48 protein-coding genes, 3 tRNA genes and 1 pseudogene (1 of these 52 cut by a window edge) are annotated in these 57,061 nt (G+C 73.3%); 21 read left to right on the forward strand and 31 right to left on the reverse strand.

Annotation, left to right across the window (positions count from 1 at the left end; translation table 11 throughout):
- Positions 1 to 162: 162 nt before the first annotated feature.
- The 4 genes and pseudogenes from AB0D08_RS18355 to pdhA all read right to left on the reverse strand — a co-directional run.
- Positions 163 to 1,533: pseudogene (locus AB0D08_RS18355) on the reverse strand (globin domain-containing protein); the annotation flags it as partial.
- 397 nt (positions 1,534 to 1,930) lie between these two features.
- Positions 1,931 to 3,253: a dihydrolipoamide acetyltransferase family protein gene (locus AB0D08_RS18360; protein ID WP_359889911.1), complete on the reverse strand. Its 1,323-nt coding sequence runs from the start codon at positions 3,251 to 3,253 to the stop codon at positions 1,931 to 1,933.
- A 4-nt stretch (positions 3,254 to 3,257) separates the two neighbouring features.
- Positions 3,258 to 4,262, reverse strand: a complete 1,005-nt coding sequence (locus AB0D08_RS18365) for an alpha-ketoacid dehydrogenase subunit beta (protein WP_033818303.1) — start codon at positions 4,260 to 4,262, stop codon at positions 3,258 to 3,260.
- Complete coding sequence (gene pdhA, locus AB0D08_RS18370) at positions 4,262 to 5,410, reverse strand: pyruvate dehydrogenase (acetyl-transferring) E1 component subunit alpha (RefSeq protein ID WP_233288918.1); 1,149 nt, start codon at positions 5,408 to 5,410, stop codon at positions 4,262 to 4,264. The genes AB0D08_RS18365 and pdhA overlap by 1 nt, the downstream gene beginning before the upstream one ends.
- A 204-nt stretch (positions 5,411 to 5,614) precedes the next feature.
- Between pdhA and AB0D08_RS18375 the strand changes: the two genes are divergently transcribed.
- Entirely contained in the window at positions 5,615 to 6,085 is a 471-nt protein-coding gene (locus AB0D08_RS18375; protein ID WP_359889914.1) for an Lrp/AsnC family transcriptional regulator, read from the forward strand.
- 35 nt (positions 6,086 to 6,120) lie between these two features.
- On the opposite strand, the gene AB0D08_RS18380 is transcribed toward AB0D08_RS18375, so the two are convergent.
- On the reverse strand, positions 6,121 to 6,732 hold the full coding sequence (locus AB0D08_RS18380) for a TetR/AcrR family transcriptional regulator (RefSeq protein ID WP_149037923.1): 612 nt from the start codon (positions 6,730 to 6,732) through the stop codon (positions 6,121 to 6,123).
- 80 nt (positions 6,733 to 6,812) lie between these two features.
- Positions 6,813 to 7,778 (reverse strand): glycosyltransferase family 2 protein, encoded by a 966-nt coding sequence (locus tag AB0D08_RS18385; RefSeq protein WP_359889917.1) that lies wholly within the window; start codon positions 7,776 to 7,778, stop codon positions 6,813 to 6,815.
- Positions 7,779 to 7,915: 137 nt separating this feature from the next.
- Between AB0D08_RS18385 and AB0D08_RS18390 the strand changes: the two genes are divergently transcribed.
- Both AB0D08_RS18390 and paaN read left to right on the forward strand, forming a co-directional pair.
- Entirely contained in the window at positions 7,916 to 9,217 is a 1,302-nt protein-coding gene (locus tag AB0D08_RS18390; RefSeq protein ID WP_233288917.1) for a glycosyltransferase family 39 protein, read from the forward strand.
- Positions 9,218 to 9,340: 123 nt separating this feature from the next.
- A complete protein-coding gene (gene paaN / locus AB0D08_RS18395; protein ID WP_033818308.1) occupies positions 9,341 to 11,041 on the forward strand; it encodes a phenylacetic acid degradation protein PaaN in 1,701 nt (566 codons plus the stop codon).
- Between the two features lie 67 nt (positions 11,042 to 11,108).
- Here paaN and AB0D08_RS18400 read toward each other — a convergent pair whose 3' ends face one another.
- Positions 11,109 to 12,341, reverse strand: a complete 1,233-nt coding sequence (locus tag AB0D08_RS18400; protein ID WP_082526230.1) for a bifunctional glycosyltransferase family 2/GtrA family protein — start codon at positions 12,339 to 12,341, stop codon at positions 11,109 to 11,111.
- 145 nt (positions 12,342 to 12,486) lie between these two features.
- On the opposite strand from AB0D08_RS18400, the gene AB0D08_RS18405 reads away from it, so the two are divergent.
- Entirely contained in the window at positions 12,487 to 13,977 is a 1,491-nt protein-coding gene (locus AB0D08_RS18405) for an FAD-dependent monooxygenase (RefSeq protein ID WP_033818309.1), read from the forward strand.
- Between the two features lie 14 nt (positions 13,978 to 13,991).
- Here AB0D08_RS18405 and AB0D08_RS18410 read toward each other — a convergent pair whose 3' ends face one another.
- Entirely contained in the window at positions 13,992 to 14,537 is a 546-nt protein-coding gene (locus tag AB0D08_RS18410; RefSeq protein ID WP_033818310.1) for a CGNR zinc finger domain-containing protein, read from the reverse strand.
- Positions 14,538 to 14,737: 200 nt separating this feature from the next.
- Here AB0D08_RS18410 and AB0D08_RS18415 point away from each other — a divergent pair, with 200 nt between their 5' ends.
- From AB0D08_RS18415 to AB0D08_RS18435, 5 genes are all read left to right on the forward strand, one after another.
- Complete coding sequence (locus AB0D08_RS18415; RefSeq protein WP_359889923.1) at positions 14,738 to 16,888, forward strand: protease pro-enzyme activation domain-containing protein; 2,151 nt, start codon at positions 14,738 to 14,740, stop codon at positions 16,886 to 16,888.
- Positions 16,889 to 17,147: 259 nt separating this feature from the next.
- On the forward strand, positions 17,148 to 18,173 hold the full coding sequence (locus AB0D08_RS18420) for a hypothetical protein (protein WP_359889926.1): 1,026 nt from the start codon (positions 17,148 to 17,150) through the stop codon (positions 18,171 to 18,173).
- A 113-nt stretch (positions 18,174 to 18,286) separates the two neighbouring features.
- The gene (locus AB0D08_RS18425; protein WP_033818311.1) at positions 18,287 to 18,763 is read left to right on the forward strand and encodes a VOC family protein; all 477 of its coding nucleotides are present in this window, start codon (positions 18,287 to 18,289) and stop codon (positions 18,761 to 18,763) included.
- Positions 18,763 to 19,623: a pyridoxamine 5'-phosphate oxidase family protein gene (locus AB0D08_RS18430; RefSeq protein WP_359889929.1), complete on the forward strand. Its 861-nt coding sequence runs from the start codon at positions 18,763 to 18,765 to the stop codon at positions 19,621 to 19,623. The genes AB0D08_RS18425 and AB0D08_RS18430 overlap by 1 nt, the downstream gene beginning before the upstream one ends.
- Before the next feature lie 114 nt (positions 19,624 to 19,737).
- Positions 19,738 to 21,060, forward strand: coding sequence for a peptidoglycan-binding protein (locus AB0D08_RS18435; RefSeq protein ID WP_359889931.1), 1,323 nt, complete (start codon positions 19,738 to 19,740; stop codon positions 21,058 to 21,060).
- Here the strand turns inward: AB0D08_RS18435 and AB0D08_RS18440 are convergent.
- The 5 genes from AB0D08_RS18440 to AB0D08_RS18460 all read right to left on the reverse strand — a co-directional run bounded on the left by AB0D08_RS18440 (position 21,053) and on the right by AB0D08_RS18460 (position 26,924).
- On the reverse strand, positions 21,053 to 21,730 hold the full coding sequence (locus AB0D08_RS18440) for a TrmH family RNA methyltransferase (protein ID WP_033821096.1): 678 nt from the start codon (positions 21,728 to 21,730) through the stop codon (positions 21,053 to 21,055). The genes AB0D08_RS18435 and AB0D08_RS18440 overlap by 8 nt on opposite strands.
- Positions 21,727 to 23,862 (reverse strand): FUSC family protein, encoded by a 2,136-nt coding sequence (locus AB0D08_RS18445; protein WP_033821095.1) that lies wholly within the window; start codon positions 23,860 to 23,862, stop codon positions 21,727 to 21,729. Before AB0D08_RS18445 ends, AB0D08_RS18440 begins: the two co-directional genes overlap by 4 nt.
- A 9-nt stretch (positions 23,863 to 23,871) precedes the next feature.
- The gene (locus AB0D08_RS18450; protein ID WP_359889971.1) at positions 23,872 to 24,858 is read right to left on the reverse strand and encodes an HTTM domain-containing protein; all 987 of its coding nucleotides are present in this window, start codon (positions 24,856 to 24,858) and stop codon (positions 23,872 to 23,874) included.
- Between the two features lie 161 nt (positions 24,859 to 25,019).
- On the reverse strand, positions 25,020 to 25,649 hold the full coding sequence (locus tag AB0D08_RS18455; RefSeq protein WP_082526606.1) for a DUF5819 family protein: 630 nt from the start codon (positions 25,647 to 25,649) through the stop codon (positions 25,020 to 25,022).
- A 126-nt stretch (positions 25,650 to 25,775) separates the two neighbouring features.
- The gene (locus tag AB0D08_RS18460) at positions 25,776 to 26,924 is read right to left on the reverse strand and encodes a rhodanese-like domain-containing protein (RefSeq protein WP_063794385.1); all 1,149 of its coding nucleotides are present in this window, start codon (positions 26,922 to 26,924) and stop codon (positions 25,776 to 25,778) included.
- A 365-nt stretch (positions 26,925 to 27,289) separates the two neighbouring features.
- Here AB0D08_RS18460 and AB0D08_RS18465 point away from each other — a divergent pair, with 365 nt between their 5' ends.
- Positions 27,290 to 30,076 carry a SpoIIE family protein phosphatase gene (locus tag AB0D08_RS18465; protein WP_359889936.1) on the forward strand — a complete coding sequence of 929 codons (2,787 nt, stop codon included), beginning with the start codon at positions 27,290 to 27,292 and terminating at the stop codon, positions 30,074 to 30,076.
- 21 nt (positions 30,077 to 30,097) lie between these two features.
- On the opposite strand, the gene AB0D08_RS18470 is transcribed toward AB0D08_RS18465, so the two are convergent.
- Positions 30,098 to 30,850: a hypothetical protein gene (locus tag AB0D08_RS18470; RefSeq protein ID WP_051812300.1), complete on the reverse strand. Its 753-nt coding sequence runs from the start codon at positions 30,848 to 30,850 to the stop codon at positions 30,098 to 30,100.
- 300 nt (positions 30,851 to 31,150) lie between these two features.
- Positions 31,151 to 32,947 (reverse strand): phosphatidylglycerol lysyltransferase domain-containing protein, encoded by a 1,797-nt coding sequence (locus AB0D08_RS18475; RefSeq protein WP_051812293.1) that lies wholly within the window; start codon positions 32,945 to 32,947, stop codon positions 31,151 to 31,153.
- A gap of 291 nt (positions 32,948 to 33,238) precedes the next feature.
- On the opposite strand from AB0D08_RS18475, the gene AB0D08_RS18480 reads away from it, so the two are divergent.
- Together AB0D08_RS18480 and AB0D08_RS18485 are read left to right on the forward strand one after the other, a co-directional pair.
- Positions 33,239 to 33,907, forward strand: a complete 669-nt coding sequence (locus AB0D08_RS18480) for a response regulator transcription factor (RefSeq protein WP_033820248.1) — start codon at positions 33,239 to 33,241, stop codon at positions 33,905 to 33,907.
- Entirely contained in the window at positions 33,907 to 35,055 is a 1,149-nt protein-coding gene (locus AB0D08_RS18485; protein ID WP_051812295.1) for a histidine kinase, read from the forward strand. The genes AB0D08_RS18480 and AB0D08_RS18485 overlap by 1 nt, the downstream gene beginning before the upstream one ends.
- A 102-nt stretch (positions 35,056 to 35,157) precedes the next feature.
- On the opposite strand, the gene AB0D08_RS18490 is transcribed toward AB0D08_RS18485, so the two are convergent.
- Positions 35,158 to 35,244: transfer RNA gene (locus tag AB0D08_RS18490), tRNA-Leu, on the reverse strand.
- 402 nt (positions 35,245 to 35,646) lie between these two features.
- Here AB0D08_RS18490 and AB0D08_RS18495 point away from each other — a divergent pair.
- The 6 genes from AB0D08_RS18495 (at position 35,647) to pknB (ending at position 44,015) form a co-directional block, all read left to right on the forward strand.
- Positions 35,647 to 36,513, forward strand: coding sequence for a DUF3662 and FHA domain-containing protein (locus AB0D08_RS18495; RefSeq protein WP_359889939.1), 867 nt, complete (start codon positions 35,647 to 35,649; stop codon positions 36,511 to 36,513).
- A gap of 12 nt (positions 36,514 to 36,525) precedes the next feature.
- Complete coding sequence (locus AB0D08_RS18500; RefSeq protein WP_033820250.1) at positions 36,526 to 37,038, forward strand: FHA domain-containing protein; 513 nt, start codon at positions 36,526 to 36,528, stop codon at positions 37,036 to 37,038.
- A gap of 51 nt (positions 37,039 to 37,089) precedes the next feature.
- Positions 37,090 to 38,592 (forward strand): protein phosphatase 2C domain-containing protein, encoded by a 1,503-nt coding sequence (locus tag AB0D08_RS18505; protein WP_033820251.1) that lies wholly within the window; start codon positions 37,090 to 37,092, stop codon positions 38,590 to 38,592.
- Between the two features lie 42 nt (positions 38,593 to 38,634).
- Positions 38,635 to 40,080 carry an FtsW/RodA/SpoVE family cell cycle protein gene (locus AB0D08_RS18510; RefSeq protein ID WP_233289013.1) on the forward strand — a complete coding sequence of 482 codons (1,446 nt, stop codon included), beginning with the start codon at positions 38,635 to 38,637 and terminating at the stop codon, positions 40,078 to 40,080.
- 97 nt (positions 40,081 to 40,177) lie between these two features.
- On the forward strand, positions 40,178 to 41,638 hold the full coding sequence (locus tag AB0D08_RS18515; protein ID WP_359889942.1) for a penicillin-binding protein 2: 1,461 nt from the start codon (positions 40,178 to 40,180) through the stop codon (positions 41,636 to 41,638).
- 316 nt (positions 41,639 to 41,954) lie between these two features.
- Positions 41,955 to 44,015, forward strand: a complete 2,061-nt coding sequence (gene pknB / locus AB0D08_RS18520) for a Stk1 family PASTA domain-containing Ser/Thr kinase (RefSeq protein WP_033820253.1) — start codon at positions 41,955 to 41,957, stop codon at positions 44,013 to 44,015.
- Positions 44,016 to 44,104: 89 nt separating this feature from the next.
- Here the strand turns inward: pknB and AB0D08_RS18525 are convergent, their stop codons facing one another.
- A complete protein-coding gene (locus tag AB0D08_RS18525) occupies positions 44,105 to 45,022 on the reverse strand; it encodes a Bro-N domain-containing protein (protein ID WP_359889945.1) in 918 nt (305 codons plus the stop codon).
- Between the two features lie 150 nt (positions 45,023 to 45,172).
- A complete protein-coding gene (locus AB0D08_RS18530) occupies positions 45,173 to 46,123 on the reverse strand; it encodes an NADP-dependent oxidoreductase (RefSeq protein WP_359889948.1) in 951 nt (316 codons plus the stop codon).
- Positions 46,124 to 46,223: 100 nt separating this feature from the next.
- Between AB0D08_RS18530 and AB0D08_RS18535 the strand changes: the two genes are divergently transcribed.
- Positions 46,224 to 47,264 (forward strand): helix-turn-helix domain-containing protein, encoded by a 1,041-nt coding sequence (locus AB0D08_RS18535; RefSeq protein WP_082526481.1) that lies wholly within the window; start codon positions 46,224 to 46,226, stop codon positions 47,262 to 47,264.
- Here AB0D08_RS18535 and AB0D08_RS18540 read toward each other — a convergent pair.
- The 5 genes from AB0D08_RS18540 to AB0D08_RS18560 form a co-directional block, all read right to left on the reverse strand.
- Entirely contained in the window at positions 47,183 to 47,941 is a 759-nt protein-coding gene (locus AB0D08_RS18540) for a class E sortase (protein WP_359889951.1), read from the reverse strand. The genes AB0D08_RS18535 and AB0D08_RS18540 overlap by 82 nt on opposite strands.
- A 26-nt stretch (positions 47,942 to 47,967) precedes the next feature.
- The gene (locus AB0D08_RS18545; protein ID WP_359889954.1) at positions 47,968 to 49,095 is read right to left on the reverse strand and encodes a class E sortase; all 1,128 of its coding nucleotides are present in this window, start codon (positions 49,093 to 49,095) and stop codon (positions 47,968 to 47,970) included.
- Positions 49,096 to 49,108: 13 nt separating this feature from the next.
- Positions 49,109 to 49,768 (reverse strand): aminodeoxychorismate/anthranilate synthase component II, encoded by a 660-nt coding sequence (locus tag AB0D08_RS18550; RefSeq protein WP_033820432.1) that lies wholly within the window; start codon positions 49,766 to 49,768, stop codon positions 49,109 to 49,111.
- Between the two features lie 56 nt (positions 49,769 to 49,824).
- Positions 49,825 to 49,995, reverse strand: a complete 171-nt coding sequence (locus AB0D08_RS18555; RefSeq protein ID WP_033820433.1) for a hypothetical protein — start codon at positions 49,993 to 49,995, stop codon at positions 49,825 to 49,827.
- A 117-nt stretch (positions 49,996 to 50,112) separates the two neighbouring features.
- Positions 50,113 to 50,844 (reverse strand): DUF881 domain-containing protein, encoded by a 732-nt coding sequence (locus AB0D08_RS18560; RefSeq protein WP_233289024.1) that lies wholly within the window; start codon positions 50,842 to 50,844, stop codon positions 50,113 to 50,115.
- Between the two features lie 238 nt (positions 50,845 to 51,082).
- Between AB0D08_RS18560 and crgA the strand changes: the two genes are divergently transcribed.
- On the forward strand, positions 51,083 to 51,334 hold the full coding sequence (gene crgA / locus AB0D08_RS18565) for a cell division protein CrgA (RefSeq protein WP_033820434.1): 252 nt from the start codon (positions 51,083 to 51,085) through the stop codon (positions 51,332 to 51,334).
- A 272-nt stretch (positions 51,335 to 51,606) separates the two neighbouring features.
- On the opposite strand, the gene AB0D08_RS18570 is transcribed toward crgA, so the two are convergent.
- Together AB0D08_RS18570 and AB0D08_RS18575 are read right to left on the reverse strand one after the other, a co-directional pair.
- On the reverse strand, positions 51,607 to 52,509 hold the full coding sequence (locus tag AB0D08_RS18570; RefSeq protein WP_359889958.1) for a rhomboid family intramembrane serine protease: 903 nt from the start codon (positions 52,507 to 52,509) through the stop codon (positions 51,607 to 51,609).
- An 81-nt stretch (positions 52,510 to 52,590) separates the two neighbouring features.
- Entirely contained in the window at positions 52,591 to 53,115 is a 525-nt protein-coding gene (locus tag AB0D08_RS18575; protein WP_033822851.1) for a peptidylprolyl isomerase, read from the reverse strand.
- A 155-nt stretch (positions 53,116 to 53,270) separates the two neighbouring features.
- Between AB0D08_RS18575 and AB0D08_RS18580 the strand changes: the two genes are divergently transcribed.
- Entirely contained in the window at positions 53,271 to 54,164 is an 894-nt protein-coding gene (locus AB0D08_RS18580) for a DUF5324 family protein (protein WP_051813453.1), read from the forward strand.
- 87 nt (positions 54,165 to 54,251) lie between these two features.
- Here the strand turns inward: AB0D08_RS18580 and AB0D08_RS18585 are convergent.
- The 6 genes from AB0D08_RS18585 to AB0D08_RS18610 all read right to left on the reverse strand — a co-directional run.
- Positions 54,252 to 54,324: transfer RNA gene (locus tag AB0D08_RS18585), tRNA-Ala, on the reverse strand.
- A gap of 160 nt (positions 54,325 to 54,484) precedes the next feature.
- The gene (locus AB0D08_RS18590; RefSeq protein ID WP_014137031.1) at positions 54,485 to 54,613 is read right to left on the reverse strand and encodes a DLW-39 family protein; all 129 of its coding nucleotides are present in this window, start codon (positions 54,611 to 54,613) and stop codon (positions 54,485 to 54,487) included.
- Positions 54,614 to 54,766: 153 nt separating this feature from the next.
- Complete coding sequence (locus AB0D08_RS18595; protein WP_359889961.1) at positions 54,767 to 55,183, reverse strand: DUF6191 domain-containing protein; 417 nt, start codon at positions 55,181 to 55,183, stop codon at positions 54,767 to 54,769.
- Between the two features lie 80 nt (positions 55,184 to 55,263).
- A complete protein-coding gene (locus tag AB0D08_RS18600) occupies positions 55,264 to 56,004 on the reverse strand; it encodes a hypothetical protein (RefSeq protein ID WP_033822852.1) in 741 nt (246 codons plus the stop codon).
- 595 nt (positions 56,005 to 56,599) lie between these two features.
- Positions 56,600 to 56,673, reverse strand: a tRNA-Ile gene (locus AB0D08_RS18605).
- Positions 56,674 to 56,689: 16 nt separating this feature from the next.
- Positions 56,690 to 57,061, reverse strand: partial view of a cyclopropane-fatty-acyl-phospholipid synthase family protein gene (locus AB0D08_RS18610; protein ID WP_359889964.1) — the final stretch only. The gene runs 1,032 nt beyond the window's last position; the window shows 372 of its 1,404 coding nt (coding positions 1,033-1,404); the start codon falls outside the window, past its right edge; it ends in the stop codon at positions 56,690 to 56,692.

Genomic DNA, 57,061 nt, shown 5'->3' on the forward strand with positions numbered 1-57,061 from the left:
CTGCGGCCGGAGAAGCCCGAGCCCGAGCTGACCCCCGAGGACGAGGTCCGGGTCCGGGAGCTGCTGGCCCGGCACGGGCAGCGGGACTCGCTCGGCGTGCCGCACCCGCTCGGCGGGCACCCCGGCGCGGGCCAGCGCCGCGGCGCCGCGCCGGACCATCGCCGCCGGTCCGCTCAGGTACGCGCAGTACCCGTGCCAGGGCGCGTACCGGGCGACCACCTCCGGCAGCTCTCCGGCCAGCGCGACACCGGGGGCCTGCGCCGGCGGGGACAGCACCGGGTGCACCGACAGCCAGCGGTGCCTCTGCTCGATCCGGCGCAGCGCGTCCAGTTCGTACAGCTCGGCCCGGCTGCGGGCGCCGTAGAACAGCTCGACCGAGCGGCCGTCCGCGCCCCGCTGCGCCAGCTCCTCGACCAGTGCGTGGACCGGGGCGATCCCGGTGCCGCCGCCGAGCAGCAGCAGGTCGCTGCCGTCGGCCTCGTCGAGCACCATCCGCCCGGCCGCCGGGCCGAGCCGCAGGACGTCGCCGGGGGCCGCCCGGTGGACCAGCGCGCCGCTCACCCAGCCGGCCTGGACGGCCTTGACGTGGAAGGTCAGCAGGCCGTCCGGCCGGGGGGCGGTGGCGAACGAGAAGTGCCGCCAGACCCGGGGCCACCAGGGCGTCTCGACCGTCGCGTACTGGCCGGCCCGGAACGGGTAGGCCTGGTCGGGGCGCAGGGTGATCACGGCGATGTCCCGGGTGCGCTGCTGGTGCGAGACCACCTCCGCCTGCCACCAGGGTGGCGAGGTGCGGGCGGAGCTCTCGGCGGCCTCGATCATGATCCGGGAGACCAGGCCGTAGACCCGGCGCCAGGCCAGTTCGGTCTCGGTGTCCCAGCGGCTGCCGCAGAACTTGGCCAGCGCCGCCACCAGGCACTCGCCGACCGGGCCGTAGTGGCCGGTCAGGGTGCCGTACTTGCGGTGGCCCTCGCCGAGCCGGGTCAGGTAGCCGGTCAGGCCGGCCGGGTCGTCGGCGCTGCGGGCCGCCAGCAGCAGGGCCCGGAACAGCCGGTCCCGCTGGACGTCCATGGCCGCCGGGAACAGGGCCCTGACCTCGGGGTGGTGCAGGAAGATCAGCGCGTAGAAGTGGGCGGTGGCCCGGTCGGCGACCGGTTCGACGACGGCCAGGCTGGCCCGGATCAGCTGGATGTCGCGCGGGGTGGGCGGCGCGGTGGCCGCCGCGTCGGGGGCGGCCACGGCGGGGGCGGCGGACGGGTGCGACGGGGGTTCGGCGGCGGGCGGCCCGGCGGGCGGCCGCGGCGGTGCGTCGGGGGCCGCGGCCACTGTGTCCAGGGCCCAGGCCCGGCTCCAGTGGTCGCCGGGGCCGGACCAGTTGAGCCCGGGGGCGTCGGTGAACAGCGGCTCGTACCGGGTTACGGGCGCGGGCGGGGCGGCGGGCGCGGGGGCCCCGGCGGGCGCCTCGGGCCCGGGGGCGGGCGCGGCCGGTGCTGCGGGTGCTGCCGGTGCGGGGATGCGCGGCGGCTCGGTGGGCATCGGCGGGGCCGCGGTGACCGGCGGAGGCCCGGGGGTCCGGGGCGTCTCGGGGGCCGGGGGGTCCTGCGCGGCCCGGGGGCCCTGCGGGCCGGGCGACGGTTCGGGGGGAGTGTGCGGGAGGCCCGGCACGGCCGCGGCCGCCGTCGATCCGTGTCCGGCCCTGACTTTCAGCGGGCGTGCCTTCACCGCGAGTTGACGAGTGCCCAAGAGAATCGTTTCGCTTCCGGTCGTCCCAACCACACCTGGTCTGTCTCTGCTGACGCCTTCAGCAGAGTGGCACGCCCGAACAGCTCATCCGACAAGACGGACGAAGGCCGGACAACCGGCCCGCCCGCACGCTACGCTCGCCCGACCTATGGCCACCGTGCGCGCCGGGAAGGGCGCGCACGGTGACGGTTCACAGCTGTCGCAGCAGCATTCCGGGCTGCTCCACGCAGTCGGCGACGAAGCGCAGGAACCCGCCCGCCGTACCGCCGTCGCAGACCCGGTGGTCGAAGGTGAAGGACAGCTGGGTGACCTGGCGGACCGCCAGCTCCCCCTGGTGCACCCACGGCTTCGGGGTGATCCGGCCGACCCCCAGCATCGCCGCCTCCGGGTGGTTGAGGATCGGGGTCGAGCCGTCCACCCCGAACACGCCGTAGTTGTTCAGCGTGAAGGTCCCGCCGGTCAGCTCGGCCGGGGTCAGCGAGGAGGCCCGGGCCGCCTCGGTCAGCCGGGCCAGCTCGGCACCGAGCCGCTCGGTGCCCAGGGTGTGGGCGTCCCGCACCACCGGTACCACCAGGCCGCGTTCGCCCTGGGCGGCGAAGCCCAGGTGCACGGCGGCGTGCCGGCGGATCGCCGAACCGTCCGGCTCGACGCTGGAGTTGAGCTCCGGGAAGCGGGCCAGCGCCACCGTGCAGATCCGGGCCAGCAGCGCCAGCACACTGATCTTCGGTCCGGCGGCGCGGTTCAGCTGCGCGCGCAGCTCCATCAGGGCGGTGGCGTCCGCGTCGACCCAGCAGGTCGCGGCGGGGATCTCGTGGTGGCTGCGGGTGAGCTTCTCCGCGACGGTGCGGCGCAGGCCGCGCAGCGGGACGAGCTCGTCCTCGGCGGCGCCCGGCACCACGGCCGGGGCGGCCGCCGGCACGGCGGGCGCGGCGGGCGCGGCGACCGCGCGGTCCACGTCGGCCCGCATGATCAGCCCGTCCGGGCCGCTGCCGGTGAGCGCGGCCAGGTCGACGCCGTGCTCCCGGGCCAGCCGCCGGACCAGCGGGGAGATCACCGCGACCACCGACGGCGCGGCGGTGGCGACCGCCACCGGTACGGCCGGAGCCGGAGCAATGACCGGAGCGATGACCGGAGCAGCGGCCGCGGCGGCGGCCGGGGCGCCGGGGCGGATCCGGCCGCGCCGGGCGCCCTTGGGCCCGTCGGCGACCCCGTACCCGACCAGCGGGCGCTCGTCCGCGCCGCCGCCGGTCACCGGGGGTCCCTCGCCGGGCGAGACCGCGACGGTCACCAGCGGCGCGCCGACCGGCACCTCCTCGCCCACCTCGCCGAACCGGGCGGTGACCACACCGCCGTACGGGCAGGGCACCTCCACCACGGCCTTGGCGGTCTCCACCTCGACCACCGGCTGGTCAACGGCGATGACCTCGCCGACCTCGACCATCCAGCGCACCACCTCGGCCCCGGTGAGACCTTCACCGAGGTCCGGCAGGGTGAACTCGCGTACCACGGGCATCACGTCAGTCCTCCCACTGCAGCCGGGCGACCGCGTCCAGGATCCGGTCCACCCCGGGCAGGTGGTGGTGCTCCAGCATCGGCGGCGGGAACGGGATGTCGAAACCGGTGACCCGCAGCACCGGCGCGGCCAGGTGGTGGAAGCACTTCTCGGTGACCCGGGCGGCGATCTCCGCGCCCGCCCCGCCGAAACCGCTCGCCTCGTGCACCACGACGGCCCGCCCGATCGAGCGGACCACCTCGCAGACGGTCTGCTCGTCGAACGGCACCAGGCTGCGCAGGTCCAGCACCGCGAGGTCCCAGCCCTCCGCCCGGGCCGCCTCGGCGGCCTCCAGGCAGACCGGCAGCGAGGGCCCGTAGGTGATCAGCACGGCGGAGCGGCCGGTGCGGCGCAGCACCGCCCTGCCGATCGGCTCGACCGGGAGCGCCGGGTCGAACTCGGTCTTGCCCCAGTAGAGCCGCTTGGGCTCCAGGAAGACCACCGGGTCGTCGGAGGCGATCGAGGCGCGCAGCAGCCCGTACGCGTCGGCGACGGTGGCCGGGGTGACCACGTGCAGGCCGGGGGTGTGGGTGTAGTAGGCCTCGGAGGAGTCGCTGTGGTGCTCGACGCCGCCGATGCCGCCGCCGTAGGGGATCCGGATGGTGATCGGCAGCGGGAGCCGGCCGGCCGTGCGGTTGCGCATCTTGGCGACGTGCGAGAACAGCTGCTCCATCGCCGGGTAGGCGAAGGCGTCGAACTGCATCTCGACCACCGGCCGCAGGCCGTACATGGCCATGCCGACGGCGGTGCCGAGGATGCCGGCCTCGGCGAGCGGGGTGTCCAGGCAGCGGTCGGCGCCGAACTCCTTGGTCAGGCCGTCGGTGATGCGGAAGACACCGCCGAGCTGTCCGACGTCCTCGCCGAGGACGTGGACCGCCGGGTCGGCCTGCATGGCGTCGCGCAGGGCCGAGTTGAGCGCCTGCGCCATGCTGGCCGTGCGGGCGCCGCGGACGGGGGTCGCGGTGGTCATCAGTGGTGCACCTCGGCCTCGGCCGCGAGTTCGGCGGCGAGCTGGTCGGCCTGCTCGCGCAGTTGGGGGGTGGGTTCGGCGTAGACGTGGGCGAACAGCGACATCGGGTCGAGCTGGGCGTCGGCGTGGAACTCGGCGCGCATCCGGGCGGCGAGGTCCTCGGCCTGGGCGGCGCAGTCGCGGACCAGCGCGTCGTCCAGCATCCCGGCGGCGGCCAGGTGGCGTTCCATCAGCAGGATCGGGTCGTGCTCGCGCCAGGCGGCGACCTCGTCGTCCTCGCGGTAGCGGGTGGCGTCGTCGGCGTTGGTGTGCGCCTCGATGCGGTAGGTGAGTGCCTCGATCAGGGTCGGGCCGCCGCCGGAGCGGGCCCGCTCGACGGCCTCGGTGAGGACGGCGTGCAGGGCGGGGGCGTCGTTGCCGTCGACCAGCCGGCCGGGGATGCCGTAGCCGACGGCCTTGTGGGCGAGGCTCGGCGCGGCGGACTGCTGGGTGAGCGGCACGGAGATGGCGTAGCCGTTGTTCTGCACCAGGAAGACCACCGGGGCGTTCAGCACGGCGGCGAAGTTCAGCGCCTCGTGGAAGTCGCCCTCGCTGGTGCCGCCGTCGCCGAGCATGGCGAGCGCGACCACCGGGTCGCCGGCCAGCCGGGCCGCGTGGGCGAGGCCGACGGCGTGCGGGGCCTGGGTGGCCAGCGGGGTGGCGAGCGGGGCGGTCCGGGTGGCCTTGGGGTCGTAGCCGGTGTGGGCGTTGCCGCGCAGCAGGGTGAGCGCTTCCAGCGGGTCGACGCCGCGGGAGACCACCGCGAGGGTGTCGCGGTAGCTGGGGAAGAGCCAGTCCTGCTCGCCGAGGGCCATCGCGGCGGCCACCTGGCAGGCCTCCTGGCCGGTGGAGGCCGGGTAGACGGCGAGCCGGCCCTGCTTGGTGAGGGTGGTGGCCTGCTGGTTGTAGCGGCGGCCGACCACCAGCCGGCGGTAGAGCTCGTGCAGCAGCTCGGGGTCGGTCTTCTCCAGCGCGGGGGTGCCGAGCACCCGGACCGGGGTGGCGTCGGGCAGCAGCGGCGCCGGATCGCTCCGGGGTCCGGTGGCGCCGGGCAGCCAGCCGGGGACGGCGGCCGGGTGTCTGTGATCGAGAACGGTCATCTCGGGCACCTCCAAGGGTCGGGGAGGGTGCTGCAGGGGCAGTGGTGATGCCGTGGTGCGGGTGCGGCGGGCGGCGGCACGGGGCGCCGTCGCTCCCTACCGATTGTTCGGTCGACTGGTCATTCTGGCCACAGTCGCGACAAGGTGGTGGACATTCGGCCTCAACCGGGGTCTCCTGGGATCAGCACGTCCAATCGGGGAGGGTAGGGGGCCATGTCGGCTGAACAGACGTCCAGACTCGACCGTGTCGACCGGTCGATCCTGCGGCTCCTGCAGCAGGACGGTCGCGCCTCCATCCGCTCGGTGGCCGAGCGGGTGCACGTGTCACGGGCGAACGCCTACGCCCGGATATCCAGGATGGTCGAGGACGGCATCATCCGCGGCTTCACCGCCCGGGTCGACCACGAACGGGCCGGGCAGGGGGCGTCCGCCTACATCACCCTGAAGATCGTCCAGAACTCCTGGCGGACGGTGCGCGAGCAGCTGCTCCAGCTGCCGGGGGTGGCGCACATCGCACTGGTCGGCGGCGAGTTCGACGTCCTGCTGCTGGTCCACACGGCCGACAACCGGGCGCTGCGCGAGCTGGTGCTGAACCGGATCCAGTCCGTCCCGCAGGTGCTCACCACGCAGACCCTGCTGGTGTTCGAGGAGACCGACCAGGTCCCGCCGGACCCGGCACCGTAGCCCGACCCGCTGAACCGCCCCGGTCCGCCGCGGAGCTAGGCGCCCTGCGGGCGTGCTGCGCGGTCGGCGGCCCGCAGGCCGTCGAACGCGAGGTGGACCACCGCGTCGGCGACCCCGTCGGCGCTGCGGCTGCCCGGGCGGTACCACTCCACGATCGAGTTGATCATGCCGAACAGCAGCCGGGTGGCCAGCCTCGGCTCGACGTCGGAGCGCAGCGAACCCTCGGCCACGGCGGCGCGCAGCAGCTCGGCCACCCGGTGGTCGAAGTCGCGCCGGCGCTCCAGCGCCCACTGCTCGGTCCCGGTGTTGCCGCGCACCCGCAGCAGCAGTGTCACGTAGGGGAGTTCGGCGAGCAGGACCTCGGCGGTGCGGCGCACCACGTGCTCCAGCCGGTCCACCGAACGGCCGGTGGCCGCCGCGGGCTCCTCGAGGATGCCGAACAGGGCGTCCAGGGCCCGTCCGACGGCCAGCCTGAGCAGCTCCTCCTTGCCCCGGACGTGGTGATAGATCGAGGACTTGGAGATGCCGGCCGCCCGCGACAGGTCCTCCATCGAGGTGCCGTCGTAGCCCCGCTCGTTGAAGACCTCCACCGTGACGGCGAGCAGCGAGTCGACGGTGTACGCGGTGCGGGTGGAGTTCTCGGCCATGTGCACGAGTATCCCCGGCGTCCGCGGGCCCGGGGAGCCGGGGCCGGGTCCTGGACGGGTCCTGGCGCGTGCGGTTCGGGTCAGAACTCCCGGGCCGGGTCGTCTGCGGAGTCGTCGGCGATGAAGTAGGTGGGCCGCCGCTGCACCGCGGTGTAGATCCGCCCGATGTACTCGCCGAGCAGGCCGACGCAGATGAGCTGCACCCCGCCGATGAACAGGATGCCGGTGAACAGCGAGGTCCAGCCCGGCACGGTGTGGCCGGCCAGGTAGGCGGTCATGGTGAAGACCAGCATCGCCAGGCAGGTGAAGAAGCTCACCACCCCCAGCCAGGTGGCGATCCGCAGCGGCGCCGCGGAGAAGCCGGTGACGCTGTCCAGCGCGAGCCGGACCATCTTGCTGAGCGGGTACTTGGTCTCGCCCGCCACCCGCTCGTCGCGGTGGTAGTGCACCTCCCCGCTGGGGAAGCCCAGCCACGGCACCAGCAGGCGGTAGACCTGCTGCTGGTCGGGCAGCGACTTCAGGGCGTCGACGGCCTCCCGGCTGAGCAGCCGGAAGTCCCCGGCCTGGGCGGGCACCTGCTTGCCGGCCAGCCGTCGCATCAGCCAGTAGTAGGCGCCCGCGGTGCGGCGCTTGAAGCCGCTGTCGGTGCTGCGGTCGCCGCGGACGCCGTAGACCACGTCGAGCTGCCGGGTGCGGGCCAGCTCCAGCATCTCGGGGATCTTCTCGGGCGGGTCCTGGAGGTCGGCGTCGATGCTGGCGACGTACGCGCCGGCCGACCGGTGCAGGCCGGCGGTGAGGGCGGCCTGGTGGCCGCTGTTGCGGCGCAGCCTGATCACCCTCAGCTCGGGCCACGCGGCCCGGGCGTCCCGGAGCAGGGCCGGGGTCTTGTCGGCGCTGCCGTCGTCGACGGCGACCACCTCGTAGCGCACGCCGATGCCGTCGAGGACCGGCCGCAGCCGCTCGACCAGGGCGGGCAGCGCCTCCTGCTCGTTGAACATCGGCACGACCACGGAGAGTGTGACGGCGGGCGGCGGCACTGAAGTCATCGGACACTCCCGGTTCGGGGCCTCGGCCCGGCGGTGCTGGGAGTTTACCCGCGCCCTCCCGGACACCGGCAGGACGGATTGGTACGGACCACTGTTCGGCCTTGGGGGCGCACGGCACACTGGGGGATCATCTCCGGGTGACCACCAGCGGAAGTCAGGACCACATCCCCATGGACGTGATGGCCGAAGCGGACGTCGAGGGACCTCCGCACACCACCGGACCGGGCCCCGCCCCGGCCGGGCGCCCCGGGCGGCTGCGCGCCGGGGCCCGCGGCGCGGCGCGGGAGTACGGCCCGGCGCTGGCGCTGTACGGCGCGGTGAAGCTGATCGGCTTCGCGGTGTTCATGCGGTTGCTGGAGTGGTCCGGCGAGTACCTCACCAAGGACCCCCGGTTCGGCGGCGGCAGGCACCCGTGGGACGTGCTCGGCGGCTGGGACGGCTGGTGGTACCAGCAGGTGGCGCAGAACGGCTACCACCCGCACCTGGTGCCGCTGGTCGGCCAGGTCTGGTCGTACCAGCAGGACTCCTCGGCGTTCTTCCCGCTGTACCCCGGCCTGATCAAGATGGTCTCGGCGGTCACCGGCCTCGGCCTGTACGGCGCGGGGATGCTGGTCTCGGTGGTGGCGTCGTTCGTCGCGGCGGCGGGGATCTACCGGCTCACGGCGGCGCTGACCGACCGCCGCACCGGTGTGATCGCGGCGGCGCTGTGGGGCGTGTTCCCCGGCTCGGGGGCCGAGTGGGCGGTCTACTCGGACTCGCTGTTCGTCGCGCTGGCCGTCTGGGCCTGCTGGTTCGTGCTGGAGCGCAACTGGCTCGCGGCCGGGGTCACCACCTTCGTCGCCGGGCTCAACCGGCCGACCGCCGCAGCCCTGGTGGCCGCGCTCGGGGTGGCCGCGCTGCTCGCCCTGTACCGCCGCCGGGACGGCGTGCTCGGCCCGCTGGTGGCCGGGGCCGTCGCCCCGCTCGGCCTGTTCGGCTACATCGCCTGGGTCGGCTGGCAGATGGGCGACCTGACCGGCTACTTCAAGCTGCAGCGCGGCGGCTGGCTGCACTACTTCGACAGCGGCGCGCACACCCTGAAGGTCTTCGAGGGCGTGCTGCTCGGCCACAACAACTACCTGTTCGCCTACCCGACCGAGGACCTGATCGGTGTCCTGCTGGTGGTCACGCTGCCGATCCTGCTGACCCTGCTGGTCCGGCTGCGCCTGCCGGTCCACCTGCTCGTCTACACGGTGGTCACCATCGTCCTGGTGCTCGGCAGCCAGCAGATCTTCGGCAACACCTCCCGCTACCTGCTCCCCGCCTTCCCGCTGTTCATCCCGGTCGCGGTGGCCCTGCGCCGGCTGTCGCGCACCTCGCTGGCCGTGGTGCTCGGCACCGCGGCCGTCGCCTCCGGCTGGTACGCGGGCTACGTGCTGTTCGAGCTCGGCATCCCGTAGGCCGCGGGCGGGCGGGCGCTCCGGACGCAACCCCCCGGGGGGTCTTGCCCCGACCGATCGTTCGGTTACGCTGAGGTGTACCCTGCACCGCCTCACCGAGCCCGCCCCTATGAGGAGCGCACCATGGCTGCTGCGACCCCGACCCCTCCGGTCGCCGAACTGATCGAACGCCACCAGGAGACCCTCGACCGCGCCCTCGCCGCGATCGGGAGCCGCGACTACTGGTCCCCGTACCCGGAGTTCCCGAAGGCCTACGGCGAGAGCGGCCCGGCGGACGGCAAGGCCGCCTTCGAGGCCCGCCTCGGCCGGCTGTTCGAGATCGCGGGCCAGCCGGCCGGCGGCGACCCGGTGAGCGGCGAGGCCTCGCCGTACGGGATCGAGCTCGGCGTCAGCTACCCGCACGCGGACCCGGACGCGCTGATCGCCGCGCTGGAGGCGGCCCGCCCCGGCTGGGCGGCGGCCGGCCCGGCGGCCCGGGCAGCGGTCTGCCTGGAGATCCTGGCCCGGATCAACGCCCGCTCGCACGAGTTCGCGCACGCGGTGATGCACACCACCGGCCAGGCGTACGGGATGGCCTTCCAGGCCGGCGGCCCGCACGCCCAGGACCGCGGTCTGGAGGCCGTCGCCTACGCGTACGCCGAGCAGACCCGGCTGCCGCAGAGCGCGCCGTGGACCAAGCCGCAGGGCAAGCGCGACCCGCTCACCATGGTCAAGGAGTTCACCGTGGTGCCGCGCGGCCTGGCGCTGCTGATCGGCTGCAACACCTTCCCGACCTGGAACGGCTACCCGGGCCTGTTCGCCTCGCTGGCCACCGGCAACCCGGTCCTGGTCAAGCCGCACCCGCGGGCCGTGCTCCCGCTCGCGATGACCGTCGAGGTGGCCCGCGAGGTGCTCGCCGAGGCCGGCTTCGACCCCAACCTGGTGTGCCTGGCCGCCGAGCACGAGGGCGGCACGATCGCCAAGACGCTGGCCGTCCGCCCCGAGGTCAAGCTGATCGACTACACCGGCTCCACCGCCTTCGGCGACTGGCTGGAGGACAACGCCCGCCAGGCCCTGGTCTACACCGAGAAGGCCGGCCTCAACACGGTGGTGATCGACTCCACCGACAACTACCGCGGCATGCTCGGCAACCTGGCCTTCGCGCTGTCCCTCTACAGCGGCCAGATGTGCACCACCCCGCAGAACCTGCTGATCCCGCGCACCGGCATCCGCACCGACGAGGGCTCCAAGTCCTACGACGAGGTGGTCGCGGACCTCGCCGCCGCCGTCCAGGGCCTGCTGCGCGACGACGCCAAGGCCGCCGCGATCCTCGGCGCCGTGGTCAACCCGGGCGTGCTGGCCCGCACGGTCGCCGCGGCCGGCGGCGAGTACGGCGAGCCGGCGCTGGCCCCGCGGGTGGTGGAGTCGGCCGAGTTCCCCGGCGCGACCATCCGCACCCCCGCGCTGATCACGGTCGACGCGGACAAGCCGGACGACCGGGCGGCGTTCCTCGGCGAGTGCTTCGGCCCGGTGGCGTTCGCGGTCGCGGTGGACTCCACCGAGGCGGCGGTCGAGCTGCTGCGCCGCACCGTCAAGGAGCACGGCGCGATGACCGCCGGGGCCTACACGGTCTCCGAGGAGGTCGAGGCCGCGCTGGTCGACGCCTGCCTGGACGCCGGCGTCTCACTCTCGCTGAACCTCACCGGCGGGGTCTTCGTCAACCAGACCGCGGCCTTCTCCGACCTGCACGGCACCGGCGCCAACCCGGCGGCCAACGCGGCCTACTGCGACGGCGCCTTCGTCGCCAACCGGTTCCGCACCGTCGAGATCCGCCGGCACGTCTGACAACCGGTCCGGTGGCCCGCTCCCGGGGGGAGTCGGAGCGGGCCACCGGAGTTCTCGTGGCTGGGCGTCAGGACCGCCGGGCCCGGCGCGGGTTGAACACCCACACCCGCAGCAGCAGGAACCGCACCACCGTGGCGAGCGCGTTCGCCGCCACCAGCGCGGCCAGCTCCGCCGCGTGCGCCGACTGCGGCCGCAGCAGGTGCAGCAGCCCGATCGCGGCGCTGCTCAGCACCAGGCCCAGCAGGAATGCGATCCCGCCCTCCACCTGGTGTTTCAGGGCGTCCCGGCGGCCGGTGACGCCGAACGTGAAACGCCGGTTGGCCGCCGTGTTGACCACCGCCGTCACCCCCAGGGCCAGCGCGTTGGCGAACAGCGCCGGCACCGCCTGGCGCAGCATCAGGAACAGCAGCACGTAGGCCAGCGTGGACAGGGTCCCGATCACCGCGAAGCTCGCCAGCTGCCAGCCGAGGCCCGGCGGCAGCTGCGCCTGCCGGACCCGCTCAGGCAGCTCCACCCGGCCGGTGCCGGCCAGCGAGCGGCGGGCCACCCGGGCCATCCCCCGCAGGTCGTCCAGCGCGGTGCGGACGATGTCCACCCGGCTGTCCGGGTCGTCCACCCAGTCCACCGGCACCTCGTGGATCCGCAGGCCGGACCGTTCGGCCAGCAGCAGCAGCTCGGTGTCGAAGAACCAGGCGTTGTCCTCCACCTCCTCCAGCAGCCGCCGGACCACCTCGGTGCGCCCGGCCTTGAACCCGCACTGCGCGTCCGAGAACTTGGCCGCCATGGTGGCCCGCAGCAGCAGGTTGTAGGTGCGCGAGATGAACTCCCGTTTGGGGCCGCGCACCACCGCCGAGCCGCGGTGCAGCCGGCTGCCGATGGCCAGGTCGCTGTGGCCGGACAGCAGCGGCGCGACCAGCGGCAGGAACGCCTCCAGGCCGGTCGACAGGTCGACGTCCATGTAGGCCACCACGTCGGCCTCGCTGGCGCCCCAGACCTGGCGCAGCGCCCGGCCGCGGCCCTTGAGGTCCAGGTGGACGGCGTTCACCCGGGGGAACTCGGCGGCCAGCGCGGTGGCCACCGCCCAGGTGCCGTCGGTGCTGGCGTTGTCGGCGACGGTGATCCGGTACGGGTAGGGGAAGGTCTCGTCGAGGTAGGCGTGCAGGCGGCGGACGCACCGCTCGACGGTGTGCTCCTCGTTGAAGACGGGGACGACCACCTCGACGGTGCCCACGCGCGGCTTGCGCCGGTCCGTGGACGCCGGATCGACCAGGGCCGTGCCGTGCGTCAGGGGCTGAGTCATGGGAAGGACATTCACAGCCCCGGATGGGGCCGCGATGATGGGAGGCTGAGAGCACCCTGAGAAGCCGGACCGCGCCGCCCGCCCCGTCGCACCGCGTTCCGACGCGCAGCCCCGAAGTGCCGTGCCGACCACCGGGAGATGGCCTATGTCAGACAATCAGATCGGCTCCGACGTACTGGTCGTGGGAGCCGGCCCGACCGGCCTCCTGCTGGCCGGCGACCTCGCCGCGGCCGGGCTGCGGGTGACGGTGCTGGAGAAGCGCGACACCGAGTCGAACCTGACCCGGGCGTTCGCCGTGCACGCCCGCACCCTGGAGCTGCTGGACGCCCGCGCTCTGGCCGACGACCTGGTGGCGACCGGGACGGCGCTGCGCTCGCTGCGGCTGTTCGGCCGGCTGCGGATCGAGCTGGGGCAGCTGCGCAGCCGCTTCCCGTTCGTGCTGATCACCCCGCAGTCCAACACCGAACGCCTGCTCCAGGAGCGGGCGTCGAAGGCCGGTGCGACGATCCTGCGGGGCGCCGAGGTGACCGGGCTGCGGCAGGACGGCCGGTCGGTGACGGTGACCTGCCGCCGGGGCGGCGCCGACGGGCCGCTGGAGGAGCACCGGGCGCGGTACGTGGTCGGCGCGGACGGTGTGCGCAGCGCCGTCCGGGACCTGCTGGGCATCCCGTTCCCCGGTGAGTCGGTGGTGGACTCGGTGCTGCTGGCCGACGTCCGGCTGGAGCGTGAGCCCGAGGAGGTGCTGACGGTCGGTGCCACCGAGGCGGGGTTCGCCTTCCTGGTGCCGTTCGGCGACGGCTGGTACCGGGTGATCGCCTGGGACCGGCACCGGCGCGTGCGGGACGACGCCCGGCCCGACCTGTCCGAGCTGGCCGAGCTCACCCGTACGGTGCTCGGGCAGGACCTCGGTCTGCACGACGCGCGCTGGCTGTCGCGCTTCCACAGCGACGAACGCCAGGTGCCCAGCTACCGTTCGGGCCGGGTCTTCCTGGCCGGGGACGCGGCGCACTGCCACTCCCCGGCCGGCGGCCAGGGCATGAACACCGGCCTGCAGGACGCCGCCAACCTGAGCTGGAAGCTGGTCGCGGCCTGCCGGGGCGAGGCCACCGACGCCCTGCTGGACAGCTACCAGCAGGAGCGCCACCCGGTCGGCCGGGCGGTGCTGCGCAGCTCGGGCGCGCTGATCCGGGCCGCGCTCGCGCAGTCCGCGCCGACCCGGGCGCTGCGGTCGGTGGTGGTCTCGGCGGCCGACCGGCTCGGCCCGCTGGCCCGGCTCGGCGCCCGGCAGGTGTCCGGCCTGGCGATCCGTTACCCGGCGCCGGCCGACGCGCACCCGCTGGCCGGGCGGCGGGTACCTGACCTGCGGCTGGCGGTGGACCGGCCGGGCGGTCCGGCGCGGCTGTACGAGGCGCTGCGGGCCGGCCGGGCGGTGCTGGTCGCCAACGACGAGCTGCCGGTGGCCGGGCCGTGGGCGCAGCGGCTGGTGACTGCGGCCCCGGCCGACCCGCACGGCAAGCTGCGGGACACCGTGCTGCTGGTGCGGCCGGACGGCTACGCGGCCTGGGCGGCCGTCGACCCGACCGAGGGGGAGCTGCGGGCGGCCCTGACCGAGTGGCTGGGCAGCGCGTCCGAGTAGCGTTCCCCCACCGGTCAGCGGGTGGCCTTCTCGTAGTGTCTGGCGGCTTTCGCCCGATTTCCGCAGACGGCCATCGAGCACCACCGGCGGCGGCCGTTCTGGGATGTGTCGAAAAAGTGAAGAATGCAGTTGGGGTGGGCGCAGGCCTTGATGCGGTGCGCGCCCCGGCCGAGGAGTTCGAGGTAATTGTCGGCGGCGAGCCAGGCGGCCAGCCACTGCTCGCCGTCCACCTCGACGCGCTGCTCGGGGCCGTCCGGGGTCAGGCTGTGGCGCAGCCGGCCGCGGGCGAGGATCGCGTTGAGCGCCCGCGGGTCGGCGGGCCGGCCGGCCGCGGCGTCGTCGAGGAGCGACTGCAGCGCGTCGCGGGTGGCCCGGACGGCGTCGAGGCCCTGCTGGTCGGCGGGGCAGCGCCCGGCGAGGCAGTTGGAGGCGAGCCAGGTACGGTAGCCGTCGAGGTCGGTGAGCAGGTCGTTGACGGGGGTGCCGGCCCAGCGCGTGTTGAGCAGATCGAGCGAGAGCGGTTCGCCGGTCAGCGGGCGCGGGTCGCGGGGGTCAGCCATGGGGCCGAGTGTAACTCCGTTCTCCTCGGGCGCTATTCACTGTATTCATCGGCACCAATTCTGTTCATGAATTCGCCGTCCACACTTGACTGTTCTTTAGTAAGCAATTGCCGGGCCATGGGCCTATTCACTCGAATTCTCTGCGAGGGTCTGGAAAGCGTTTTCGAACCCGGAACGCCCCACACTTTCCGGAGGAGCCCGTGCGACCCCGCTCGCTCGCCCTTTCCGCGGCTATCGCCGTCCTGCCGCTCACCGCCTTCTCCTTGGGCGTCTCCACCGCCCAGGCCGCGCCGGTCCCCAACGCCAGCGCCCGCGTGTCCCTGCCCAACACCGTCACCCCCGCGGTGGCCCGCTCGCAGAAGCAGGGCGACGTCCCCGCCGCGCAGCAGCTCTCGGTGTCGGTCAGCCTCAAGCTGCGCAACACCGCCGGCCTGGACCGCTTCCTGGCCGCGGTGGCCACCCCGGGCACCCCGGAGTACGGCCACTACCTGACGCCGGAGCAGTTCACCGCCGCCTACGGCCCGACCCAGGCCGACGTGGAGCAGGTCCGCGCGTTCCTGACCTCGCAGGGCCTGTCCGTCTCCTCGGTCAGCGCCAACCGCCAGGTGGTCAATGCCCAGGGCACCGCCGACCAGCTGGCCAAGGCCTTCGGCACCCACGAGAGCTCCTACACCGACCCGACCCAGGGCGGCCGGACCTTCTTCGCCAACGACTCCGCCGCCTCGGTGCCGGCCGCGCTGGCCGGCGTGGTCGACGGCGTGCTCGGCCTGAACAACCACACCGTGCGCAAGGCCCAGCTGGCCAAGCCGAACGGCTCGACCCCGAAGGCCGCGCCCAGCGGCTTCGGCCCGGCGCAGTACGACGGCGCCTACAACCTGGGCAAGGTCGGCGCCGACGGTACCGGGGTGACCGTCGCGCTCTGGGAGTTCGACGGCTACCAGTCCTCGAACCTGACCACCTACGACGGCCAGTACGGCCTGTCCGGCCCGGCGGTCTCCACCGTCTCGGTGGACGGCGCGAGCTACGACAGCAAGCCGGGCGAGGGCCAGGGCGAGGTCGAGCTGGACAGCGAGATCGTCCGCGGCGTCGCCCCGAAGGCCACCCAGCTGGTCTACGAGGCCCCCAACAGCGACCAGGGCGAGATCGACATGGCCGCCAAGATCGTGGCGGACAACCGGGCCTCGGTCATCTCGATCTCCTGGGGCTCCTGCGAGCCGGACACCACCGCGGCCTCGATGACCGCGGTGAACAACTCCTTCAAGCAGGCCGCCGCCCAGGGCATATCGATCTTCTCGGCCTCCGGTGACGACGGCTCGCGCGACTGCACCCGCTCGGACAGCGGCTCGAGCGTCAAGGCGGTCGACTTCCCGGCGTCCAGCCCGTACAACACCGGCGTCGGCGGCACCAACCTCAAGGTGAGCGGCAACGCCTACTCCTCGGAGAGCGCCTGGTCCACCGCGGGCGGCGGCGTCTCCACCCAGTTCGCCAAGCCGTCCTGGCAGACCGGCACCGGGGTGAGCGGCACCATGCGCACCGTCCCGGACGTCTCCTCCAACGCCGACCCGGCCAGCGGCTTCGCGATCTACACGGTCGGCGGCTGGCAGACCTACGGCGGCACCTCGGCGGCCGCGCCGCTGTGGTCCGGCTACACCGCGCTGTACAACCAGAAGGCCAAGGCGGCCGGCCAGGCGGTGCTCGGCGAGGCCAACCCCAAGCTCTACGCGCTGGCCAACTCCAGCAGCTACGGCTCGGTCTTCCACGACGTCACCTCCGGCAAGAACCAGGACTTCTCCACCAAGGCCGGCTACGACCAGGTCACCGGCTGGGGCACCCCGGTCGCCGACCAGCTGACCAGCGCGCTGCTCGGCGGCGGCACCACCACCCCGCCCACCGGCGGCTGCACGGCCGCCCAGCTGATCGGCAACGGCGGCTTCGAGACCGGCACCGCGGCCCCGTGGACCGCCTCCAGCGGCGTGGTCGACAACGCCTCCGGCGAGGCCGCGCACGCGGGCTCCTGGAAGGCGTGGATGGACGGCTACGGCTCCTCGCACACCGACACCCTGTCGCAGACCGTGTCGATCCCGGCCGGCTGCAAGGCCTCGTTCAGCTTCTGGGTGCACATCGACACCGCGGAGACCGGTTCGACCGCGTACGACAAGCTGACCGTCCAGGCCGGTTCGACCACGCTGGCGACGTACTCCAACGCCAACGCGGCCACCGGGTTCGTGCAGAAGACCTTCGACCTGTCGGCCTTCGCCGGGCAGACCGTGACGCTGAAGTTCACCGGCGTCGAGGACTCCTCGCTGAAGACCAGCTTCGTTGTCGACGACGCCACGCTGAGCATTTCCTGACTTTCGCTCATCGGGTCAATGTGGTTTAGACCTCAGCACCTGCCCGGACCTGCGAGGGTCCGGGCAGGTACTGTTGTTTCCACAATGTTTCAAGATCGATTGATTTTCCGATTCCTTGTCGTGACCACTGTCATATGTCCAAGTTGATGACGTAACCTCTGGCCGTGCGTAGGGTTCCCACAGCTCGGTGGCACAACTCCCGGCGCAGGTGCGCGCCGGGCTGAACCCGCCGAACTCACCTGGTGGGGAAGGTGTCGGGATGGGCTCACAGCAACCGCAGCAGGCCGGTCGCCTCCGGCTGGTAGGCCGACGGGACAACGGGGCGGCAGCCCCGCCCGGCCCGGCACCGGCCGTCCCGGGGCAGCCGGCCCCCAGAACGCCGCCCGCCGCCCCGCCGAGCGGCTTCGCCGAGACCCTCAACCTCGCGATCGAGGCCAGCGGCCTCAGCCTCGACCGGATCCGGGCCGCCCTCGCCAAACAGGGCGTCAGGGTCAGTGTCACCACGCTCAGTTACTGGCGCCGCGGGCGCAGCCAGCCCGAACGGGCCACCTCACTGCGCGCCGTCCTGCTGCTGGAACAGCTGCTCGGACTGCCCACGGACGCGCTCACCGCGCAGCTCGGCCCGCCCCGGCCGCGCGGGCGCTGGGTCACCCCCGCCTGCCCGGACGCCCTGCGGGTGGAGGACGTCTGGCCCGGCGAGCAGGAGATCAGCGAGGTCTTCGTGGAGCTCGACGCGCCGCCCACCGGACAGCTGGAGCGGCTGTCCATCCACGACTCCTACTTCGTCGACGCCGGCCGGCGCGGCTACCTGCTGCGGATGCGCCAGGTGGTCCGGGCGACGGTGGCCGACGTGGCCCGCCTGGTGGTGGTGCACAAGGCGGACGAGGGCGCGGCCGGCTGCCCGGAGATCACCTCGGTGCGGCACGCCCGGCTCGGCCGGGTCCGGCGCCGTCCGGACAACGGCCTGCTGGTCGCCGAGCTGCTGCTGGACCGGCCGCTCGGCCTCGGCGACTCCACCGTCTTCGAGTACGAGGTGGCGATCCCCGACACCGGGCCGACCACCGACTACGGGCGGTTCTTCGCCGCGCCGGTGCGGGAGTACGTGCTGCAGGTGCACTTCGACCCGGCCGCGGTACCGGCGCACTGCGAGCGCTTCGACCGCGATCCGGGCGCCGAGGTGGACCGCCATCACCAGCAGCTGTGGATCGGCGCCTCGGCCAGCGCCCACGTGCTCTCGCCGGACCAGCAGCCCGGGCAGGTGGGGATCCGCTGGCAGTGGGAGTGATCCTCTAACCGGTACACAACTCCAGAACGGTTTGACGCCCGCCTGGACTAACCCCTACTGTCATCAGTAATGGTTAGCACGGTCGAGCCGACCCGTCCTGGGAGTGTGTCCGCATGTCCGGTACCGCCGCACCCGTCCTCCCCACCCTGCAGACCGGTCACATCGGTCTCAACGTCACCGACCTCGACCGCTCCTGCGCCTTCTACCGGCGGCTGCTGGGCCTGGAGGTGACCGCCGAGGGCACCGACCCCGAGCGCCGGTACGCCATGCTCGGCCGGGACGGCCGACTGGTCCTGACGCTCTGGCAGCAGTCCGCCGGCGGCTTCGAGACGGCCCGCCCCGGGCTGCACCACCTCTCGTTCCAGGTCGACTCGCCGGACGAGGTCCGGGCCGCCGAGCGGACCCTGCGGGAGCTGGGCGCGGCGTTCGCCCACGACGGCGTGGTGCCGCACCGCGAGGGCTCGGCCTCCGGCGGGGTGTTCTTCACCGACCCCGACGGCATCCGGCTGGAGATCTACACCCCCGCGGGCATCGCCGACACCGCCGCCGAGGCACCCCACGGCACCGCCCCGACCTGCGGGTTCTTCTAATGACCGGGCCCGGGGCGCGCTACCACCGGGGCGAGCGGGCCGTCCAGCGCCGCACCGGGCAGCTGGAGCGGGCCGACCACGTGGGGCGGTCCATCGGCGCAGCCATCCCCCCGGTGGCCGCCCGGTTCCTCACCGAGCGCCGCACCCTGGTGGTGGGCGCCGCCGACCGCGCGGGCCAGCTCTGGGCGACCACGCTGAGCGGCCCGGCGGGCTTCCTGCGGGCCCCCGACGAGCACACCCTGGCCGTCGCCGCCGGTCCGGTGGCCGGGGACCCGCTGGCCGAGGCACTGGCCGGCGGCGCCGAGGTCGGCACCATCGCGCTCGACCCGGCCGGACGGCGCCGGATGCGGGTCAACGGGCGCGCCGTACCGGACGGCCGGGGCGGCCTGCTGATCGCCGCCGAGCAGGTGTACGCCAACTGCCCGAAGCACATCCGGCGCCGCAGCCCGCACGACGCGCCCGCCAAGGCGGCCGCCGCCACCACCGGCACCGCCCTGACGCTCCCCCAGCAGCTGGCGGTGGGCTGCGCCGACACCTTCTTCGTGGCCACCGCCGACCCGGACGGCAAGGTCGACGCCTCGCACCGCGGCGGCGCCCCCGGCGTGCTCACCGTGCACGCCCCCGACCGGCTGAGCTGGCCCGAATTCCCGGGCAACACCATGTTCATGACCCTGGGGAACCTGGAGCTGAACCCCGCCGCGGGCCTGCTGGTCCCCGACTGGGAGACCGGCGCCGCACTCCTGCTGACCGGCCGCGCCACCGTCGACTGGGCCGACCCCGACGCCCCGGTCGTCCACTACACGGTCACCGCGGTGGTCCACCTCGCCCACGCCACCCCACTGACCTGGACCGATCACTGAGGCCCACCGCCGGACCCCCAGGGCGATGACCTATTTGTTATATCTTCAGGTGATATTCCCTCAATCCGGCGTGGAATGAATGCCCACTCCCCACGACGGAAGGGCAGGCTCACCGTGCTGATCGAGTTCACCGAGGCCCCGCCGGACGACGGCTGCGCCTGCCGGGGCTGTGGCGCCCGCCGGCTCGCCCGGCTGCACGCCGCCCGGACCGAGGACGGCGGCCACCCCGCCGCCCGGGGCGCCCGCCGCGCCGCCGTGCTGCTGGCCGCCCTGGGCACCGTGCTCGGCGGCCCCGCCGCCACCGCGGGCGCCGTCGGCGCCCCGATACCCGGCGACGGCACCGACGCGCCGATACCCGACGCCCCGCAGGGCGAGGTCAGCGGACTCTACGGCGGCCAGGGCGCCACCCCCCGGCTGCGCACCGCCACCCCCGCCACCACCCGGGCCGAGATCCTCGCCAGGGCCCGCCGCTGGGTCGACCAGCACGTGCCGTACAGCATGAGCAGCTACTGGACCGACGGCTACCGGCAGGACTGCTCCGGCTTCGTCTCGATGGCCTGGGGCCTGGGGAGCAGTCAGACCACCTGGACACTGCCGGACTTCGCCGACCGGATCACCCGGGACGACCTGCAGCCCGGCGACATCCTGCTGTACAACAACCCCGCCGACCCCGAGGGCGGCTCGCACGCCGTCCTCTTCGGCGGCTGGACGGACGCCGCCCGCACCCGGTACACCGCGTACGAGCAGACCAGCCCGGCCACCATGACCCGCGCGACGCCGTACGCCTACTGGAGCAACTCCGCCTCCTACCTGCCGTACCGCTACCGGGGCCTGTCGGCACCGGCTCCCGACCCCGCGCCGGCACCGGCACCCGCGCCCGACCCCGACGCCTTCCCCGGCGCGGGCCTGTTCGGCCCCGGGCAGTCCAACGCCTACGTCCAGCGGCTCGGCGAGCTGCTGACCGCCCGCGGCGGCGGCCGGTTCTACCGCGTCGGGCCGGGCCCGCAGTGGGGCGAGGCGGACCGGCTGGCCACCCAGGCGTTCCAGCTGGCCCAGGGCTGGTCGGGCGCCGAGGCCGACGGCTACCCGGGCCGGGACACCTGGGGTCTGCTGGTGCACGGCCTGGGCAAGGACATCCCGCCGGCCGGCGCGCCCGCCCCGGCGCCCGCGCCCGTCCCGCCGCCGCCCGGACCGGCCGTCCCGGCCTTCCCCGGCGCCGCCGCGTTCGGCCCCGGCCGGGTCGGCCCGGCCGTGCAGCAGCTCGGTGAGCAGTTGGTCCGCAAGGGCTACGGCCGCTCCTACACCGAGGGCCCGAGCCCCGACTGGGGCGAGGCGGACCGGCTCAACGTGCAGGCGTTCCAGCGGGCGCAGGGCTGGTCCGGGGCCGACGCCGACGGGTACCCGGGCCCGGAGACCTGGCGGCTGCTGTTCAGCTGACGGCCGGGGCCGCCGCGCCGTGCACCCGCACCCAGGCGTGCATGGCGATGGCGGCCGCCGCGCCCGCGTTGATCGAGCGGGTCGAGCCGTACTGGGCGATCGAGCAGACCGCGGTGGCGTGCTCCCAGGCGGCCTCGGTCAGGCCGGGGCCCTCCTGGCCGAACAGCAGGACGCAGCGCTCGGGCAGCTCGAAGGTCTCGATCGGCACGGCGCCGGGCAGGTTGTCGATGCCGATCAGCGGCAGGTCCTCGGCGGCGGCGAAGGCGGCCAGCGAGGCGACGTCCTCGTGGTGGCGCAGGTGCTGGTAGCGGTCGGTGACCATGGCGCCGCGCCGGTTCCAGCGCCGGCGGCCGACGATGTGCACCTGCTCGGCCAGGAACGCGTTGGCGGTGCGCACCACCGAGCCGATGTTGAAGTCGTGCTGCCAGTTCTCCACCGCGACGTGGAAGCCGTGCCGGCGGGTGTCCAGGTCGGCGACGATCGCCTCGTGCGTCCAGTACCGGTAGCGGTCGGTCACGTTGCGGCGGTCGCCGGCGGCCAGCAGCTCCGGGTCGTAGTGCGGTCCGGCCGGCCACGGCCCGGGGTGCGGGCCCACGCCGATCTCGCGGTCGTCCGGTGTGAAGGCCTCGTCGTACTGCTCGCCCGTCAGGGGCACACCCGTCTTCGTCACGCCTTCGAGGGTACGGGCCCCGCCACCCGGCGCGGCCGGACGGCCTTCTCCAGGTCGGCGACGGCCTGCATCAGCAGCCTGGCCCCGCCGCGGGCGACCGCGACCCGGTCCTCGGCCCCGGTCTCCGGCGGCAGGGTGGCGAGCACCTCGTCCCAGGTCTCGTGGGCGGCCCGGAGGGCGGAGAAGTCCGCCGGGTGCCCGAGCAGGATGGCGGCCGCCGCGATGGCGGTGGAGTCCCGCAGTTCCTCGGCGAAGGCGGCCGTGCCGGGCAGCGGCGGGCTGTCGGCGGCCGGCAGGTGGGCCTCCATCAGCACGGTGGAGCGGCCGAGCAGGCCGACGGCGGCCCGGGCCCGGTCGAGCTGCTTGCGCGGCAGCTCGGTCAGCCGGTCGGGGTCCCGGTGCGGCTCGGCGTCGGCCCGCTGCTGGGCCTCGAGCATCTCGGAGCGGGCCTCGCGGACGTCCAGCAGGGTGTCCCGGACGATCCGGGTGTGCCGCTCGTCCGGCTCGCCGAGGGCGGCGACCACCGCGGCCGCGTACCGGCCGACGGCGGCCAGCCACTCGGCCAGCCGCTCGGGCAGCCGGGCGGTCTGCCAGGTGGGGAACAGCGCGTAGGCGCCGAGCGCGAGGGCGCCGCCGAGCAGGGTCATGGCGATCCGGTCCACCGCGGTCTGGGTCGGGTCGACGTCCTCCAGGCCGAGCAGGAACACCACGTACCCGGAGATGCAGGCGGTGGCCAGCGCGTACCCGGTGCGCAGGGTCAGGTAGGCGCCGGCGATGAAGACCACGGCCAGCGCCGCCGACACCCACTCGCCCGGGTCGGCCAGCCGGACCACCAGGGTGGCGACCAGGACCCCGGCGACCGTGCCCGCCAGCCGGGCGACGCCCCGGCTGTAGGTCTGCGCGAAGTCCGGCCGCATCACCATGGCGGCGGTCAGCGGCGCCCAGTAGCCGTGCCGCACGCCCAGCAGCCGGGCCGCCAGGTAGGCGCCGGTGACCACGCAGGACAGCCGGACGGCGTGCTGGAAGACGGCGGCGTGCGGGTCGAGCTGGCGGCGTACCGTGCGCAGCGCCGAGGGCACCACCCGCAGCAGCGGCGGCCGGTGCAGTCCGGGGCCGCGGGCCGGGCCGGTCACGGTCGAGCGGTCCTGCTTGTCCAGGTTGTCGACGGCCTTGCCGAGCAGGCCGGACAGCCGCCGGGCGGAGCGGCGGGCCGCGCCGCGCAGGCCGGGCCCCTCGTCCGGGCGCAGCAGGGCCAGGGCCGGGGTGGAGCGCGGCGGCCGGTACGGATCGCCGGAGCGGACCGCGCGGGCCAGGGCGTCCAGGACCTCGGCGGCGGCGGCCAGGATCTCGCGCGCCCGGTCGCGTTCGGGCCCTTCGGCGGCCGCGCCGACCCGGGGGTCGGCGAGCGCGGCCAGCGCCGGGCGGACCCGTTCGGCGATGCCGCGCAGCCCGCGCATCTCGGGCGGCCGGTGGCGGGCCTGCCAGGGGGTCAGGGCGGCCGCCTGCCGGGCGAGGATGAAGGGCTCCGGGTCGACGTGCGCGGTGGGGTCCTGGCGCAGCCGACGGGCGTAGTCGGCGAGCGCGGCGTAGGTGTCGGCGAGCGCGTCGCGCTGGGCGCCCCAGCTGTCGACCGGCCAGAGGGTGACCACCAGGGCCTGGGCGGCGCCGCCGACGGCGCAGAGCGCTCCGTGGCCGAGGGCGGTCTCCACGCTGACGGGCAGTTGGACGACGACCAGCATCACCGAGACCGTGGTCGCGGCGACCACCCCGCCGGTCGGTCCGATCGCCCACATCATGCCGGCGCCGAACGACCAGAGCGCGAGCAGCACCGGGAAGGCGCCGGGGACGCCGACCGCCAGGTAGCCGAGGAAGGTGCTGATCCCGAGGCCCAGGCCGGCGGCGACGGCGAGCGAGGTGCGCGGCCGGAAGCTGCGCTGGAAGGTGGCGGTGCCGGCGATGAAGGCGCCCATCGCGGCGGAGGTGGCGAGCGAGGGTCCGGCCAGCGCCAGGGTCGGGAAGACCACCAGGGCGACCGCGACGGCGCCGCGGACGGCTCGCCGGGGGTCGGACAGGGTCCGGTCCAGGGTCAGTCCGGCCTTCGCGGTGTCACGAAGTGAGGCGAACCAGGACATGGCGGGAGCTTAGCCGCTGGCCGGCTGCCGCTCCTCGCTCCCGCGCTCGGCGGCCGGGGCGTCCGTCCGTCCGGTACCCCGCCGGGCCGCCGTCCTGGCAGCGAGCCCGGCCGCGAGCCCGGCCGCCAGCCGGCGCTCGGTCCACAGCAGCGCGGCCGTCGGCAGGAAGACCGCGTCCGCCGCGATCATCGCGAGTGAGAAGAACGGCAGCCCGAGCACGACCGCGATCGCCAGGTGCTCGGCCATCATCAGCGCCAGCAGCGCGTTCTTCAGCCGCCGGTTGGCCAGCGTGAAGGGGAACCCGACCTGGAGGATCACCGTGCCGTAGGAGAGCAGCACGGTCAGCAGCAGGCTGGAGCCGAGCAGGCCGGACAGCGCCGGCCAGGGGGTGAAGTAGTCCAGGTGCAGCGGGTAGTGCAGGGCGGTGCCGTCCTGCCAGCGCGTGCCCTGCACCTTGTACCAGCCGGCCGTGGAGTAGATCAGCACCACCTGCACGGCGATCACCGCCATGCCGCAGTTGTGCACCATGGTGGCCAGCGCGTCGAGCACCGCCCGAGGCTCGCCCACCGGGCCGCGCGGCGGGCGCCGCCGGGCCCGGCGGGCGTCCAGTGACCAGTACCGGCCGCAGCGCACCAGCACCAGGTAGAGCGCCATCAGGTGGACCACGTTGTCGCCGCCGTCACCGACCAGGACGTTGCGGTTCTGCAGCGAGACGGCGGTGACGGCGAACAGCACGCCGGTCGCCCTGGTCCGCCAGCCGAGCGCCAGCAGCACGGCGGCCAGCAGGCCCAGGTGGTAGACCAGTTCGAACCAGAGCCTGGTGTCGGACCAGGTGAGCACGGTGAAGGCGTGGGTCTCGCCGATCAGCCGGCCGGCCAGCTCGGCCGACCAGGGGGAGCGGTCGCCGTACAGCTCGCGGCGGTTCGGCCACTCGCGCAGCAGGAAGCCGCCCCAGGCCAGCGCGATGCCGATCCGCACCACGGCCGCCTGGCGGATGAGCCAGCTGCGCGCGGTGAAGGCGTCGAAGAGCCGCTCGAAGCGGGTCGGCGGCGCGGGTCCGTCCGGCTGCGGCCGGGCGTCGGCAGCGGCCCCGACGTCGGCGTCGGCGTCGGCGTCGGCCGGCCGGGGGTCCGCCGCCCCCGGCGGTATCGGGCCGCTCACCCCAGCCCCCGGTAGTCGGCCTCTTCCACCGGCCACCACGGCAGTTCCTGGTACTGGACCGCGGTGTCGGTCTGCTCGGGGCTCCAGGACGGCGGGGCGATGGCGGCCGAGCCGAACCGGAACTGGATCTGCACGACCCGCTCACCGCCGACGGTCCGGCCGAACCGCTGCAGCGCGATCCGCTCGAGGTACTCCTCGGCGAGCCTGCCGCGGGTCCCGACCGGGGCGCCGTCCTGCTCGGGGTGGGTGGTCCGGTAGAAGTCCAGCGCCCGGCGCAGCATGTTCTGGTCCAGGTGGCTGGGGGCCGGGTTGCCGCGGATCGCCGCGACGTCCTCGGCGGTCAGGCCGACCCAGTCGCGGGTGGTCACCCGGCTGTCCCCGTCGATGGTCTGCACCCGGGCGTCCACCGTGAGGTTCTGCTGCAGCGGGTTGGGCGCGAACAGCTTCCAGTTCTGCTCGAACTCCGGGTAGACCACCGCGTCGAGCTCCCGCTGGTACTGGCGGGAGACCGCGTTGGCGGGCGCGACGTGCAGGAACAGCGCCCCGAGGAAGAGCCCGGTACCGCCGAGCAGCCCGGCCCCGGACAGGCAGATCACCAGCAGGGCGGGGGTGGACCAGACGCGCACACCGCCTCCTCCCACAAACTCCCCAACGGATCACCGGTGCTGTCGCCCGGTCATCCTGCCCCACCCGGGCCGTCGGCGACAGGGGCGTCCTCCGTCACCGCCGCGGCGGCCCGGCCCGACGGGCCGTCACAGGACGTAGGCGTCACGGCCCCCGGTGCCGGTCATCGGACGGCCGGCCGCCTCCCAGGCGTACATGCCGCCGTCCACGTTGACCGCCTCGCGGCCCTGCGCCACCAGGTACTGGACGACCTGCGCGGAGCGGCCGCCGACCCGGCAGAGCACGTACAGCTTCTCGTCGGGCAGCTCGTCGAGGCGGGCGATCACCTCGCCGATCGGGATGTGCAGCGCGCCGTCGACGTGCCCGGCGTCCCACTCGTCCTGCTCGCGGACGTCGAGCAGCGCGGCGTCGGCGGGCACCGAGGCCGCGTCGGTGGTGGGGATCTGCTGAGCGAACATCGTCCGGTTCTCCTGGGGTTCACGGGATTGGCCATCACCATTGTGACCGGGGTCGCCGAGCAGCCGCTCCAACTCGGCCCGCTGTCCGGCGGCCCGGGCGAGCAGGCTGTCGGCCAGCTCCTCCAGCAGCCGCTCGGGCTCCTGCGGGGCGAGCAGCAGCAGCTCGCCCATCGGGGTGCGCTCCAGCCGGACCTGCTCGGCGGCCAGCCGGCCGATCTTGCCGGTCAGCCACTCCAGCCGCTGGCGCAGCCAGTCGGGCCGCTCGGGCGCGTCGGCGGCCGGGGCCGTCTCGGGGTCGGTGGACCACTCCTCGGCGAGCTGCTCCAGGGCGGCGGTGTCGCCGTGCGCGTACGCCTCGTTGACCCGGGCGATGAACGCCGAGCGGCGTTCCTGCTCGGCCGGGTCGGTGGCCAGGTCGGGGTGGGCGCGGCGGGCCAGCTCGCGGTAGACCCGCTGGGCCTCCCGGTCCGGCCGAACCTTGCGGGTGGGCTCCGGCTCCAGCTCGCGCAGCAGCTCGTCGGTGGGTTCGGGGGCGGCCGGGGGCTCGACCCGGGCCCGGGCCTCGGCGGCCCGGCGCAGGTCCTCGGGATCGCCGCTGCGGGCGGCGACCGCCTCGGCGATCAGCGCGTCCAGCTCGTCCAGGCTCGCGTAGAGCGGGCCGAGCAGCTGGTGGTGGACCAGCGCGAAGTTGTCGATCTCGACCCGTAGGGTCTCCACATCGACCTCGAGGGTCAGCCAGGCCAGCTCGGTCGCGGCGACCTGCTCCTCCAGCCGCTCCCGCTCGGGGTCACTCCACCGTGCCGGGCTCTCCGTGCTCACCTGCTCGCCTTCGTCCGGTCGACCTGGGTCCGGCCTGCCACCCTACCCAAGCACCCGCAGCGGTGAACCGCCCACGCGAACGGGTGAACCCGAGGCGCGCTCCGGCGCACGCGGGGTGACACGCAACTGATACTTACGAATCTCCTCGATTCGCTGTTGGACCCGGCCCGGTCCGTGCTTCGCTGGAGGGCGCACCAGGTTGCACCGCACGTACGGACGAGTGCCGAACGGCCAGCTGCACGGCACACCCCGGTACGGGCGGAACAGGACAGGCAGGAGCGGCCGGAGACGAGGAAGCCCAGCACGCCGCCCCGACGACGGGTCCGTCGCACGGCACGGCGGCCAGGCGGGAGCAGACCGGATCCATGGTGGACGAGCCCAACTCCACACCGCGGCCAGGAGCCGATTCACCGCTGCCACCGGGCGGCCCGGCGCCGGCCGGCGCCCACCCCGCGGGGGTGGTGGCGCTGCTGCGGGTCGCCTCCGTCCTGGTCGACCCGGACGGCCGGATCGCCCAGTGGGACCGCACCGCGGAGGAGCTGTTCGGGCACCGCGCGGAGGTCACCTGCGGGCGCACCGCGATCGGGCTGCTGCCCGCCGTCGAGCCGCGCGCGGAGACCGCCGGGCCGCTGCCGCCCGGCGCCGGGCACCGCTGCGACGCCTTCTCCACCCTCGACGACCTGACCCAGCTGGACACCCCGTGGGCCGGCGCGATGGCCGTCTGCGACCGCGAGGACCGGCTGCGCGACATCCTCTGGTGGGCCTACCCGCTGATCGAGCCGGCCGGCCGCGGGCTGCTGGTACTGGCCGCCGACGCCCGGCCGCTGCGCACCACCGGCCTGCGGATCGCACTCGGCGAGCGCCTGCTGCCGTACGCGCAGGCGCCGACCGCGGCCGGACGCCCGCTGCGGGTGGCGGCCGCGCTGGCCCCCGCCGCCGCCGGCGGCGCCGCCGCCCTGGAGCCGCTGCTGCCCAAGGGCTCGCCCGAGCGCCGGCAGCGGCTGCTGGCCCAGCTGGTCGCCGCCGGGCTGCCCGCGCTGTGGGTCGACTCGGCCACCCTGCTCCCGGTCCTGCCGTACCAGTCCTCACCCAGCGGTACGGCCCGGCTGGCCGCCGGCATCGGCCGCCGCTACCCGACCCCGCAGCAGCGGGCCGACCGTCCGCGCGCCGGACGCCGGCCCCCCGAACCGGACAGACCCGGGGCCGGCCGCGGCCCCGGCGGCCCGACCGCGGACGGCGGCGTGTCCGGCCGCGTACCCGCCGCCGGCCCGGCCACCGCCGAAGGTCCCGGCCCCGACGGCCGGCGGGTCCTCGGCAGCACCATCCCCGGCCAGCGCGACGCGGCCGGCACCGGCGAAGACAGCGATCCCGGAGGCCCCACCATCGAGTCCGTAGCCAACGGCCACACGTCAGTCCGCGGGGGCAGCCTGCCTTCCCCCGCCACCGAGACACCCCCGCCGGTCGAAGGCGTCGAGGTGGTCCGCGGCACCCCGGACGGCGACCAGCTGGCCCTGCTGAGCGAGGTCGGCGGGCGGGTCGGCACCACCCTGGACCTGGACACCACCGCCCGCGAGCTGTGCGACGTGCTGGTCCCCCGGGTCGCCGACTTCGCCTGCGTCGACCTGCTGGACGGCCTGATCTCCGACTCCGAGCTGCCCCGGGACCGGCCGGACGACTCGACGATGCTGCGCCGGGTGGCCCGGGTCTTCAACGCCGGTTCCGGGTCCTGGAGCCACGTGCTGGACGAGGGCCGGCTGCTGGCGATGCCCCGCTCGACCCCGCCGGGCCTCGCCCTCCAGGAGAACAAGCCGGTCCTGGTCCCGGTGATCACCCCGGACGTCGCGGTGGAGTACGCGGCCTCGCTCGGCGGGCCCGAGCTGGTGCCGCTGGTGGTGGACCGCTCGATGCTGGTGCTGCCGCTGTCCGCCCGGGGCACCGTGCTGGGCATCCTCAAGCTGCTGCGGCTCGCCGACCGCGGCCCGTTCACCAAGGCCGACGCCGACACCCTCAAGGAGCTGGCCGCCCGGGCCGCGCTGTCGCTGGACAACGCCCGGCTGCACCGCGCCGAGTCCAAGGTCGCCACCACCCTGCAGCGCTCGATGATCCCGACCCGGCCGCCGAAGATCCCCGGTGTCCAGGTCGCCCACCGCTACCTGCCGGGCGACCCGAAGGCCGAGGTCGGCGGCGACTGGTTCGACGCGATCCAGCTGCCCGGCAGCCGGGTCGCCCTGGTGGTCGGCGACGTGATGGGCCACGGCCTGCACTCGGCGGCGGCGATGGGCCGCTTCCGCACGGCCATGCAGACCCTGGCCGCGCTCGACCTGCCGCCCGGGCAGCTGCTGCGCCACCTGGACAACCTGGCCCACAAGCTCGGCGACGACCACCTGGCGACCTGCCTGTACGCGGTCTACGACCCGATCAACCGCACCTGCGAGCTGGCCAGCGCCGGCCACGTCCCGCCGGTGCTGGTCCACCCGGACGGGCGCGGCGAGCTGCTGGAGATCCCCGAGGGCGCACCGATCGGGGTCGGCGGGGTGCCGTTCGTGGCCAAGAAGATCAGCGTCCGGGACGGCTCGATGCTGGTGCTGTGCACCGACGGCCTGGTCGAGGTCCGGGGCGGCGACATAGGGGAGGGACTGGCCGCGCTCTGCGGCAACCTGATCGACCCGAAGAAGACCCCCGAGGAGGCCTGCGACACGGTCCTGGAGCGGCTGCACACCGACGACCGCAAGGACGACGTCGCCCTGCTGGTGGCCCGGTTCGACGGGGTGGCGCCGAGCGAGGTGGCGACCTGGCGGCTCACCGTGGAGCAGTCGGAGGTCCGGCACGCCCGGCGCCTGGTCCGCGAGCAGCTCGCCGCCTGGCGGCTGACCGCCCTGACCGACACGGTCGAGCTGCTGGTCAGCGAGCTGGTCACGAACGCCGTCCGGGTGGCCCGCGCCGATGTGCAGCTGCAGCTGATCCGGGTCGACAAGCTGCTGGTCGAGGTCAGCGACGACAACCACAACCTGCCGTCGCTGGAGCCCGCCGAGTCGATGGACGAGAACGGGCGCGGCCTCAACCTGGTGAGCAAGCTCGCCGAGCGCTGGGGGACCGCCCGCAAGGCGGTCGGAAAGGTGGTCTGGTTCGAGCTGGCCCTGCCGCGCGGCTGAACCGCGCATGTCGGACAGGGCCTAGCGGATCAGGGCGCCCGCGGGGGTACGGCGGGCCGCCTCGGTGGCGACCGAGGCGGCGGCGCCGACCCCGGCGAGCACCCGCGGCCAGTAGTCGCCGAACACCTCGACCGCCGCTGCGATCAGCACCGCCGTCAGCAGCGCCACCACGTGCTCCAGACCGGCCAGGTTGGGCAGCACGACCGCCTCCCCCACCATCACCAGCGCCACCGTCCCGCCCGTCCACCAGGCCCGGGTACGGAAGGCGACGCAGACCGCCAGCGCGACCACCGCGGCCGACGGCCCGGTGTCCCGGACGTGCGCCACCCAGTGCGGGAAGCCGAACAGGTGCTGCGGGCCGATCGCCACCCCGACCCGGGCGAACAGCGTGCCGGCCAGCGTGCAGGCGTACGCGACGAGCAGGGTGAGCCGGCGGCCCAGCACCATCTCGGCCAGCCCGAACACCACGAAGACCTGCGCCAGCGCACCCCAGACCGGCAGGTCCAGCGCGGGCACGTAGAGCGAGAGCGGGGTGCGCAGCAGCGAGACGTCCAGCGGCAGGGAGGCCTTGACCACCCCGATCAGGGTGACCACCTTCGCGCCGCCCGGCAGGTGCTGGACGACGCTGAAGAGCAGGATCAGCAGGGTGGCGGCCGTGGCCAGCGGAACCGAGGCGAATCGTTTGCGCGCCACATGGTCCCTGACCACCGCGTATAGGAGTCCCCACTCGGCGACGGCGGCCCGGGCGGCAATCGCCGGAACACCCTTTCGCACGCCCCCCACCTGGGCAATTTCCTTCACAGCCGACCCGCTCCCCGTTCGCGTTCCAGAAAAACCCGGCCCTGAGGTTCTCGCACTCGCGCCAGTCTTCGTTCGAGCACTACATCTACGGTAGGCACCGGCTAAACGGGAGGCATCAGCACAGGTGGCGAACCACTGTCATCCTCAGGTTGGAGAGCATCCCCCATTCGCCCCCCGATCGGACCCCCGGGGGAGTACGCCCCTGGATGGTCCGGGCTGGATTCCCTCCGCCCCCCGGCGGAGGGACAACCCATCCCCGTCCTGCCCGGCCGGCTACGCCTTCGGCGCGGCCGGAGCGGCCGCCCGCACGTGCCGGCGCCGGAACAGCGCGGGAAGACTCGGTACCGTGATGAAACCCTCGGCGCGCGCACTGGCGATGCCGATCCGCGGGATCTCACTGCTCTTCTCGAACAGCAGATAGCGCGGTTCCCAAATCGGGCGGTACTTCGCATTGGCCCGGTAGAGGGACTCGATCTGCCACCAGCGGGAGAAGAATCCCAGCACCGAACGCCACAGCCGCAGAACCGGCCCCGCCCCCAGCCTCGAGCCGCGCTCGAATACCGATCGGAACATCGCGAAGTTCAGCGACACCCGGGCGAGCTCGACCTCCTCGGCCCGCTGCAGGAGCTCAATCACCATGAATTCCATCAGGCCGTTCTCGCTGTCGCGGTCCCGGCGCATCAGGTCCAGCGAGAGACCGTCCCGGCCCCAGGGCACGAAACTCAGCAGGGCCCGCAGTTCGCCGTCGCCGTCGTGGCACTCCAGCATCACGCAGCGGCCGTCGTCCGGGTCGCCGAGACGCCCGAGCGCCATCGAGAAACCGCGCTCGGTGGCACCGTCCCGCCAGTGGTCGGCGCGGTCCACCAGCTCGGCCATCTCCGCCTCGGGGATGTCCTCGTGCCGGCGGATCCGGACGGTGTAACCGGCCCGCTTGACCCGGTTGTACGCCTGGCGGACCACCCGCATCGCCCGGCCGTCCAGCGAGAACTCGTCCAGCTCGACGATGGCCTCGTCACCGAGCTCCAGCGCGTCCAGCCCGTGCCGGGCGTAGATCACCCCGGCCTCCTCGGAGGCCCCCATCACCGCGGGCACCCAGGCGTGCTCCCGGGCCTCGCCCAGCCACGCCTCGATCGCCCCCGGCCAGGCCTCCGGGTCACCGATCGGATCCCCGGACGCCAGCGAGACCCCGCCGAGCACCCGGTAGGCGACGGCCGCCTTGCCGCTCGGCGAGAACACCACGGCCTTGTCCCGGCGCAGCGCGAAGTAGCCCAGCGAGTCCCGCTCCCCCTGCCGCTCCAGCAGCGCCCGCAGCCGGGTCTCGTCCTCCTCGCTGAGCAGTTCCTGGCCGCGCGGGCTGCGGAAGGCCACGTAGATCACCAGCAGGAACAGCCCGGCGCTCATCACGTTGATGGAGGCGTCCACCCAGGTCGGGACGGAGATCACGCCGGCCACCCGCTCGGACGGGGTGACCGTGACCATCCGGGCCACCGCGTACAGGAAGCGGTCCCCGAAGTCGTCCCCGGGGACGGTGTTGGTCGCCGAGACCAGCACCGAACCGATCCCGCCGCCGACCAGCAGGCCGGCGAAGAAGGTGGCGACCGCGGTCTTCGGGTTCGACCGGTCGCCCTTGGAGGTGAACTCCCGCCGGCCGACCACCAGGGCCACCACGAACAGGCCGGTGATCACCGTGGAGAAGTAGTTCAGCGGGTGGTGCGCGAAGCTCTCGCCCGGCAGCACCATCAGCACCAGGTAGGCGAGGAAGAACAGCCCGGCCAGCGCGGTGTTGAAGATCCACGCGGCCCGCTTGCGCCGCCGCATCGCCACCGCCAGGAACACCGACAGCACGACCGTGCTCAGACCCCCCGTCACCAGGTACGGGGTGAAGTACTCGCCCTCGTTGTGGGTGCGCACCTGCTCGCGGAACGGTACGGCCAACACCGCCACGAGGTTCAGCAGGGCCATCAGCCGCAGGTACCACACCGTCAGGGAGGCGGCGCGCGACCGCCACCGGGACGGCGGCCCGGCCTCGGCGGCGGGAGCGGCGGAATGGGTGGACGGGGCCGTCTTCACAGTGGACACAGCTCCAATTCCAGGGGATCGGACAGGGGCACGCATCCGCACGGCCCCCACCGGGGCGCCGCCCGGCGTCCGAATGGCCGGGTCCCGTCGGCCCACGACGGGGGCCTGTCTCCTTCCATGGTTGCCCACCCAGGATGAGAATGACGTGAAACCGGTAGCGGATTTGTACCCCCGCCGATCGGCGGGGGTACCATCCGCCCGGCCGCCGCGTCACCGCCCGCCGCCTGCGCCTACGCTCGAAGCAGGCTGCGCCGGGCAGCGCACCGAGACTGAGGAGAGACCATGCCGCCGATCCGCGTCCTGATCGTGGACGACGAGGTCCTGGTCCGCTCCGGTCTCGGCCTGATCGTCGGCTCTGCGCCCGACCTCGAAGTGGTCGGCAGCTGCTCCGGCGGCCAGGCCGAGCAGCAGGCCGCCGCGCTCGCCCCGCAGGTGGTGCTGCTCGACATCCGGATGCCCGACCTCGACGGCATCACGGTGCTGCGCCGGCTGCGCGCGCTGCCCGACCCGCCCGCCGTCGCGATGCTCACCACCTTCGACACCGACGAGTACATCGGCACCGCGCTGCGCACCGGAGCGGCCGGCTTCCTGCTCAAGGACACCGCCCCCGAACAGCTGGTGCACGCCGTCCGGGTGCTGGCGGCCGGCGGCAGCGTGCTCTCCCCCACCGTCACCCGCAGCGTGATCAGCGGCTACGTCGAGGGCGGGGTGCCCGACAACGAGGCCGCCTCGCTGGCCCGCCAGCTCACCGGCCGGGAGCTCGACGTGCTCGCACTGCTCGGCGAGGGGCTGTCCAACGCCGAGATCGCCGACCGGCTGTTCCTCGGCACCGGCACGGTCAAGGACCACATCAGCGCCATCCTCGGCAAGCTCGGCGCGGCCAACCGGGTCCAGGCCGCGGTGATCGCCCACCGGGCCGGCCTGGTCCGCACCCCGGGGCAGAGCGGCTGATGGGCGCCGGCGGCAGAACGCTGCCCGGGTGGGCGACCGGACGGTGCACGGCCCTGCTGCTGCCGGTCCTGCTGGCGGGCGTGGACGCCGCACTGGTCGGCAAGGACGGCACCTGGTGGGAGCTGATGCTCTCGGCCGTGGCCTGCCTCGCCCTGCTGATGCGCCGCCGGTACCCGGTCCTGACGCTGCTGCTCACCCTGCCCGGGACGTACGTCGAGTACATCTGGATCGCCCCGATCACGGCGGTGTACTCGGTCGCCGCGCACCGGGCCGAGATCCGGGCGACCACCGTCTGCGCCACCCTGTTCGCCCTGGTCGAGTACTTCCACTGGCCCGTGACGGCCTCGATGTTCGAGATCAGCCGGGAGACCGCGCTGGACGCCATCGAGAGCGTCATGCTGGCCGCGGCGCCGGCCGCGCTCGGCCTGCTCGCCCGCACCCGGCGCGAACTGGCCGAACGGATCGTCGAGCTGACCGAGGGGCAGCAGCGGGAGAGCCGGCTGCTGGCCGAGCGGGTGCTCGGCCAGGAACGCGCCCGGCTGGCCCGCGAGATGCACGACGTCGTCTCGCACCAGGTCAGCCTGATCTCCATCCAGGCTGGCGCGCTCCAGGTGTCCACCACGGACCCGGCCGCCAAGGACACCGCCCGGACCATCCGGGAGCTGTCCGTGCGCACCCTGGAGGAGCTGCGCCAGATGGTCGGCGTCCTGCGGGCCGCGAGCCTGCGGCGGGACGAGCCGCTCGCCCCGCAGCCCCGGCTGGCCGACCTGCCCAAGCTGATCGAGGGCAGCGGGCTCCCGGTCACCGCCCGGCTGGCCACGGGCGACCGGGACTGGCCGGAGGCGGTGGAGCGGGCGGCGTACCGCACCGTCCAGGAGGCGCTCACCAACATCCGCAAGCACGCCCCGGGCGCCCCGGTCAGCGTCAGCCTCGCGGCGCGCGGCACCCGGCTGCTGGTCGAGGTGCGCAACGGGCCGGCCCCGCTCGGCGCCCCCGACGCACTGCCCGACCACCTGCCGGGCGGCGGCCACGGCCTGGTCGGCCTGCGCGAACGCGCCCAGCTGCTCGGCGGCAGCCTGACCGCCGACCCCGGCCCGGACGGCGGCTTCACCGTGCGCGCGGAGCTCCCGGCGGCCGGCGGGGAGTGAGCGGCGCCGCCTTGCACCGGCGTGGGCGTACACCGGCGTGGGCGGACGCACGCGTGGGCGCACGACAAAGAGGCCGGTCGGATAAAATCCGACCGGCCTCAGTGGTGCGCGAGGGGGGAGTTGAACCCCCACGCCCTTTCGGGCACTGGAACCTGAATCCAGCGCGTCTGCCTATTCCGCCACCCGCGCATGGGTGATGTCGTAGATGCTACCTGATCTTCGGACCGGTCCGAGTCTCTCGACTCTTCCCCGGTCTTCCGGTCCGGCTCCCTTGCGGGGCGCCCCTTCCGACGTGGAAAACATTAGCACGGCGTGCGCGGTAGTCCGAAATCCCTTTCCCGGACCGCCCGGACGGCCGCCGACGAACGGGTGATCGAGGGGTTGGCCGGACGCGAAGGGGGTAGCCCTGGCTTGCCGGGAGCACCGATGGATGCGTGTGCCCGGGCTCACCAAGGGGCACCACATGCCGGGGGAACCGTACGGATGGGCCCGGCGTGGATACGATCAGTACGGAAAACCCGCCATCGGACCGAGGCGACACGCCGCAGACGGCGCGCCCGGCCGGATCAACGCCCTGGAAGGGGGTGCCCCGTGGGAGTCCTGAAGAAGTTCGAGCAGCGGCTCGAGGGTCTCGTGAACGGCACCTTCGCCAAGGTGTTCAAGTCCGAGGTCCAGCCGGTCGAGATCGCCGGAGCGCTGCAGCGCGAGTGCGACAACAACGCGACCATCTGGAACCGCGACCGCACCGTCGTGCCCAACGATTTCATCGTCGAGCTCAGCCCGCACGACCATGAGCGGCTCAGCCCGTACGCCGGACAGCTCGGCAAGGAGCTGGCCGGCATGGTGCGCGAGTACGCGGAGGCGCAGCGGTACAGCTTCATGGGCCCGCTCCAGGTGACCCTGGAGAAGGCCGACGACCTGGACACCGGCCTGTACCGGGTGCGCAGCCGCACCCTCGCCTCCGAGGAGCCGGCCCAGCAGGCCGCGCCGCAGCAGCCGCAGGGCTACGGCCGCCCGCCGACGCCGCCGGCCCCCGGCGCGCCCTGGCAGCAGTCGGGCCAGGCGCCGTACGGTGCGCCGCCCCCGCCGGCCGCGCCCCCGGTGATGCCCACCGCCCCGCCCGCCCCGGGCGGCGGCAACGTGCGCCCGTTCCCGGGCGCGGGCCACAGCGGCGCGGGCACCCGGCGCTGGATCGAGGTCAACGGGAACCGGCACCAGATCACCGGGAACGCCATGGTGCTCGGCCGATCCACGGAGGCGGACGTGCGGATCGACGACCCCGGGGTGTCCCGCAAGCACGCCGAGATCCGGCCCGGGACGCCCGCGATGGTGCTCGACCTGGGGTCGACCAACGGCATCGTGGTGGACGGGCAGCACACCCAGCGCGCTACGCTCCGCGACGGCTCCCGAATCGTTCTGGGGTCCACCACCATCGTCTACCGACAGGTCGAAGGGTAGAGCGGGCCTCCTATGTCAGATCTGACCCTGACGGTCATGCGGCTTGGCTTCCTCGCCGTGCTGTGGCTGTTCGTCATCGTCGCGGTGCAGGTGATCCGCAGCGATCTGTTCGGCACCAAGGTCAATCCGCGCTCCGCGCGGCGGGCCGCCGCCGCCCCGGCGGGTGCCCCGAACCGGCCGCCGCAGACCCAGCAGAGCGCCGCCCCCGCGCAGCCGAGGCAGCGCCGGGGCGCCCCCACCCACCTGGTGGTGGTGCAGGGTTCGCTGGCCGGCACCACGGTCGCGCTGCAGGGCCAGACCATCACCCTGGGCCGGGCGCACGACTCCACCATCGTGCTCGACGACGACTACGCGTCCTCCCGGCATGCCAGGATCTACCCCGACCAGACTGGGCAGTGGACGGTCGAGGATCTAGGCTCCACCAACGGCACCTATCTGGACCGGCAGCGGCTGACCACGCCGCAGCCGCTCCAGCCCGGGATGCCGATCCGTATCGGCCGGACCGTCATCGAGCTGCGGAAGTAGTCAGCGCATGAGGGACAGCACCCCGTCCACCCAGAGGAGGGTAGGGACCGCATGAGTCTCGTGCTGCGCTTCGCCGCCGGGTCCCACAAGGGCTTGATCCGGGAGGGGAACGAGGACTCCGGCTACGCCGGTCCGCGCCTCCTGGCCGTGGCCGACGGCATGGGCGGGGCAGCGGCCGGTGAGGTCGCCTCCTCCGAGGTGCTCGGCTCGATCGTCCGGCTGGACGAGGACGTGCCCGGTGCCGACCTGCTGACGCTGCTGAACGACGCGGTGCAGACCGCCAACGACCGGCTGCGGCAGATGGTCGAGGAGGACCCGCAGCTCGAAGGCATGGGCTGCACCCTCACCGCGATGCTGTGGACCGGCCAGCGGATGGGCCTGGTGCACATCGGGGACTCCCGGGCGTACCTGCTGCGGGACGGCTCGCTCAGCCAGATCACCCAGGACCACACCTGGGTGCAGCGGCTGGTCGACGAGGGCCGGATCACCCCGGAGGAGGCCGAGACCCACCCGCAGCGCTCCCTGCTGATGCGGGCGCTGGACGGCCGCGGCCAGGTCGAGCCGGACCTGTCGATCCGCGAGGTCCGGGCCGGCGACCGCTACCTGATCTGCTCGGACGGCCTGTCCGGGCCGGTCAGCCACCAGACCCTGGAGGAGACGCTCGGGAGCTTCTACGCCCCGCAGCAGACCGTCCAGGCGCTGATCGAGCTGGCCCTGCGCGGCGGCGGTCCCGACAACATCACCTGCATCGTCGCGGACGTCATCGACGTCGGCGCCACCGACACCCTGAGCGGTCAGCTGGCGGACTACCCGGTGGTGGTCGGCGCGGTCGCCGACGCGCCGCCGCACCCGAGCAGCGACCAGGGCATGCTGAACACCCCGGCCGGCCGCGCCGCCGGCCTCGGCCGCCCGCAGGCCCCGCAGGGCGCCTTCGGCCCGGCCAACGGCTACGACGCCCCCGCACCCGGCTTCGGCCCGGCGGAGGGCTATCCGGAGACCGGCTACGGGGAGTCCGACGAGGGGGGCTTCGGCGAGCCCTACGGCGCGTACGAGGACACCGAGCAGCCCGTCCACGAGGGCCGGCGACGCGCGCGCCGCAAGCGCCGCGGGCTGAAGGTGTCGATCGCCGTGGTGGTCGTCCTCGGTGCACTGGGCGCGGCCGGCTGGTTCGGCTACCAGTGGACCCAGGACCAGTACTACGTGGGGGCCGACGGCGACTCGGTCGCGGTCTACCAGGGCATCAACCAGAACCTGGCCGGCCTCGGGCTGTCCTCGGTGCACCAGAAGTACGGCGACATCGAACTCAAGTACCTGCCGACCTACCAGCGCACCCAGGTCACCAAGACCATCCAGGCCAAGAGCCTGGGGGACGCCGAGGACCAGGTGAAGCGGCTCGGTGAGCAGGCCGCGGCCTGCAAGCGGGTCGCCGACGGCGCCAAGCCGGCCGCCCCGCCCACCACCGACCCCGCCACCACCGGCACGACCACCCCGGGGGGTGTCGCCCCCCTCACCGAGCGGGAGCAGCAGCTGGCCACCTCCTGCCCGACCCAGTAGGGGCCCTTCCGGGGTCCAGCAGCCGTCGGGAGCGGCCGTCACGTGAGCACCTTTGACCTGAGCAGCAACAGCAACACCGAACCCGCGCGGCGGCGCGCCAACACCACCATCACGCCGCAGGGCACGCCGAACCGGCGCAACACCGAGCTGGTCATGCTGGCCTTCGCGGTGCTGGTGCCGATGGCGGCGTACGCCAACGTGGGCCTCGCGATCGACAAGAAGCTGCCGGCCGGCATGCTGGAGTACGGCCTCGGCATGGGCGCGCTGGCGCTGATCGCGCACCTGGTGATGCGCCGCTTCGCGCCGTACGCCGATCCGCTGCTGCTGCCGCTGGCGACGCTGCTGAACGGCCTCGGGCTGGTGATGATCTGGCGGCTGGACAAGGCGGGCAGCCTGCTGGCCTCCAACTACCCGGCCGCGGCCAACCAGCTGATGTGGTCGGGCCTGGGGATCGCCTTCTTCATCGGTGTGATGCTGCTGCTGAAGGACCACCGGATCCTGCAGCGCTACACCTACATCTCGATGGTGGTGGCGCTGGTGCTGCTGGCCGCGCCGGCCTTCTTCCCGGCCCGGGCCGGGGACTTCGGCGCGAAGATCTGGATCCACATCGGCTCGTTCTCGATCCAGCCGGGCGAGTTCGCCAAGATCATCCTGACGGTGTTCTTCGCCGGCTTCCTGATGGTCAAGCGGGACGCGCTGGCGCTGGCCAGCCGCCGCTTCATGGGCCTGTACCTGCCGCGCGGCCGCGACCTCGGCCCGATCATCGTGGTCTGGCTGCTGTCGATCCTGATCCTGGTGTTCGAGACCGACCTCGGCTCCTCCTTCCTGTTCTTCGGCCTCTTCGTGGTGATGCTCTACGTCGCCACCGAGCGGACCAGCTGGATCGTCTTCGGTCTGGTGATGTCGATCGGCGGCGCGGCCGTGGTCGCGATGGCCGAGCCGCACGTCAAGACCCGCATCAACTCCTGGCTGGACCCGATGGCGGCCTTCCAGGACCCGCCGCCGCCCGGCACCAGTGAGCAGATCGGCCAGACCCTGATGTCCTTCGGGACCGGCGGGGTCACCGGCACCGGCCTCGGCCAGGGCCGTTCCTGGCTGATCCAGTTCGCCGCCAAGAGCGACTTCATCCTGGGCTCCTTCGGCGAGGAGCTCGGGCTGACCGGCATGATGGCGCTGTTCGTGCTCTACGGCCTGATCGTGCAGCGCGGCCTGCGCACCGCGGTGGCCGCCCGTGACCCGTTCGGCAAGCTGCTGGCGGTCGGTCTGTCCTCGGCCTTCGCGCTGCAGGTCTTCGTGGTGGCCGGCGGTGTCACCGGTCTGATCCCGCTGACCGGTATGACGATGCCGTTCCTGGCCCAGGGCGGTTCGTCGGTGGTCGCCAACTGGGCGCTGATCGCGATCCTGCTGAAGATCAGCGACACCGCGCGCCGCCCGGCCGCCGAGCCCACCCCGGAACCCGCGCCCGGAGCGGAACCGACCCGGACCTGAAACCCGTGGTGATCCATGCGGTTGAATCTCAGATAGCTGTGCCACCATCGGCCGAGCCAGGCCCACCGACACCGGAGAACCGGAGGGGATCCGTCCCGTGAACAAACCGATCCGCCGGGTCTCGATCTTCTGTCTGGTCCTGATCCTGGCCCTGATGGTCCGCGTCAACTGGGTGCAGGGTGTCCAGGCCGAGGCGTGGGCGAGCAACAAGCACAACGACCGGAACAAGTACGACCGGTACGCCTACCCGCGCGGCAACATCATCGCGGGCGGCCAGCCGGTCACCAACTCCGACTTCGTCAACGGTCTGCGCTACAAGTACAAGCGCAGCTGGATCGACGGCCCGATGTACGCGCCGATCACCGGCTACTCCTCGCAGTCCTTCGGCACCAGCCAGCTGGAGCAGCTGGAGGACGGCGTGCTGGCCGGCACCGACTCCCGGCTGTTCTTCCGCAACACCCTCGACATGCTCACCGGTGAGCAGAAGAAGGGCGGGGACGTCGTCACCACGATCGACCCGAAGGCGCAGAAGGCCGCCTTCGAGGGGCTGGGCGACAAGAAGGGCGCCGCGGTCGCGATCGACCCGCGCACCGGCGCGATCCTGGCGCTGGTCTCCACGCCGTCCTACGACCCGGGCACCTTCTCGGGCGGCGGCAAGGAGGACTCCAAGGCCTGGACGGACCTCAACAACGACCCGAACAAGCCGATGCTGAACCGGGCGCTGCGCGAGACCTATCCGCCCGGCTCGACCTTCAAGCTGATCACCGCCGCCACCGCGTTCGAGACCGGGCTGTACAAGAACGTCGACGACGCCACCCAGACCCCGAAGCCGTTCATCCTGCCCGGCACCAACACCGAGCTGAAGAACGCCAGCGCCACCGAGGACTGCGAGAACGCCACGGTGGAGCACGGGATGGACCTGTCCTGCAACACCGTCTTCGGCAAGATGGGCGCCGACCTCGGCAAGGACAAGCTGCGGGCGCAGGCGGAGAAGTTCGGCTTCAACAACGGCAAGATCGACACCCCGATCCGGGCGGTCACCAGCGTCTTCCCGTCCAACTCCAGCCCCGACGGCACCGCGATGGACGCCATCGGCCAGCACGACACCCGGGCCACCCCGCTGCAGATGGCCATGGTCGCCGCGGCGATCTGCAACAACGGCAGCCTGATGCAGCCCTACCTGATCGCCCAGGAGCGCTCGGCCAACCTCGACGTGATCTCCAACCACACCGAGCACCAGCTCAGCCAGGCGGTCAGCCCGGCCACCGCGCAGAAGCTCCAGCAGCTGATGGAGAGCGTGGTGCAGAACGGCACCGGCACCAAGGCGAAGATCAACGGCGCCACGGTCGGCGGCAAGACCGGTACCGCCCAGCACGGCCAGGACAACAGCGGTCTACCGTTCGCCTGGTTCATGTCCTACGCCAAGGGCGCCGACGGCAAGCAGGTCGCCGTCGCGGTGGTGGTCGAGGACGGCGCGGCCGAGCGGAACGAGATCAGCGGCGGCTCGATCGCCGCACCGATCGCCAAGTCGGTCATGGAGGCCGTGGTCAACAAGTAACGGCCCGCCGGACGGACGGCTCAAAAAAGTCGTGTGACGATCGACCAAGTCCGACCCCGCCCGCTTTTACCCGGAGATTGTCACAATGGGACGGTCCCGGTCGATACCGGTCTGGTCTCAGCTGGCGGGCTCGCCCGGCTCACCGAGGTTGGCCCGGTAGCGTATCCGCAAGCAGCGGGTCTGCCCGCCGCACACCCACGGCCCGGGCCGTGGGCCGGGACCGCGAAACCAGCGCGGGCTCCGGATGCGTCTTTCAGAGCGTGCGGGGACACCTACGTCACATCCTCACCGACCGGTGGGGGAGAGGGTCGGAACTATGGAAGAGCCTCGTCGCCTCGGCGGCAGGTACGAGCTCGGCGGCGTCCTCGGGCGCGGCGGCATGGCCGAGGTCTACCTCGCCCATGACACCCGGCTCGGCCGTACGGTCGCCGTGAAGACCCTCCGTGCCGACATGGCCCGAGACCCGTCCTTCCAGGCCAGGTTCCGCCGCGAGGCGCAGTCCGCGGCCTCCCTCAACCACCCCGCGATCGTCGCCGTGTACGACACCGGCGAGGACTACATCGACGGCATCTCCATCCCGTACATCGTGATGGAGTACGTCGAGGGGTCCACCCTGCGCGAGCTGCTGCACTCCGGGCGCCGGCTGCTGCCCGAGCGCGCGCTCGAGATGACCATCGGCATCCTCCAGGCGCTGGAGTACTCGCACCGGGCCGGCATCGTCCACCGCGACATCAAGCCCGCCAACGTGATGCTCACCCGCCAGGGCAACGTCAAGGTCATGGACTTCGGCATCGCCCGGGCGATGGGCGACGCCGGCATGACGATGACCCAGACCTCGGCCGTCATCGGCACCGCCCAGTACCTCTCCCCGGAGCAGGCCAAGGGCGAGACCGTCGACGCCCGCTCCGACCTGTACTCCACCGGCTGCCTGCTCTACGAGCTGCTGACCGTGCGGCCGCCGTTCGTCGGCGACTCCCCGGTCGCGGTCGCGTACCAGCACGTCCGCGAGGAGGCCCAGCCGCCGTCCGCGTACGACCCCGAGGTCCGCCCGGAGATCGACGCGATCGTGCTAAAGGCGCTCGCCAAGGAGCGGGACTACCGCTACCAGAGCGCCGACGAGATGCGCGACGACATCGAGCGCTTCCTCGACGGCCTCCCGGTCGCCGCCGCCCAGCAGGCCGCCTACGGCATGGGCGCCGCGGGCTACGGCTACGACCAGGGCGGCGCCCAGTACGATCCGTACGGCCAGACCAACCTGCTCCCCCAGCACGGCGCGGCCGGTCCGACCACGATGCTGCCGCAGGTCGGCAACGCGCAGGGCGGCTACGGCTACCCGCCGCAGGAGGACGGCTACGGCGGCGGGAACAACGGCGGCTACGACGACGGCTACAGCGGCGGCGGGCGCCGCCGCGAGGAGCCGCCGAAGAAGAACAACACCTCGTGGATCATCCTCGCCGTGGCGGCGGTGCTGGTCCTGGTCGGTGCCTTCTTCGTGGTCCAGGCGATGGTGAAGACCGGCGACAGCGCGGGCGGCAAGACCACCTCCCCGACCCTGACCGGCAAGACCCTGGCCGAGGCCCAGAACGCGGCCAAGGCGCAGAGCTCGACCCTGACCGTCCAGGCCGGGGACCCGGTCGCCTGCCCGGACACCAAGATCCAGAAGGATCAGGTCTGCACCCAGGACCCGCCGGCCGGCACCTCCATCGCCACCAACACGGTGATCAAGGTCCAGCTCTCCTCCGGCCCGGCCGCGGTCGACCTGGCCGACTTCAGCGGCAAGTCGCTCGCCGAGGCCACCGCCGCGCTGCAGAAGGCCGGCTTCGTGGTCGCCAACCCGGTCTACAAGACCGACGACAGCACGCCGCAGGACAGCGTCATCTCGCAGAGCCCGGCCGCCGGCAAGGCGCCCGCCGGGGCGACCGTCACACTGACGGTCTCCCAGGGCCAGGGCAAGGTCCCGGTGCCGGGCGTCACCGGACAGCCCCAGGACGCGGCGACGGCCACGCTCGAGGCGCAGAACTTCACGGTCGACGTGAAGACCACCCCCACCAACGACCCGACCAAGATCGGCATGGTGGCCAGCCAGAACCCGCCGGCCAACACCAAGGCGGCCAAGGGCTCCAAGGTGACGCTGACGGTCTTCAAGGCGCCCGACAAGGTCAACGTCCCGATCCTGCAGGGCAAGACCTACAAGCAGGCCTTCGACGCACTGAAGGCCGTGGGTCTGACGCCGAACGTGGTGGCCGGCCCGCAGGACGACAACGCGGTCGTGCTCACCAGTGACCCGCAGTCCGGCACCCCGGTCGACCCGAACACCGTGGTCAAGCTCTGGACCCGCCCCGGCGACAGGGGCGGCCAGTCACCGGGCGGCAACTGACGCTCCGCCACCGAGGGGGCCGTGCACCGCGCACGGCCCCCTCCGGCGTGTCCGGGCACCCGTGCCGCGGGCGGCACTCCCGCGCGGCACTACCGCGCGTCCCGGCCGATCTCCTGCAGCGCCAGCTGCCGCATGATGGCGACGCCCTGCGGCAGCACCAGCGGCTGGTGGTGCTGGACGCTCGGCCACCCGTAAGCGGCTCCGCCGATCCGGCGGACCCGGATCAGCGCGGCGAGCCGGGCGTCGGTGATGGTGTACCCGCTGTACGGGGCGGAGAGCCGGCGCAGCAGGCCCGCGTCGCACGCGGTCCGCAGCAGTCCGTTGCGGCTCAGCTCCCGGTGTCCGGTCTCCAGGGCCAGCAGTTCCGCCAGGGCGTCGAAGGTCAGCGCGTCCTCGGGAATGACGCCGTGCCGGATGGGTTCCTCCTCGGGGGCCGGCCGGACCGCCGCGCGCTGCGGTGGCACCCGGTGGCCGCCGTCCGACCGCTCCACCACGTCGATCAGCCGGGTGATCCGCTCGTCCAGCCCCTCGACCGCCCGGGCGTTGGCGCCCATCGCCGCCGTAACCGCGGCCCGGGCCTCGGCGCCGAAGGCGGCCGCCGCGGCCTGCGCGACCAGCCGGAAGAACTGGACCGCCTCCGGGAACGCCTGCGGGCCGGGTTCCGCGTCCACCGTGTAGCGGCCGGTGCGGCGGATCGCCGGGATCACCTCGTGGGTGATCCACCGCTTGAAGGCCCGCGCCTGCGGCTTGCGGGAGCGGAGCACCAGTGAGTACAGCCCGGGCTCGTTGATGACGGAAACCTGCTGGTCACCGCCGGGGGTGTAGACAGTAGCTACCCCCTTCTCGTCCTCGTCGAGGGTCTTCCTCAGGGTGTCGCGCGGATTGGTGATCTCCAGGACCGCGCAGACATCCGCCGCCACCCACCACGGCTCGCCGTCGACCGTGACCACCCTGACCCCGTGCCCCTGGAAGTCGAACCGGGCCGGGGCTTCGTTCGCGTTCGTCATATCAGGCACAACGACCGCGCGGGACGGCGGAGACTCGAATCCCAGCCGGTACGTCAGTTCGACCCGGGGCGGCCTTCCTTGGGCCGTCCCGGGTCGAATCCGACCGGATGTCACCCGGTCACGCGGCCACCACGCCACCCGGTCACCACGTCACCCGGTGACGTCCAGCACGATCTTGCCGACCGTCCGGCCGGACTCCAGCAGTTCGTGGGCCTTGGCGGCCTCCGCCAGCGGCAGCACGGTGCCCACCTCCGCCCTGAGCCGTCCGGTGGCGGCCAGGTCGGCGACGGCCAGCAGGGCGGCCCGGTCCGGTTCGACCAGCAGGAAGCCGGCCCTGATGCCGCGTTCGGCCGCGGCGGGCCTCAGGGCGTCGGCGGCCGGGGTGGTGAGCGAGACCAGCGTGCCGCCGTCGCGGACGACCGGCAGCGAGCGCTCGCTGTAGTCGCCGCCGACCGCGTCGATGACCACGTCGACCTCACCGACCGCGGTGGCGAAGTCGACGGCGGCGTAGTCGATCACCTCGTCGGCGCCGAGCCCGCGGACGAACTCGTGCTTGGCTGCGCCGGCCGTCCCGATCACGTACCCGCCGAGCGCCTTGGCAATCTGGACGGCCACGTGGCCCACGCCGCCGGCCGCCGCGTGCACCAGGACCCGCTGCCCGGGCCGCAGGCCGGCCCGGTCCACCAGCGCCTGCCAGGCGGTCAGTGCGACCAGTGGCAGTGCGGCGGCCTGCGGGTGGGAGAGGGCCGCGGGCTTGGGGACGAAGCGTCGGGCCGGGGCGGTCACGTACTGGCCGTAGCCGCCGTGCAGGTGCGGGTAGTCGAGCATCCCGTAGACCTCGTCGCCGGGCTCGAACAGCGTGACGCCCCAGCCGACCGCCTCCACCACGCCCGAGACGTCGTGCCCGAGCACGAACGGCGGCTCGGCCCGCAGCAGGCCGCCCGTCGCCCGGGTCTTGAAGTCGGTCGGGTTGGTCCCGGCCGCGTGCACCCGGACCAGCACCTCGGTGGCGCCGGGTACCGGGCGCTCCCGCTCGGCCGGCTGCAGCACCTCCGGGCCGCCCAGCCCGGCCTGGGTGATCACCGTCATCATCTGAGCCATTGCCCCGCTCCTACGCTCGGTCCACTGTCGCTCACCATCCTGCGACCGAGGATTCAACGGAACGAGTGGCCGGATGGACGCCAAGTGAGAGGATCTGGCCATGCACTCAGTCGTGGTTCTCGCCCTGGACGGTGTCATCCCCTTCGAGCTCGGCATCCCCGCCAAGGTGTTCGGCCTGGCCTACGGCCTGGACGGCCGCCCGCTGTACCGGGTCAGCACCTGCAGCCCGGACGGGAGCCCGGTGCCCACCAACGCCGACTTCTCGATCGCCGTCGAGCACGACGCCGGCGTGCTGGCGACCGCCGACACCGTCGTGGTGGCGCCCAGCTACCACCCCTCGGTGCTGAACGGGGTCCTGCCGCCCGGTCTCGCCGAGGCCTTCGCCCTGGTCCGCCCGGGCACCCGCTGGGTGTCGATCTGCACCGGCTCGTTCGTCCTGGCCGCCGCCGGCCTGCTGGACGGGCGCCCGTCCACCACGCACTGGTTCCACACCGAGCGCTACCGGGAGCTGTTCCCGGCCACCCGGCTCGACCCCGGGGTGCTGTTCACCGACGACGGCGACGTGCTGACCTCCGCCGGCGCCGCCGCCGGGCTCGATCTGTGCCTGCACCTGATCCGCCGGGACCACGGCAGCGAGGTCGCGGCCCGGGCCGCCCGCCGCTGCGTGGTGCCCGCCTGGCGGGAGGGCGGGCAGGCCCAGTTCGTCGAGCGTCCGGTGCCGCCGCCGACCGGCTCCGACACCGCGGCCGCCCGCGACTGGGCCCTGCACGAGCTGCACCGGCCGATCCAGCTGGCCGAGCTGGCGGCGCAGGCCCGGATGAGCGTGCGGACCTTCAGCCGGCGCTTCCTGGCCGAGACCGGCCAGACCCCGGGCCAGTGGCTGACCGCCCAGCGGCTGGGCCTGGCCACCGGGCTGCTGGAGAGCAGCGACCTGCCGGTCGACCAGGTCGCCGAGCGCTCGGGCTTCGGCAGCGCCGCCTCGCTGCGCCAGCACCTGACGGCCTCGCTCGGGGTCTCCCCCGCTGCCTACCGGCGAACCTTCCGCGGCTCGGCGCGCACTCAGCGCAGTTCCGGCGGCGGGGTCCGGCGGGAGTCCACCGGATCCACCCGGACCAGGGCGCCCCACACCGCCATCCGGTAGCGCGAGGTGTACACCGGCGTGCAGGTGGTGAGGGTGATGTAGCGGCCGGCGGTGGTGAACGGGGACCGCTCGGGGACCGGCGCGATGATCCCGGTGTCGAACTTGGAGGTCTGTTCCAGCGTCCCGGCCACCCGGTAGACGTACCAGCTGTCCCTGGTCTCCACCACGACCGCGTCGCCGACCGCCACCTTGTCGAGGTCGTGGAACCTGGCGCCGTGGCCGTCGCGGTGGGCGGCCAGGGCGAAGTTGCCGCTGTCCGCCCACGGCATCGCCGCCCGGTACGGCTCCTGGTAGACCCCGGCGACGCCCTCGTCCAGGGTCCCGGGGTCGGTGCCCGGCCGGATCAGCACCTGGTAGTCCCGGCCCATCGCGGGCACGTGCAGGAAGCCGAGGCCGTCCCCGGCCTCGTAGCGGGGCGGGGCGGGCTCGGCGGGGTCCGGGGCGGGCGCCGGAGCGGACCAGCTCTGCCGCAGCCGGCCGGCGGCCTGCCCGGCCTCCCGGTCGGCGACCACATCGGTCCACCACAGCGAGTACCCGAGGAACAGGGCCAGCACCAGGCCGGCGGTGATCAGCAGTTCACCCGCCACCCCGAGCGCCCTGGTCCCGCGGCCGCGGCGCCGGCCGCCGACCGGCCGTAGCCGGCTGAGGGCGTCCGCATCCCTGAACGCAGAACCCATCGGTACCGGCCTCCGCCCGTCAGTGGCTAACCGGTGAGCGCGGCGGGCTGGCCCTGGCTCCTCGGCTGTTCCCCCGTCATCTTGCCAAAGACGATCAGCCGTCCCCGGGCACTGAACTCCGGCGTGCATGTCGTCAGCGTGATGTAGCGGCCCGGCTGGGTGAACGGCGACCCCTTGGGGACCGGCTGGAGCACCGTGACGTTGTTCGGCGGGGTCTCCGGGATGCCGCCCGCGACCTCGTACGTGTAGTACGTGGTCGAGGTCTCCACCACGATCTTGTCACCCGGCTTGAGCTGGCCGATCTTGCGGAACGGCTGCCCGTGGGTGGTCCGGTGCGCGGCGATGGCGAAGTTGCCGGTCTTGTCGGCCGGCATCGCGGTGCCGGTGTAGTGGCCGACCAGGCCCTTGTCCAGCACCTGCTGCTTCTGGGTGCCCTCGGCGATCGGGTACTTCAGGTCCAGCTTGGGGATGTAGACGATGGCGAAGCCCTGGCCGGGTTCGAACTTGCCCGGGTCCTTGGGCGCCTCGGTGCCGGTGGCGGGCTGCTGGGGCTGGGCCCACTGCTGCTCCAGCTGGCTGCGGGTGCCGTCGGCGGCCGCGTCGGCCTCCACGTTGGTCCACCACAGCTGGTACGCGACGAAGAGCAGCATCACCAGGCCGAGCGTGATGAACAGTTCGCCGACCATCCGGGAGGCCACCACCAGCTTGGACTCCTTGGGCCGCGGCTTGGGACCGCGGCGCGGCCCGGTCGCCCGGCGCCGGCCGGTGCCCGGGCCCAGCGCTCCCCGGCCCTCGGCGCGGCGGCCCGCCTGGCGGTCGCCGTCCTCCTCCGCGTAGCCGTCGGCCGCGGCCCCGTCGGGCGCCTCGGGCGGGATCACCCGGAGGTTCATGGTCCGCTCGGCCGCCGGCACCCGGCCGTGGCCCGGGCTCGCGGCCTTCAGGTTCATGGTCCGCTCGGCGGCCGGCACCCGGCCGCCGTCCGGCGGTGCGGGCTGCGGTCCCCGGGGGCGCCCCGGCGCGTCCGGCCCCGCCGGACCGGGCCCGGACTGCCAGTACCGCTCGGTCGAGCCGTAGCCGTCGGGGGCCTCGTAGACGCCCCAGTCCCCCGGTTCGCCGCCGTCGCCGGCCCGCTGCGTGTTCCCCTCCGGGCGCACCGCCGTCACCCGCTCAGCCCCGTCCGATCACCGGCGCGAGGCCGGCCGACCGGCCCACCGCCTCGGCGAAGCCGCACTCGGCGAGCCAGTTCGCCAGCATCCGGTGGCCGCCCTCGGTGAGCACCGACTCCGGGTGGAACTGCACTCCTTCGACCAGCAGCTCGCGGTGGCGCAGGCCCATGATTACGCCGCTGTCGGTGCGGGCGGTGACCACCAGGGTGTCCGGGACGGTGGCCGGGTCGACCGCCAGCGAGTGGTACCGGGTGGCGGTCATCGGCGAGGGCAGCCCCTCGAAGACCCCGCCGTCCTCGTGGGTCACCTCGGAGGTCTTGCCGTGCAGCAGCTCCGGCGCCCGTCCGACCACCGCGCCGTACGCGACCGCGATCGACTGCAGGCCCAGGCAGACCCCGAAGACCGGCAGCCCGATCTGCGCGCAGCGGTGCACCATGTCGACGCAGATCCCGGCCTCCTCCGGGGTGCCGGGTCCGGGGGAGAGCAGCACCCCGTCGAAGCCGCGGTCGCCGTCGCGGAGCACCGCGTGGTCGGCCGTCACCTCGTCGTTGCGGACCACCTCGCAGGTGGCGCCGAGCTGGTAGAGGTACTGGACGAGGTTGAAGACGAAGCTGTCGTAGTTGTCGACCACGAGGATCCGGGGCGGGCGGCCGGAGGTCATCGCACTACTCCTGATGCAGAGTCGGGCAGGCAGGGGTGACGGTGTGTGGCCCGGCGTCAGCCGGTACCGCCCTCATCGACGGTGACGTTACCGAACGGGAGCAGCGGCTCGGCCCACGGGAAGACGTACCGGAACAGGACGTAGACGATCCCGAGCACCAGCAGCAGCGTGATGACCGCCCGGATCAGGGTGTTGCCCGGCAGGTGCCGCCAGATCCAGCCGTACATGGTGCTCCTCGCGAGGTTCAGGTCGGGAACCAGAGTAGACCGCCACCCGGTTCCGTATCGCGCTTATACCGGGGTGGACAACGGCGGGGCGGGCTCCGGTTCCCGGCAGCCGCGGCCCTACTGGCCCTCGGCCGAGCGCAGGTCGGCGGAGCCGGCGTAGCCGGGCAGCGTTAGGTCGGTGTTCTCCTGCACCTTCCAGCCGAGGCCGTACGCGACCACGTACTGCAGGTAGCGGCGGATCGCCGGGTCGGTGTCGACGGCGGAGCGCAGCGCGTCGGTCTTCCCGACCGCCTTGATCACGTACGGCGGGGAGTAGACCCGGCCCTGGAGCAGCAGGGTGTTGCCGACGCAGCGCACCGCGCTGGTCGAGATCAGCCGCTGGTCCATCACCTGGATGCCCTCGGCGCCGCCCCGCCACAGCGCGTTTACCACGGCCTGGATGTCCTGCTGGTGGATGACCAGGTCGTTGACGTCCGGCTCGGGGACGCCGGGGATCCGGGCGGTGGCGTTCGGCGGGGCGTCGTTGAGGGTGACCGTCAGCCCGGGACCGCGCAGCGTCTCCAGGGCGGCGGCCTGCTGGAGCGCGTCGAGCCGCTGGGTGTCGGCGGGTCCGCCCTGCTGCTGGGCGAAGGCGTCGGTGCGGTCCTGGAGCTCGCCGACCTGGGCCTGCAGTTGCTGGTTCTGCGCGCTGCGCTCGCGTATCACGTCGCTGAGCTTGAGCAGCGAGTTGTCGGTGCGCAGATCGGTGCCCTGGGCGGTCTGGGCGCTGATGTAGAAGAGCAGTCCGGCGAGTGCGAAGACGGCGCAGGTCAGGGCACGTCCGACAATTCGGGTCCGGCCGGGGCGCACGGAGCCGGGCTCTGGGGGAATCGTGGAATTCGGCACCGTACCCTTATCTCCTTAAGACCCGGCGAGCCACTACGCTAACGGACGCCGGTGGCATGTGCGGAGTGCTGGTCCCGGCACGACGACGGGGTTCCCCGCGTGCGTGCCGGCCGACGGCCTCCCGTACGGATCCGGCTCCCACAGCCGCCCGCTTTCCCGCTGCACCCCGCGCGGTCACAGCGCATCGACAGGAGAGTCCCTCGTGCCGAAGTCCCGAGTCCGCAAGAAGGACGAGTACACCCCGCCGTCCTCGGCGACCGCGGTGAAGATCAGCTCAGGCCGGAGCTGGGTCGCCCCGCTCATGCTGGCGTTCTTCCTGATCGGCCTGGTCTGGATCGTCACGTACTACGTGACCAGTGGCGGCTGGCCGGTGGCGAGCTGGGGCAACTGGAACATTCTGGCCGGTTTCGGCTTCATCGCGGCGGGCTTCGGCGTCTCCACCCAGTGGAAGTAGGCCACGGCCGCCCTCCCGTCCGGCCCGGCACCGCCTCGGAGTGATCCCGGGGCGGTGTTTCGGCACGCCCGGACGTAGCCCGACCATCTGTTTATCCACACAGTTATCCACACTGGGGAAAAGTCCGTCCCGCCTGTGGATAACTCACCGGCGGCAACCCGCTCGAACAGCCCGGAACGGCTATCGAATTCCCAGCTGGACGCGCGTAGACCAGACCCCCCCGAACGGCTGTGCACACCCGCTGTGCACACCCGCACGCCCACTGTGGACAACTACCCGCCGAGCCGGGCCGTCCCCAGCACCAGGGTCACCAGCACCAGCGCCAGCAGGCCCGCCGCCGTCAACCCCTGGACCAGCCCGCGGTGCCCCCGTGGGGCGTACACCAGCCCCACCGCCATGACGCCGCCCGCCACCAGGCCGCCGATGTGCGCCCGCCAGTCGATCCAGCTCAGCGAGAACGTCACCACCAGGTTGAACACCAGCAGCGCCACCACCGGCCCCATCGGCGCCCGGTTGCGGTGCACCAGCACCACCGTCGCCCCCAGCAGCCCGAAGATCGCCCCGGAGGCCCCCACCGAGTAGAGCGCGCCGCCGGACACCAGGAACGCCAGCGCGTTGCCGGCCAGCCCCGAGAGCAGGTACAGGCCGAGGAACCGCCCCCGGCCCAGCGCCCGTTCCAGCGGCGGTCCGAGCACCAGCAGGCTGACCATGTTGGTCGCCAGGTGTGCGAAGCCCGCGTGCACGAACATCGCGGTCAGCAGCCGGTACCACTGGTCGGGGCCCTCGGCCACGCCGATCGACAGCCCGGGCACCGGCACGTAGCTGTACAGCCCGAGCCGCTGCTGCCAGGCCGGCGCCAGGTACTGGGTGAACAGGAAGACCAGGACGTTCAGCCCGGCCAGCGCGGCCGTCACCGGCGCGCCCGCCACCAGGGCCCGGCCGCCCGGGCGGGCGGAGACCGGCCGCTGCGGCCGCGCCCCGGCGCCCACGCACTCCGGGCACTGGAAGCCCACCGCGGCGGCGGTCATGCACTCCGGGCAGACCGGCCGGCCGCAGCGCGTGCAGGCCACGCCGGTCTCCCGCTCCGGATGCCGGTAGCAGCCGCGCAGGCCGCCGCCGCTGCCGGACCCCGGCCCCTGACCTGGCTCCGGGCCTTCGGACGAGCCGGAAAGCATCCGGTACCTCCACCTCATGACGGATCCCGGCCGCCCACCGCGAAGGGGGCGCCGGGACCGTCCAGGCTACGCCGTACCGGCTCAGCCGCGGGTGATGACCACGGACTCGATCACGACGTCCTCCAGCGGGCGGTCGCCCGGGCGGGTGGGCGCCTTGGAGATCTGCTCGACGATGGCCTGGCTGGCCGGGTCGACGACCTCGCCGAAGATGGTGTGCTTGTTGGTCAGCCAGGTGGTCGGCGTGACCGTGATGAAGAACTGCGAACCGTTGGTGCCCGGGCCGGCGTTGGCCATGGCGAGCAGGAACGGCTTGGTGAACGCGAGGTCCGGGTGGAACTCGTCGGCGAACTTGTAGCCCGGGCCACCGGTACCGGTGCCCAGCGGGTCACCGCCCTGGATCATGAAGTCACCGATGACGCGGTGGAAGATCGTGCCGTCGTACAGCGGCGCGTTCGACTTCTGGCCGGTGTTGGGGTCGACCCACTCGCGAGCGCCCTCGGCCAGCTCCACGAAGTTCGCCACCGTCTTCGGGGCGTGGTTCGGGAAGAGCTTGACCACGATGTCACCGCGGTTGGTCTTCAGGGTGGCGGTCAGGTCCTCGGCCACGGAATGCCTTCCTCTCTCCAGTGTCACTAACACCATGAATCATCCCACGCGACCCGCGGACGGCTCAGCCCGGCGTGCTCGGCGACAGAACAGCATGCATGATCTCCAAACAGGTGGAAAGGTGCATAAAGGATGCCACCGAGGAGGAGAAGCTCGTGACCCGTTTGGACTCAGCGCGCGACACCGCCGGCCGGACGAAGGAAACCCTCACGCCGTACGCCGTCACCGCCAAGGAGACCGCCCTGTACTACGCCGACGGGGCGAAGCAGCTGCTCGCACCCCGGATCGAGGCGCTCGGTCCGATGGCGGCGGCCGCCGGCGCCCAGGCCAGGACCGGCGCCGCCGACGCCGCGCACGCCGCCCGCACCCAGTACACCAAGCACCTCGCACCGCAGCTGGAGCACGCATTCGCCGGTCTCCCCCCGGGCGCCCAGCAGACCACGCTCAAGGCCGTGCACCGCGCCCAGGAGGCCGCGCTGGCGGCCAAGCTGGCCGCGGCCAGGACGGGCCAGCAGGCCAGGACCACACTGGTCCCCAAGGTCACCGAGGCGGTCGGTACGGCCAAGGCCACCGTCACCCCACTGGCCCAGGAGGCCCACACCAGGGGCACCGCGGCGCTGACCGCCCTGCAGGGGCACGTGACGGCGTCCGAGATCAGCGATCTGGCGGCGAAGAACATCAAGAAGGAGAACCGGCACGGCTGGGCCACCGGTCTCGCGGTGGCCGGCACCGTGGCCATCGGCAGCGGCGTGCTGATCTGGCAGTGGTACCGCAAGCAGAGCAACCCCGAGTGGCTGGTCGAACCCCCGGCGCCGCAGTCCGGCGGCGCGGCCACCGGCGCGGCCGGCTCCGCACCCGCACCGGCCGACGGCGACGCCACGCTGGTCAACGGGTCGACCCCGACGGGCTCTTCGGCGGGCGCCTCGGGCGGCCCGCACCACCGCCCGGCCGACCCGTCGGCCGCCGACGGCGCCCCGCACCCCGGCCCGGCCGAGCCGAAGCCCGGCGACGAACGCCCGAAGCCGCACGACCCGCGCAAACCGCACTGAGCCACCGCCTCCGGCCCGGCGCCCCGCGGCCCGGAGACGCGAAACGGCCGCCGACCTGACGGACAGGTCGGCGGCCGTTTCGAACTGTGGAGCTTAGGAGATTCGAACTCCTGACATCTGCCATGCAAAGACAGCGCTCTACCAACTGAGCTAAAGCCCCGGGCACTGGGCATAAGCGTACCTGCTCCCGCGGCGAATCCCGCGCGGGAGGGCAGCGCCGCCCGGTGTGCGCTCCGAGGAGCGCGGACCGGCCCCGGCGGGAATGCCGGGACCGACCCGAGGGAGGCCGCCGGGCGGCCTCCGGAAGATCGTCTGCGGCCTCAGCGGCCGGCCGGGACCGGGTCGGTGGCCTCGGTCCACAGGTCCTGCTCGGCGCGGTCCGCCTGGACCTGACGGTAGACAAAGAAGCCGCCGAGGGCGACCAGGGCGACCAGGAGGAGCTTCTTCACCGCGGGACCTCGTCCTTCTTGCTTGCAGTATCGGAACGCCGGCCCGCCTTCCCGACCGGGAGGCACCACCCACGAACCCTTTGGTGTACGAGCACGAACCAGCGGTCGGGCTGGAGACCGCCTTGCGGCCGATGATACACACCGGTAACCCGTTCAAGAGCTGCCAGTGCCCGGTCCAACCGGCCGATCCGAACCCATGATTGACGCCGCGCCTTCTGTCGTACGGTGTGCCCGGCCGGCCTGCGCAGGGCGTACCACCGCCGTTCCGGCCACCAGATCGATCCTGGTCCGTGGCGGGGCACCCTCGCCCTCCTCGTCCCGCAGCATCAGGGTCGAGCCCCGCTGGTCCAGTTCGTGCTGCTTGCCGGCCGCGAACTGGGCGTGCAGCTGCTCGAACCCGGTCGCCGAGATCTGACCCTCGCGGCCGGTACCGCGCCAGGGGATCCACCGGGTCCGGCTGGCACGCAGGGCGAGCTGGTCGACGATGCCCACCAGGACCAACGCGCACACCAGACCGGGGATGCTCATCGCCCAGAACACCGCCACCGGATCCTCCTCCTCGCCGGACACCACCCCCCATCCTGCGCGCCCGCCGCGGGGGACGGAAGGGCCGGTGCGGCAGCCGCGCACCGCACCGGCCCCGTGACGGCCTACCGCCGCCGGCGCCCGCGCTGGACGGTCACGTCCAGCCGCAGGACCCGCAGGTCCTCGCGGACCGCCCGCAGGTCGTCACCGTGCCGGCAGAGCCGCTGCCCGATCGCCGCGATCACCCGGTCGCCGGCGTCGAGCCGGCGCTCGATCGAGAGCAGCCGCAGCTCCACCGGGTCGAACGGGTGCTCCCCGTCGATCCGGCGCTGCCACTCCCGGGCCGCCGGGTCGGCCACCGTGCGCTCGTACTCGTCCCAGCGCAGCCCGCTCCACGGCCGCGGCCGGGCCCGGAACGCCCGGACCCACGGACCGGTCTCCCCGGCCCGCCAGTGGCCCTCGGCGGCGTCCAGCAACTCCTGCCGCACGGCCCGGGCGACCTCGCTGTCCCGCAGCAGCATCGCCACGTTCAGCACGGCCCGCCGGGGCAGGACGGTGAGCCCCGAACGGGCCTGTGGATAACTTCCGGAAAAGAGTGACATCGTGTCACTCTTAAAAGTTTCCAGGTCAGCGCCTCGGAGCACGCGCGCGCCGCTGGCCGCCAGCTCCTTGCGGTGGCGGACCAGCAGCTGCCGGATGACCTCCTCGCCCACCTCGAAGTAGTCGGCGGCCATCCGGACGGTCACGTGCAGACCGTCCGGGAGCAGGGTGAGCGCCTTGACCTTGTCGAGCGCCTCGGTGCGGCCCTCGAGCTGCCGGCCGAGCTCGCGGCGCAGCGTCGGGGATTCGAGCACGACGGATTCCATGGACACGGGAATGCCCTCCATGGTCGGAGTGGATCGTGGACCGCCACGTCACCCGGGGCGTACGGGGCCGGACTTCCGCCGGCCGGAACAGAGGTCGCACACGTCCACAGATCCAATGACCGGTCCCGTCGACCGGCTATCCCCGACTTCACAGGAGTTTCGAGTCGCCCATTCCAAGATGCCTCTGCGCATCCTGTCCAACGAGCCTCCGCGCCGGAGGTCACGGCCCCGGGCGGACCGGCACTGCTACCGGTCCACGAAGACCAGTACGCCGCCGACCGTCACGACGAGGACCAGCAGCCAGCACCACGGCTCCGGCGATCAGCGCGGCCACCACGCCGCTCACCGCGAGGCCCCAGCGGGCCACCCGCTCGCCCCGTTCGACCTCGGCCACGTAGTCGCGGTCCTCGCGAGCACTATCGGTGGCCCCCGTCGGTTCCGACCCCATCGCCCTGCTCCCTCCCCCGGCGCCCGGCCGGCCCGTGTGACGAGCGCCACTCGGAGACCGGCAGGGCGGGCCGTGCAACATTGCCGATCTCGGAGCAGGAAGAGCAGAAGGCCCCGGTCACTGGGTGACCGGGGCCTTCTTTGCAGGTGGGCCTAACAGGACTTGAACCTGTGGCCTCTTCCTTATCAGGGAAGCGCTCTAACCGTCTGAGCTATAGGCCCTTGCCGCACTGAAAGATTAGCGGACCGAGCGCCGATCTCCCAAATCCGTATCCGCGGCCCCCTCGGGGGCGGGTGCGGAGCGGTGCAGCTCAGGGTCGCCGGCCGGGCCGGGCGCGGCTGCCAGCCACTGGCCGCGGGTGGCCGGCAGGCCGCTGCGGCCGACGGAGGTGGTGCGGACGGCGAGCACCTGGTTGATCCCGATCCGGTTCTGCTCGAAGGCCAGCGCCGAGGCCGCCATGTAGAGCCGCCAGACCCGGGCCCGGCCCCGGCCGACCAGCCGGACCGCCTCCGGCCAGTGCGCCTCCAGGTTGGCCACCCACTCGCGCAGCGTCAGGCCGTAGTGCTCGCGCAGCGACTCCACGTCCCGTACCTCGAAGCCCGCGTCCTC

Source organism: Kitasatospora sp. NPDC048540 (assembly GCF_040651175.1).
In the GTDB taxonomy this organism is placed as follows: Bacteria; Actinomycetota; Actinomycetes; order Streptomycetales; family Streptomycetaceae; genus Kitasatospora.

What these genes read in the sequence shown, in the direction of transcription:
- AB0D08_RS18360 (WP_359889911.1), bottom strand. Translation starts at nt 3,253, where the DNA reads ATGCCCGTGGTACGCGAGTTCACCCTGCCGGACCTCGGTGAAGGTCTC.
- AB0D08_RS18365 (WP_033818303.1), bottom strand. Translation starts at nt 4,262, where the DNA reads ATGACCACCGCGACCCCCGTCCGCGGCGCCCGCACGGCCAGCATGGCG.
- AB0D08_RS18375 (WP_359889914.1), top strand. Translation starts at nt 5,615, where the DNA reads ATGTCGGCTGAACAGACGTCCAGACTCGACCGTGTCGACCGGTCGATC.
- AB0D08_RS18380 (WP_149037923.1), bottom strand. Translation starts at nt 6,732, where the DNA reads ATGGCCGAGAACTCCACCCGCACCGCGTACACCGTCGACTCGCTGCTC.
- AB0D08_RS18385 (WP_359889917.1), bottom strand. Translation starts at nt 7,778, where the DNA reads ATGACTTCAGTGCCGCCGCCCGCCGTCACACTCTCCGTGGTCGTGCCG.
- paaN (WP_033818308.1), top strand. Translation starts at nt 9,341, where the DNA reads ATGGCTGCTGCGACCCCGACCCCTCCGGTCGCCGAACTGATCGAACGC.
- AB0D08_RS18400 (WP_082526230.1), bottom strand. Translation starts at nt 12,341, where the DNA reads ATGACTCAGCCCCTGACGCACGGCACGGCCCTGGTCGATCCGGCGTCC.
- AB0D08_RS18405 (WP_033818309.1), top strand. Translation starts at nt 12,487, where the DNA reads ATGTCAGACAATCAGATCGGCTCCGACGTACTGGTCGTGGGAGCCGGC.
- AB0D08_RS18410 (WP_033818310.1), bottom strand. Translation starts at nt 14,537, where the DNA reads ATGGCTGACCCCCGCGACCCGCGCCCGCTGACCGGCGAACCGCTCTCG.
- AB0D08_RS18420 (WP_359889926.1), top strand. Translation starts at nt 17,148, where the DNA reads ATGGGCTCACAGCAACCGCAGCAGGCCGGTCGCCTCCGGCTGGTAGGC.
- AB0D08_RS18425 (WP_033818311.1), top strand. Translation starts at nt 18,287, where the DNA reads ATGTCCGGTACCGCCGCACCCGTCCTCCCCACCCTGCAGACCGGTCAC.
- AB0D08_RS18430 (WP_359889929.1), top strand. Translation starts at nt 18,763, where the DNA reads ATGACCGGGCCCGGGGCGCGCTACCACCGGGGCGAGCGGGCCGTCCAG.
- AB0D08_RS18445 (WP_033821095.1), bottom strand. Translation starts at nt 23,862, where the DNA reads ATGTCCTGGTTCGCCTCACTTCGTGACACCGCGAAGGCCGGACTGACC.
- AB0D08_RS18465 (WP_359889936.1), top strand. Translation starts at nt 27,290, where the DNA reads ATGGTGGACGAGCCCAACTCCACACCGCGGCCAGGAGCCGATTCACCG.
- AB0D08_RS18480 (WP_033820248.1), top strand. Translation starts at nt 33,239, where the DNA reads ATGCCGCCGATCCGCGTCCTGATCGTGGACGACGAGGTCCTGGTCCGC.
- AB0D08_RS18485 (WP_051812295.1), top strand. Translation starts at nt 33,907, where the DNA reads ATGGGCGCCGGCGGCAGAACGCTGCCCGGGTGGGCGACCGGACGGTGC.
- AB0D08_RS18500 (WP_033820250.1), top strand. Translation starts at nt 36,526, where the DNA reads ATGTCAGATCTGACCCTGACGGTCATGCGGCTTGGCTTCCTCGCCGTG.
- AB0D08_RS18505 (WP_033820251.1), top strand. Translation starts at nt 37,090, where the DNA reads ATGAGTCTCGTGCTGCGCTTCGCCGCCGGGTCCCACAAGGGCTTGATC.
- pknB (WP_033820253.1), top strand. Translation starts at nt 41,955, where the DNA reads ATGGAAGAGCCTCGTCGCCTCGGCGGCAGGTACGAGCTCGGCGGCGTC.
- AB0D08_RS18525 (WP_359889945.1), bottom strand. Translation starts at nt 45,022, where the DNA reads ATGACGAACGCGAACGAAGCCCCGGCCCGGTTCGACTTCCAGGGGCAC.
- AB0D08_RS18530 (WP_359889948.1), bottom strand. Translation starts at nt 46,123, where the DNA reads ATGGCTCAGATGATGACGGTGATCACCCAGGCCGGGCTGGGCGGCCCG.
- AB0D08_RS18535 (WP_082526481.1), top strand. Translation starts at nt 46,224, where the DNA reads ATGCACTCAGTCGTGGTTCTCGCCCTGGACGGTGTCATCCCCTTCGAG.
- AB0D08_RS18540 (WP_359889951.1), bottom strand. Translation starts at nt 47,941, where the DNA reads ATGGGTTCTGCGTTCAGGGATGCGGACGCCCTCAGCCGGCTACGGCCG.
- AB0D08_RS18550 (WP_033820432.1), bottom strand. Translation starts at nt 49,768, where the DNA reads ATGACCTCCGGCCGCCCGCCCCGGATCCTCGTGGTCGACAACTACGAC.
- AB0D08_RS18555 (WP_033820433.1), bottom strand. Translation starts at nt 49,995, where the DNA reads ATGTACGGCTGGATCTGGCGGCACCTGCCGGGCAACACCCTGATCCGG.
- AB0D08_RS18570 (WP_359889958.1), bottom strand. Translation starts at nt 52,509, where the DNA reads ATGCTTTCCGGCTCGTCCGAAGGCCCGGAGCCAGGTCAGGGGCCGGGG.
- AB0D08_RS18600 (WP_033822852.1), bottom strand. Translation starts at nt 56,004, where the DNA reads ATGGAATCCGTCGTGCTCGAATCCCCGACGCTGCGCCGCGAGCTCGGC.